Source organism: Bradyrhizobium sp. CCBAU 11361 (genome assembly GCF_028128935.1).
GTDB classification, from domain to species: domain Bacteria; phylum Pseudomonadota; class Alphaproteobacteria; order Rhizobiales; family Xanthobacteraceae; genus Bradyrhizobium; species Bradyrhizobium niftali.
In genome coordinates this window covers 114,821-171,455 of record NZ_LBJZ01000008.1, presented here as the reverse complement: position 1 = coordinate 171,455, position 56,635 = coordinate 114,821, and the positions used below count along the sequence as shown (strand labels likewise).

At 65.0% G+C, this 56,635-nt stretch carries 51 protein-coding genes and 1 pseudogene (1 of these 52 only partly in view); 23 read left to right on the top strand and 29 right to left on the bottom strand.

From position 1 onward, the window contains the following. The 3 genes and pseudogenes from XI08_RS04465 to XI08_RS04455 all read left to right on the top strand — a co-directional run. A pseudogene (locus XI08_RS04465) lies at nucleotides 1-370 on the top strand (IS481 family transposase); the annotation flags it as partial. A 190-nt stretch (nucleotides 371-560) separates the two neighbouring features. After that, complete coding sequence (locus XI08_RS04460) at nucleotides 561-1,838, top strand: acyl-CoA dehydrogenase family protein (protein WP_028172378.1); 1,278 nt, start codon at nucleotides 561-563, stop codon at nucleotides 1,836-1,838. Nucleotides 1,839-2,022: 184 nt separating this feature from the next. Next, nucleotides 2,023-2,640: a flavin reductase family protein gene (locus XI08_RS04455; RefSeq protein WP_271573506.1), complete on the top strand. Its 618-nt coding sequence runs from the start codon at nucleotides 2,023-2,025 to the stop codon at nucleotides 2,638-2,640. Between the two features lie 81 nt (nucleotides 2,641-2,721). Here XI08_RS04455 and yghU read toward each other — a convergent pair whose 3' ends face one another. Together yghU and XI08_RS04445 are read right to left on the bottom strand one after the other, a co-directional pair. Next, the gene (gene yghU / locus XI08_RS04450; protein WP_271573505.1) at nucleotides 2,722-3,597 is read right to left on the bottom strand and encodes a glutathione-dependent disulfide-bond oxidoreductase; all 876 of its coding nucleotides are present in this window, start codon (nucleotides 3,595-3,597) and stop codon (nucleotides 2,722-2,724) included. 248 nt (nucleotides 3,598-3,845) lie between these two features. Beyond that, the gene (locus XI08_RS04445; protein ID WP_271573504.1) at nucleotides 3,846-5,504 is read right to left on the bottom strand and encodes a flavin-containing monooxygenase; all 1,659 of its coding nucleotides are present in this window, start codon (nucleotides 5,502-5,504) and stop codon (nucleotides 3,846-3,848) included. Between the two features lie 271 nt (nucleotides 5,505-5,775). Between XI08_RS04445 and XI08_RS04440 the strand changes: the two genes are divergently transcribed. Beyond that, a complete protein-coding gene (locus tag XI08_RS04440; RefSeq protein WP_027544034.1) occupies nucleotides 5,776-6,909 on the top strand; it encodes a nitronate monooxygenase in 1,134 nt (377 codons plus the stop codon). Between the two features lie 116 nt (nucleotides 6,910-7,025). Further along, nucleotides 7,026-8,543: an acetyl-CoA acetyltransferase gene (locus XI08_RS04435; RefSeq protein WP_271573503.1), complete on the top strand. Its 1,518-nt coding sequence runs from the start codon at nucleotides 7,026-7,028 to the stop codon at nucleotides 8,541-8,543. Nucleotides 8,544-8,668: 125 nt separating this feature from the next. Here the strand turns inward: XI08_RS04435 and XI08_RS04430 are convergent, their stop codons facing one another. From XI08_RS04430 to ltnD, 6 genes are all read right to left on the bottom strand, one after another. Continuing rightward, nucleotides 8,669-9,865 (bottom strand): efflux RND transporter periplasmic adaptor subunit, encoded by a 1,197-nt coding sequence (locus tag XI08_RS04430; protein ID WP_271573502.1) that lies wholly within the window; start codon nucleotides 9,863-9,865, stop codon nucleotides 8,669-8,671. Then, a complete protein-coding gene (locus XI08_RS04425; protein ID WP_271573501.1) occupies nucleotides 9,852-13,031 on the bottom strand; it encodes an efflux RND transporter permease subunit in 3,180 nt (1,059 codons plus the stop codon). The genes XI08_RS04430 and XI08_RS04425 overlap by 14 nt, the downstream gene beginning before the upstream one ends. Nucleotides 13,032-13,367: 336 nt before the next feature. Continuing rightward, nucleotides 13,368-15,059: a methyl-accepting chemotaxis protein gene (locus XI08_RS04420; protein WP_271573500.1), complete on the bottom strand. Its 1,692-nt coding sequence runs from the start codon at nucleotides 15,057-15,059 to the stop codon at nucleotides 13,368-13,370. A gap of 170 nt (nucleotides 15,060-15,229) precedes the next feature. Next, nucleotides 15,230-16,504, bottom strand: a complete 1,275-nt coding sequence (otnK, locus tag XI08_RS04415) for a 3-oxo-tetronate kinase (RefSeq protein ID WP_271573499.1) — start codon at nucleotides 16,502-16,504, stop codon at nucleotides 15,230-15,232. Next, entirely contained in the window at nucleotides 16,501-17,283 is a 783-nt protein-coding gene (gene otnI / locus XI08_RS04410; protein ID WP_092186096.1) for a 2-oxo-tetronate isomerase, read from the bottom strand. The genes otnK and otnI overlap by 4 nt, the downstream gene beginning before the upstream one ends. Before the next feature lie 16 nt (nucleotides 17,284-17,299). Further along, nucleotides 17,300-18,217 (bottom strand): L-threonate dehydrogenase, encoded by a 918-nt coding sequence (gene ltnD / locus XI08_RS04405; RefSeq protein WP_271573498.1) that lies wholly within the window; start codon nucleotides 18,215-18,217, stop codon nucleotides 17,300-17,302. Nucleotides 18,218-18,322: 105 nt separating this feature from the next. Here ltnD and otnC point away from each other — a divergent pair, with 105 nt between their 5' ends. Then, entirely contained in the window at nucleotides 18,323-18,997 is a 675-nt protein-coding gene (otnC, locus tag XI08_RS04400) for a 3-oxo-tetronate 4-phosphate decarboxylase (RefSeq protein WP_271573497.1), read from the top strand. Nucleotides 18,998-19,179: 182 nt separating this feature from the next. Here the strand turns inward: otnC and XI08_RS04395 are convergent, their stop codons facing one another. The 6 genes from XI08_RS04395 to XI08_RS04370 all read right to left on the bottom strand — a co-directional run bounded on the left by XI08_RS04395 (nucleotide 19,180) and on the right by XI08_RS04370 (nucleotide 24,638). After that, a complete protein-coding gene (locus tag XI08_RS04395) occupies nucleotides 19,180-19,884 on the bottom strand; it encodes an ABC transporter ATP-binding protein (protein WP_271573496.1) in 705 nt (234 codons plus the stop codon). After that, nucleotides 19,868-20,599 (bottom strand): ABC transporter ATP-binding protein, encoded by a 732-nt coding sequence (locus XI08_RS04390; RefSeq protein ID WP_271573495.1) that lies wholly within the window; start codon nucleotides 20,597-20,599, stop codon nucleotides 19,868-19,870. Before XI08_RS04390 ends, XI08_RS04395 begins: the two co-directional genes overlap by 17 nt. Beyond that, entirely contained in the window at nucleotides 20,596-21,573 is a 978-nt protein-coding gene (locus tag XI08_RS04385) for a branched-chain amino acid ABC transporter permease (protein WP_027544023.1), read from the bottom strand. The genes XI08_RS04390 and XI08_RS04385 overlap by 4 nt, the downstream gene beginning before the upstream one ends. Before the next feature lies 1 nt (nucleotide 21,574). Then, complete coding sequence (locus tag XI08_RS04380; RefSeq protein ID WP_027544022.1) at nucleotides 21,575-22,453, bottom strand: branched-chain amino acid ABC transporter permease; 879 nt, start codon at nucleotides 22,451-22,453, stop codon at nucleotides 21,575-21,577. Nucleotides 22,454-22,485: 32 nt separating this feature from the next. After that, nucleotides 22,486-23,730 (bottom strand): ABC transporter substrate-binding protein, encoded by a 1,245-nt coding sequence (locus XI08_RS04375; RefSeq protein ID WP_271573494.1) that lies wholly within the window; start codon nucleotides 23,728-23,730, stop codon nucleotides 22,486-22,488. Nucleotides 23,731-23,822: 92 nt separating this feature from the next. Continuing rightward, the gene (locus XI08_RS04370; protein WP_271573493.1) at nucleotides 23,823-24,638 is read right to left on the bottom strand and encodes a putative hydro-lyase; all 816 of its coding nucleotides are present in this window, start codon (nucleotides 24,636-24,638) and stop codon (nucleotides 23,823-23,825) included. A 120-nt stretch (nucleotides 24,639-24,758) separates the two neighbouring features. On the opposite strand from XI08_RS04370, the gene XI08_RS04365 reads away from it, so the two are divergent. The 5 genes from XI08_RS04365 to XI08_RS04345 all read left to right on the top strand — a co-directional run bounded on the left by XI08_RS04365 (nucleotide 24,759) and on the right by XI08_RS04345 (nucleotide 29,882). Continuing rightward, complete coding sequence (locus tag XI08_RS04365; protein ID WP_135172411.1) at nucleotides 24,759-25,676, top strand: LysR family transcriptional regulator; 918 nt, start codon at nucleotides 24,759-24,761, stop codon at nucleotides 25,674-25,676. A 148-nt stretch (nucleotides 25,677-25,824) separates the two neighbouring features. Then, nucleotides 25,825-27,075, top strand: a complete 1,251-nt coding sequence (locus XI08_RS04360; protein WP_271573492.1) for a Zn-dependent hydrolase — start codon at nucleotides 25,825-25,827, stop codon at nucleotides 27,073-27,075. 12 nt (nucleotides 27,076-27,087) lie between these two features. After that, nucleotides 27,088-27,999 (top strand): NAD(P)-dependent oxidoreductase, encoded by a 912-nt coding sequence (locus tag XI08_RS04355; RefSeq protein ID WP_271573491.1) that lies wholly within the window; start codon nucleotides 27,088-27,090, stop codon nucleotides 27,997-27,999. 11 nt (nucleotides 28,000-28,010) lie between these two features. Continuing rightward, a complete protein-coding gene (locus XI08_RS04350) occupies nucleotides 28,011-29,084 on the top strand; it encodes a malate/lactate/ureidoglycolate dehydrogenase (protein WP_271573490.1) in 1,074 nt (357 codons plus the stop codon). 156 nt (nucleotides 29,085-29,240) lie between these two features. Beyond that, nucleotides 29,241-29,882, top strand: a complete 642-nt coding sequence (locus XI08_RS04345) for a suppressor of fused domain protein (RefSeq protein ID WP_271573489.1) — start codon at nucleotides 29,241-29,243, stop codon at nucleotides 29,880-29,882. A gap of 126 nt (nucleotides 29,883-30,008) precedes the next feature. On the opposite strand, the gene XI08_RS04340 is transcribed toward XI08_RS04345, so the two are convergent. Next, entirely contained in the window at nucleotides 30,009-31,082 is a 1,074-nt protein-coding gene (locus XI08_RS04340) for a tartrate dehydrogenase (RefSeq protein WP_271573488.1), read from the bottom strand. A gap of 155 nt (nucleotides 31,083-31,237) precedes the next feature. Between XI08_RS04340 and XI08_RS04335 the strand changes: the two genes are divergently transcribed. Together XI08_RS04335 and XI08_RS04330 are read left to right on the top strand one after the other, a co-directional pair. Then, the gene (locus XI08_RS04335) at nucleotides 31,238-32,014 is read left to right on the top strand and encodes an SDR family oxidoreductase (RefSeq protein WP_271573487.1); all 777 of its coding nucleotides are present in this window, start codon (nucleotides 31,238-31,240) and stop codon (nucleotides 32,012-32,014) included. Between the two features lie 116 nt (nucleotides 32,015-32,130). Then, nucleotides 32,131-33,549, top strand: a complete 1,419-nt coding sequence (locus tag XI08_RS04330; protein ID WP_271573486.1) for an amidase — start codon at nucleotides 32,131-32,133, stop codon at nucleotides 33,547-33,549. Nucleotides 33,550-33,720: 171 nt separating this feature from the next. Here the strand turns inward: XI08_RS04330 and XI08_RS04325 are convergent, their stop codons facing one another. Continuing rightward, nucleotides 33,721-34,827, bottom strand: coding sequence for an amino acid ABC transporter permease (locus XI08_RS04325; RefSeq protein WP_271573485.1), 1,107 nt, complete (start codon nucleotides 34,825-34,827; stop codon nucleotides 33,721-33,723). Nucleotides 34,828-34,829: 2 nt separating this feature from the next. Beyond that, a complete protein-coding gene (locus XI08_RS04320) occupies nucleotides 34,830-36,017 on the bottom strand; it encodes an amino acid ABC transporter permease (RefSeq protein WP_271573484.1) in 1,188 nt (395 codons plus the stop codon). Between the two features lie 87 nt (nucleotides 36,018-36,104). Here XI08_RS04320 and XI08_RS04315 point away from each other — a divergent pair, with 87 nt between their 5' ends. From XI08_RS04315 to XI08_RS04300, 4 genes are all read left to right on the top strand, one after another. After that, entirely contained in the window at nucleotides 36,105-36,977 is an 873-nt protein-coding gene (locus tag XI08_RS04315; protein ID WP_271573483.1) for a MurR/RpiR family transcriptional regulator, read from the top strand. Nucleotides 36,978-36,980: 3 nt separating this feature from the next. Then, nucleotides 36,981-38,330 carry an aspartate aminotransferase family protein gene (locus tag XI08_RS04310; protein WP_271573482.1) on the top strand — a complete coding sequence of 450 codons (1,350 nt, stop codon included), beginning with the start codon at nucleotides 36,981-36,983 and terminating at the stop codon, nucleotides 38,328-38,330. A gap of 12 nt (nucleotides 38,331-38,342) precedes the next feature. Then, nucleotides 38,343-39,356, top strand: coding sequence for an amino acid ABC transporter substrate-binding protein (locus XI08_RS04305; RefSeq protein ID WP_271573481.1), 1,014 nt, complete (start codon nucleotides 38,343-38,345; stop codon nucleotides 39,354-39,356). 206 nt (nucleotides 39,357-39,562) lie between these two features. Beyond that, nucleotides 39,563-40,201, top strand: a complete 639-nt coding sequence (locus XI08_RS04300; protein WP_271573480.1) for an aspartate/glutamate racemase family protein — start codon at nucleotides 39,563-39,565, stop codon at nucleotides 40,199-40,201. On the opposite strand, the gene XI08_RS04295 is transcribed toward XI08_RS04300, so the two are convergent. Then, complete coding sequence (locus XI08_RS04295) at nucleotides 40,198-40,845, bottom strand: TetR/AcrR family transcriptional regulator (RefSeq protein ID WP_271573479.1); 648 nt, start codon at nucleotides 40,843-40,845, stop codon at nucleotides 40,198-40,200. The genes XI08_RS04300 and XI08_RS04295 overlap by 4 nt on opposite strands. A gap of 148 nt (nucleotides 40,846-40,993) precedes the next feature. Between XI08_RS04295 and XI08_RS04290 the strand changes: the two genes are divergently transcribed. The 5 genes from XI08_RS04290 to XI08_RS04270 all read left to right on the top strand — a co-directional run bounded on the left by XI08_RS04290 (nucleotide 40,994) and on the right by XI08_RS04270 (nucleotide 45,765). Continuing rightward, nucleotides 40,994-41,203 (top strand): ferredoxin, encoded by a 210-nt coding sequence (locus XI08_RS04290; protein WP_135172397.1) that lies wholly within the window; start codon nucleotides 40,994-40,996, stop codon nucleotides 41,201-41,203. Between the two features lie 66 nt (nucleotides 41,204-41,269). Next, nucleotides 41,270-42,490 carry a cytochrome P450 gene (locus XI08_RS04285; protein WP_271573478.1) on the top strand — a complete coding sequence of 407 codons (1,221 nt, stop codon included), beginning with the start codon at nucleotides 41,270-41,272 and terminating at the stop codon, nucleotides 42,488-42,490. A 34-nt stretch (nucleotides 42,491-42,524) separates the two neighbouring features. Then, complete coding sequence (locus XI08_RS04280) at nucleotides 42,525-43,847, top strand: MFS transporter (RefSeq protein WP_027544002.1); 1,323 nt, start codon at nucleotides 42,525-42,527, stop codon at nucleotides 43,845-43,847. Nucleotides 43,848-43,851: 4 nt separating this feature from the next. Beyond that, nucleotides 43,852-44,514: a sulfite oxidase-like oxidoreductase gene (locus tag XI08_RS04275; RefSeq protein WP_271573477.1), complete on the top strand. Its 663-nt coding sequence runs from the start codon at nucleotides 43,852-43,854 to the stop codon at nucleotides 44,512-44,514. A 27-nt stretch (nucleotides 44,515-44,541) separates the two neighbouring features. After that, nucleotides 44,542-45,765: a bifunctional alpha/beta hydrolase/OsmC family protein gene (locus tag XI08_RS04270; RefSeq protein WP_271573476.1), complete on the top strand. Its 1,224-nt coding sequence runs from the start codon at nucleotides 44,542-44,544 to the stop codon at nucleotides 45,763-45,765. 61 nt (nucleotides 45,766-45,826) lie between these two features. Here XI08_RS04270 and pdxR read toward each other — a convergent pair whose 3' ends face one another. After that, nucleotides 45,827-47,257, bottom strand: a complete 1,431-nt coding sequence (gene pdxR, locus XI08_RS04265) for a MocR-like pyridoxine biosynthesis transcription factor PdxR (protein ID WP_271573611.1) — start codon at nucleotides 47,255-47,257, stop codon at nucleotides 45,827-45,829. A 101-nt stretch (nucleotides 47,258-47,358) separates the two neighbouring features. On the opposite strand from pdxR, the gene XI08_RS04260 reads away from it, so the two are divergent. Continuing rightward, nucleotides 47,359-48,273: a DMT family transporter gene (locus tag XI08_RS04260; RefSeq protein ID WP_271573475.1), complete on the top strand. Its 915-nt coding sequence runs from the start codon at nucleotides 47,359-47,361 to the stop codon at nucleotides 48,271-48,273. Here the strand turns inward: XI08_RS04260 and XI08_RS04255 are convergent. The 10 genes from XI08_RS04255 to paaX all read right to left on the bottom strand — a co-directional run. Next, entirely contained in the window at nucleotides 48,252-49,307 is a 1,056-nt protein-coding gene (locus XI08_RS04255; protein WP_271573474.1) for a YeeE/YedE family protein, read from the bottom strand. The genes XI08_RS04260 and XI08_RS04255 overlap by 22 nt on opposite strands. A 114-nt stretch (nucleotides 49,308-49,421) precedes the next feature. Next, nucleotides 49,422-50,426, bottom strand: a complete 1,005-nt coding sequence (locus XI08_RS04250; protein WP_271573610.1) for a quinone oxidoreductase family protein — start codon at nucleotides 50,424-50,426, stop codon at nucleotides 49,422-49,424. Between the two features lie 65 nt (nucleotides 50,427-50,491). Beyond that, nucleotides 50,492-51,823 carry a phenylacetate--CoA ligase PaaK gene (paaK, locus tag XI08_RS04245; RefSeq protein WP_271573473.1) on the bottom strand — a complete coding sequence of 444 codons (1,332 nt, stop codon included), beginning with the start codon at nucleotides 51,821-51,823 and terminating at the stop codon, nucleotides 50,492-50,494. A gap of 32 nt (nucleotides 51,824-51,855) precedes the next feature. Next, on the bottom strand, nucleotides 51,856-52,305 hold the full coding sequence (gene paaI / locus XI08_RS04240; RefSeq protein WP_271573472.1) for a hydroxyphenylacetyl-CoA thioesterase PaaI: 450 nt from the start codon (nucleotides 52,303-52,305) through the stop codon (nucleotides 51,856-51,858). Nucleotides 52,306-52,406: 101 nt separating this feature from the next. Next, complete coding sequence (paaE, locus tag XI08_RS04235) at nucleotides 52,407-53,489, bottom strand: 1,2-phenylacetyl-CoA epoxidase subunit PaaE (RefSeq protein ID WP_271573471.1); 1,083 nt, start codon at nucleotides 53,487-53,489, stop codon at nucleotides 52,407-52,409. Between the two features lie 2 nt (nucleotides 53,490-53,491). After that, nucleotides 53,492-53,995 carry a 1,2-phenylacetyl-CoA epoxidase subunit PaaD gene (gene paaD, locus XI08_RS04230; RefSeq protein ID WP_271573470.1) on the bottom strand — a complete coding sequence of 168 codons (504 nt, stop codon included), beginning with the start codon at nucleotides 53,993-53,995 and terminating at the stop codon, nucleotides 53,492-53,494. Beyond that, nucleotides 53,989-54,765 (bottom strand): 1,2-phenylacetyl-CoA epoxidase subunit PaaC, encoded by a 777-nt coding sequence (gene paaC / locus XI08_RS04225; protein WP_271573469.1) that lies wholly within the window; start codon nucleotides 54,763-54,765, stop codon nucleotides 53,989-53,991. The genes paaD and paaC overlap by 7 nt, the downstream gene beginning before the upstream one ends. After that, complete coding sequence (gene paaB / locus XI08_RS04220; RefSeq protein ID WP_008136594.1) at nucleotides 54,765-55,052, bottom strand: 1,2-phenylacetyl-CoA epoxidase subunit PaaB; 288 nt, start codon at nucleotides 55,050-55,052, stop codon at nucleotides 54,765-54,767. The genes paaC and paaB overlap by 1 nt, the downstream gene beginning before the upstream one ends. Nucleotides 55,053-55,062: 10 nt before the next feature. Next, nucleotides 55,063-56,055 (bottom strand): 1,2-phenylacetyl-CoA epoxidase subunit PaaA, encoded by a 993-nt coding sequence (paaA, locus tag XI08_RS04215; protein WP_271573468.1) that lies wholly within the window; start codon nucleotides 56,053-56,055, stop codon nucleotides 55,063-55,065. Nucleotides 56,056-56,131: 76 nt separating this feature from the next. Beyond that, nucleotides 56,132-56,635: the 3' portion of a phenylacetic acid degradation operon negative regulatory protein PaaX gene (paaX, locus tag XI08_RS04210; protein WP_271573467.1), read on the bottom strand. The gene runs 363 nt beyond the window's last position; the window shows 504 of its 867 coding nt (coding positions 364-867); the start codon falls outside the window, past its right edge; it ends in the stop codon at nucleotides 56,132-56,134.

Here is a 56,635-nt window from a genome sequence, read left to right as displayed (position 1 = left end):
GCGTGCCTTCGACGCCTGGCGGGAGGTCTACAACTTCGAGCGTCCGCACGAAGCGCTCGGGCAACAGGTCCCAGCTAGTCGATATCGGCCGAGCCAGCGGGCCATGCCCGATCGATTGCCGGAGGTCGAATACGACAGCCATGAGATCGTGCGTCGCGTCTCCACGACCAAGGCCTATGTCAGCTTCAAGGGATGTCTTTGGAAAGTGCCACAGGCCTTCCGTGGTGAGCGCCTCGCCATCCGCCCCTCGGCAAACGATGCGCAATACGGGGTCTTCTTTGCCGCCCACCAAGTCGCTATCATCGACTTGGCGAGTGGAAAAAGTGTCGGCTATGTCCCCGAACACCCGTCGGTCATGTCCCCGGGCTGAACATCAAGCCGGGCGATGACAACGGAGAGTGTGGCGCGGGCGTGCCCAGCGCGCCCCTTCAAACAACATTTCAAACGCCCTCGCGATATTCCATTGCGTGGCATGGCTCGCGTGAAAAATGCGTGCTCGCGCTTTGGCCGCGCTGCGACTATTCTTGCCGCCAGTACGCTTCAGTGAACCGGGAGGAACAATGACAAAACACACCTACATACCCCGCACCACCAACTACACCCTTAACCCCGGCGACGAGCTCAACGACCTCAGGATGTCGGACCAGGTCCGACCGCTGTACGATCACGTCAGGAAGTTCATTCGCGACACCGTCGAGCCGATGTCGATCGAGTTCGCCAAGGCCGGAGAGAGCAAGGAAGACCGCTGGAGCTTCACGCCGAAGCAGCTCGAGGTGCTCGAGGTCGCCAAGAACAAGGCCAAGAAGGAAGGCCTCTGGAACTTCTTCCTGCCCGATGACGAGACCGGCCAGGGCCTGAAGAATCTCGACTATGCCTATATCGCTTCCGAGCTCGGCAAGAGCCCGCTGGCCTCCGAGACCATGAACTGTTCTGCGCCCGACACCGGCAACATGGAGGTGCTGGAGCGCGTCGGCACCAAGGAGCAGAAGGAGAAGTGGCTGAAGCCGCTGCTCAACGGCGAGATCCGCTCCGCCTATGTCATGACCGAGCCGAACGTCGCCTCCTCCGACGCCAAGAACATCTCGACGACGGCAAAGCTCGTCGGCGACGAATGGGTCATCAACGGCGAGAAATATTACATCTCCGGCTTAGGGGATCCCCGCTGCAAGATTCTCATCGTGATGGTGAAGACCAATCCGGACGCGGCGCCGAGCAAGCAGCAGTCGCAGATCCTGGTGCCGCGCGACACGCCAGGCGTCGAGGTGCTCGGGCCCATGTACGTGTTCGGTCAGGACCACGCCCCGCGCGGCCACATGCACATGCGCTTCAACAACGTGCGCGTGCCGAAGGAGAACATGCTGCTCGGCGAGGGCCGCGGCTTCGAGATCTCGCAACTCCGCCTCGGACCCGGGCGCATCCATCACTGCATGCGCACCATCGGCAAGGCCGAGAAGGCGCTCGACCTGATGGTACAGCGTGGCCTCACCCGCGAAGCCTTCGGCAAGAAGATCGCCCATCTCGGCGGCAACATGCAGATCATCGCGCAGGCGCGCTGCGAGATCGAGGCGATGCGGCTGATGGTGCTGAAGGCGGCGAAGGCCATGGACGTGCTCGGCAACAAGGAAGCCCGCGTCTGGGTCTCCATGGTCAAGGCCATGGTGCCCGAGCGCGCCTGCAAGATCATCGACCAGGCCATCCAGATGCACGGCGCCACCGGCATCTCGCACTGGACCCCGCTCGCCGAGATGTACCAGGACGTGCGCCACCTGCGCTTTGCCGACGGTCCGGACGAGGTGCACTGGATGGTCGTCGGCCGGCACGAGCTGAGCATGGCGTAATGTTCTCTTCTCCTTCTCCCCGCTTGCGGGGAGAAGGTCGGGATGAGGGGGAGCCTCCGCACGGACGGTGACAGCTGGACTCGCGGAGACTCCCCCTCACCCGAATTCGATCTACGATCGAATTCGACCTCTCCCCGCAAGCGGGGCGAGGTGAAGAAAGCGAGCCTTCCGTCCAGGAGCCCTCATGGACTATGCCGCCAGCGACCTCACGCCACGCGAGCGCTACAAGGTGCTGACGTCCTTCATCCTGCCTCGGCCGATCGCGTGGGTGACCTCGATCGGATCGACCGGCGTGGTCAACGCCGCACCGTTCAGCTTCTTCAACGCCTTCTGCGAGGATCCGCCGCTCTGCATGTTCGCGGCGAACCGCAAGCCGAACGGACAGGACAAGGACACGTTCCTCAACATTCAGCGAACCGGTGAATTCGTGGTCAACATCGCCGACGAGCCGCTGGCGCGGGCGATGCATGAGTCCAGCGGCGACTTTCCGCCCGACACCGGCGAGCCCGATTATCTCGGCCTGAAGCTCGCCCCCTCGACGAGGATCGCGGTGCCGCGGCTCGCCGACACGCCCTGGGCGATGGAGTGCAAGCTCTGGAAACTGATCGACGTCAACGACGATCGCCGGCTGATCATGGGCGAAGGCATCCACTTCCACATCCGCGACGAACTCTGGGACGACAAGGCGATGCGGGTGCACATGGACCGCTACCACCCGATCGGCCGCATGTTCGCCGACCGCTACTGCCGCACCGACGACCGCGTGGTGTTTCCGGCGGCGGAGGGAGCGAAGAAATCGTAGGGCGGATTAGCACAAGCGTAATCCGCCGAATTGTTGCAACGAGATGGTGGATTACGCCTTCGGCTAATCCACCCTACGCACCTACGTCGCCGGCGCGAGCTTGTCCTGCGTCTTGGTTTCGAAATCGCCGGCGTCGTGGCGCTCGTGGAGCTGGCTGGCGGGATCGCCGGAGACACGGTTGACCATGCGGCCGCGCTTCACGGCCGGACGCTTGGCGATCTCGTCGGTCCAGCGCTGCACGTTCTTGTAGTCCTGCACGGAGAGGAATTCGCCGGCGCCGTAGACCAGCCCCTTGGCGAGTGCGCCATACCAGGGCCACACCGCGATGTCGGCAATGGTGTACTCCTTGCCAGCGAGATACTCGTTGTCGGCGAGGCGCCGGTCGAGCACGTCGAGCTGGCGCTTGGTCTCCATCGCGAAACGGTCGATGGCGTATTCGATCTTGGTCGGCGCGTAGGCGTAGAAATGGCCGAAGCCGCCGCCGAGATACGGCGCGCTGCCCATCTGCCAGAACAGCCAGGACATCGCTTCGGTGCGAGTCTTGATGTCCTTCGGCAGGAAGGCGCCGAACTTCTCGGCGAGATAGAACAGGATCGAGCCGGACTCGAACACCCTGACAGGCTCAGGGCCGGAGCGGTCCATCAGCGCCGGGATCTTCGAGTTCGGGTTGATGTCGACGAACCCGCTGCCGAACTGGTCGCCATTGCCGATCCTGATCAGCCAGGCGTCGTATTCGGCCCCCTTGTGGCCGAGCGCCAGAAGCTCCTCCAGCATCACCGTGACCTTCACCCCGTTCGGCGTCGCCAGCGAATAGAGCTGGAGCGGATGGCGGCCGACCGGCAGCTCCTTGTCGTGGGTGGGGCCGGCGATAGGGCGGTTGATGCTGGCGAACTGCCCGCCATTCTCCTTGTTCCAGGTCCAGACTTTGGGCGGCACGTAGGCGGGGGCGTCGGTCATGCGGGGGCTCCGGCGGAAAGATGCGTCTGCATTAATTAGCCCGCGAACGGCCGATGGCAAGGGCGCAGAAATGCATTGCCGGACGGGGCAACTCTACGTTTCGTCATGGCAAGCCGCTTCCCTGCCGTCATTCCGGGGCGCCCGGAGGGCGAGCCCGGAATCCATCAGGGCCCAGGAATGCCCGGAGAATTGGATTCCGGGCTCGTCGCTCCGCGACGCCCCGGAATGACGATCGGAAAGAGCCAGGTTCAGGACGCGGCCGCAGTCAGCCCCTGCTCTGCACGCCCCAGCAAAAACCCCTCATACCCCTTCGCCGCGACCTCGTCGCAGATCCGCCGGTAGACCCCGACGCCGCCGATAAAGGGCATGAAGATGCGCGGCTTGCCGGGGATGTTGGCGCCCATGTACCAGGAATTGGCCTGCGGATAGAGCGTGCCATGGGCAACTTCGTTGACGTGCGCGACCCACTTGTCCTCCGCTTCTCCCCCCGCCTCCATCGAGGCAAGGCCTTGCTGGCGCATGTGGACGAGGCAGTCGGCGATCCAGTCGACATGCTGCTCGATCGAGACGATCATGTTCGACAGCACCGACGGGCTGCCGGGCCCGGTGATGATGAAGAGATTGGGAAAGCCTGCGCTCATCAGGCCGAGATAGGTCTTGGGGCCCTCGGCCCATTTCTGGTTCAGCGTCCGCCCGCCGCGGCCGCGAATGTCGATCCTGGCGACCGATCCGGTCATGGCGTCGAAGCCGGTCGCCATCACCAGCGCATCGACCTCATGATCCGTCCCAGCGACACGGACGGCGTTCGTGGTGATCTCCTCGATCGGATTGGCCTTGATGTCGATCAGCGAGACGTTCGGCCGGTTGAAGGTCGCGAAGTAGTCCGTATCGATGCAGATGCGCTTGGTGCCGATCGGATGGCTGTTCGGCTGGAGCAATCTTGCGGTCGTGGCGTCCTTGACGATCTCGGTGATCTTGCCCCGCACGTAGTTGGCGGCGGTGTCATTCGCGGCCAGATCCAGGCCGAGATTGTTGTAGGCGGACATGAAGGTGAGCCCGCCACGATCCCAACGCGCCTTGTATGTCGCGCGCCTGGCAGCCTCACTGTCGTCGAGGGCGCCGCGATCGGGCTGCTCGGCATAAATGCCGTTACGCGCGATCTCGCGGGCGAAGCGGCGGATCTCCGGATAGTTCTTCCGGAACGCATTGCGCTCCTCGTCGGTCAACGCGGCATTGCGGGCGGGAATCGAGAAATTCGCGGTGCGCTGGAAGACGGTGAGGTGCTTTGCCTGCTCGGCAATGATGGGGGCCGACTGGATGCCGGATGAACCGGTGCCGATGAGGCCGACGCGCAAGCCGGCGAAATCCACGGGTTCGTGCGGCCAGTTGCCGGTGTGATAGACGGGACCCTTGAAGTTTTCGAGACCCTGGATGTCGGGCTTGCGCGCGTTGGACAGGCAGCCGGTGGCGAGCACGACAAACTTCGCTTCGACCGTCTTTCCGTCGGAAATCGTCACCGACCAACTATTGGCCTGTTCATCGAAGACGGCGCGCTCGACGCGTGTGTCGAACTGGATGTCGCGGCGCAGGTCAAAACGATCCGCGACATGGTTGGCGTATTTCAGGATCTCTGCCTGCGGCGCGTAGCGTTCGGTCCAGTCCCATTCCTGCTGGAGCTCCTCCGAGAACGAATAGGAATACTGCATGCTCTCGACATCGCAGCGCGCGCCCGGATAGCGATTCCAGTACCAGGTGCCGCCGACCCCGCCGCCCTGCTCGTAACCGCGCGCCGAGAAGCCCAGCCCGCGCAGCCGATGCAGCATGTACATGCCGGCAAAGCCGGCGCCGACGACGACCACGTCGTAGGCTTCACCGGCCTTAGCCGGACCCGATTGCGCTGGCGACATCGGTTGGCGCTCCCTCGTTGTTTTCTGCTGTTGTGCGCCAGCATTCTCTCAGGTCGGCCAAAGCGCAAGAGGCTCGTTCGCGGCCGCTGCTCTGCTTATTTTGCGCGACGGAATGGCTCCTCCCACGGCGTGGCGCCTATACACAAGATGCGCGGCGAAATCCGGCTTGGCATCGCCGACGACGATGGGTTAGCGTCGGACGGCCTTCGCGAATGACAACAAGAACGCAAAGCAACAACAGCAACGCGACGGCCGCCGCCGGGAGAGAGCCATGAAATCGCCGATCTGCGACATGCTGGGCATCGAGTTCCCGCTGCTCGCCTTCAGCCATTGCCGCGACGTCGTCGCCGCCGTCAGCCGCGCCGGCGGCTTCGGCGTGTTAGGTGCCACCGTGCACACGCCTGATACGCTCGAACGCGAGCTGAAATGGATCGACGACCACGTCGACGGCAAGCCTTACGGCATCGACGTGCTGATCCCCGAAAACATCTCGACCGCGGGCGAGAAGGACGTCACCTGGAAGAGCCTGGAAGCGCGCGTGCCGCAAGAGCATCGCAACTACACGCGCGACCTCCTGAAGAAGTACGACATCGAGCTGACGACCACTGACGTGGCCGACAACCAGCCGCAGCCGTTCGACGGGAAGACGGCGCTTCAGCTGCTCGAGGTCTCGTTCAATCACCCGATCCGGCTGATCGCCAACGCGCTCGGCGTGCCGCCGAAAGCGATGATCGAGATGGGCAAGAAGCACGGCGTGCCGGTTGCGGCTCTCGTCGGCGCCAAGGAGCATGCGCTGCGCCAGGTCGCGGCCGGCGTCGACATCCTCGTGGTCCAGGGCACCGAGGCCGGCGGCCATTGCGGCGAGGTATCGACCATGGTGCTGGTGCCGGAGGTGATCAAGGCGATCAAGCCGATCCGCGACGTGCCGGTGCTGGCGGCCGGCGGCATCATGACGGGACGGCAGATGGCGGCCTGCATGGCGATGGGCGCAGCCGGCGCCTGGACCGGCTCGGTATGGCTCGCAACCGTCGAGGCCGAGACCACGGAAATCTTCCGCGAAAAGATGATCGCCGCGTCCTCGCGTGACGCGGTGCGGTCGAAGGGACGCACCGGCAAGCCGGCGCGGCAGCTTCGCTCGGTCTGGACCGATGCCTGGGACCGCGCGCCGGAAAGCCCCGGTGCGCTGCCGATGCCGCTGCAAAGCATCGTCAGCCGCGACGCCTTCAACGCGATCGACCGCGCGGCGGCGGCTGGCAACGCCAAGGCGCGCGATCTCGTCAGCTACTTCGTCGGTCAGGGCGTCGGCCTGATCGACAGCGTGAAATCGGCGGGCGCCGTGGTGCAGGAGTTCAAGGAAGAGTTTGCCGAGGCCGTCGAGCACTTGAATGCGCTGGTGGCGGAGTAGCATCCACATCGTCATTGCGAGCGCAGCGAAGCAATCCAGACTGCGGCCGCGGAAAGATTCTGGATTGCTTCGCTTCGGTCGCAATGACGAAGCAACTGATATCGTGAATTGAGGCCATGACCGACAATACCAATATTCCCGAAGACCGAATCCCCGTCATCGTCGGCATCGGCGAGATCGTCGACCGTCCCAAGGAGATCACCGCTGGCCTCGAGCCGCTCGATCTGCTGGAACAGGCGCTACGGCGTGCCGAGCAGGATGCCGGGGCAAAGCTGCTCGACGAAGTGCAATCGCTCGACATCGTCAACTTCCTGAGCTGGCGCTACCGCGATCCGGAGAAGCTGCTGGCGCAGCGGCTCGGCGTCACACCTTCGCATTGCTATTACGGCCCGGTCGGCGGCGAGAGTCCGATCCGCTACATCCACGAGGCGGCAAAGCGCATCGCGCGCGGGGAATGCAGCGTCGCCGCGGTCTGCGGCGCCGAAGCGCAGTCGACGGCGACCAAGGCCGAGCGCGCAGGCGCAAAGCTGCCATGGACGCCGTTCGCGCATGATGTCGAGGAGCCGAAACGCGGCGCGGCGTTCCAGAAGCCTTTGGCCGTGAAGCTCGGCGTGTTCCGTCCCGTCACGGTCTATCCGTTCTACGAGGCGGCCTCCTCCGCGCATTGGGGCCAGACGCCGCGCGAGGCGATGGCGGAGTCGGGGACATTGTGGTCGCGCTATTCCGAAGCCGCCGCGCAAAATCCAAATGCCTGGCTGAAGCGACGCCATACGCCGGACGAGATCACGACGCCCACCGCGGACAACCGTCTCATCGCCTGGCCCTACAACAAGCTCATGGTGGCCAACCCGAGCGTCAACATGGGCGGCGCACTGCTGCTCACCAGCCTTGCCAAGGCGCGCGCGGCCGGCATCGCCGAGGACAGACTGGTCTATCCGCTCGGCGGCGCCTCGGCGGAAGAGCCGCGCGACTATCTCCTGCGCGATCAGTTCTACGAGAGCCATCCGCAGAATGCGGTGTTGAAAGCCGTGATGGACCTCGCAGGCGGCGACGGCAAAAAGTTCGACGCGATCGAGCTCTATAGCTGCTTCCCCTGCGTGCCCAAGATGGCGCGGCGGACACTGGGCCTTTCCGCCGACGTGCAGCCGACCGTGACCGGCGGCCTCACCTTCTTCGGCGCGCCGCTCAACACCTACATGACGCATGCGGCCTGCGCGATGGTGCGGCGCCTGCGCGATGGCGCCAGGCTCGGCCTGCTCTACGGCCAGGGCGGCTTCGTCACCAAGCATCATGCGCTGGTGGTTTCGAAGGCGCCTCCGCGCGAGGCGCTGGCGCAGGAGACGAGCGTGCAAGGAGAGGCCGACCGCAACAAGCGCGCGGTGCCGGACTTCGTCGCGGAAGCCTCAGGCAAGGGCAAGGTCGAGAGCTTCACGGTGCTCTATGGCCGCGGCGGCGATGTCGAGCACGGTGTCGTCATGCTGCGCACGGAAGATGGCCGCCGCACGCTCGCGCGGATACCGGCGCGCGATACGGCAACGCTGGCGCATCTGCTCGATATGGACAGGACGCCGGTCGGCTCGCTTGGCGAGATCGCGATGGCCGACGATGGCGTACCGCAGTGGCGGATGGCTTAGTCGATCTGACGTCGTCATTCCGGGGCGATGCGCAGCATCGAACTATGGTGTGCAATTGCACACCTGGGAATCTCGAGATTCCGGGTTCGGCTCTTCGAGCCGCCCCGGAATGACCATGCCACTAATCAGCCCTTCGGCGCCTGCGTCTCCGAGGCGGTGGCCGGCTTGCCCTTGGCGCCGACGACGCGGACCTGATCGCCGTCGGTCAGGCCGTCCGGCGGGGCGGTGATGACGCGGTCATCGGCTGCGATGCCTGAGGCGAGCTCGATCTCGCGGCCGAGATCGCGGGCGATGGTCACGGTCTTGAACAGCACCTTGTCGTCCGCACCGACGGTCGCGACACGCAGGCCGCTGCCGTTGAAGATCAGCGCGCTGGCGGGAATGCTGAGCGGCGCGGAGTCGCGCTGCAGGCTCAGCTTCACGCTGGCATAGCCGCCGGGCATCAGCTCTCCGCTCGAATTGTCCAGGCCAAGCTGCATGCGCGTGGTGCCGGAGGCGACGTCGACCGCCTGCGAGGACGCCTCCACCGTCGCCTGGAAGGTCCGGTTCGGATACTCCGGCAGCGCGATGGTGGCCTTGGCGCCGATCTTGATCGCCGGCACGTAGTTCTGGGGTACGTTGACATAGACGCGCAGCTTGGTGATGTCCGAGACCACGAACATCGCCGGGCCCGAGCCGCCGCCGGCATTGATCAGCGCACCGACGTCGGTATCGCGCGCCGTGACGACGCCATCGAACGGCACCGTGATCTTCTTGTAGCCGGCGAGCGCTTCCAGCCGCTCGACATTGGCCTGCCCCGAATGCACGGCGGCGTTCTTGTTGGACAGATCGGCGGTGCGCTCGTCGATTTCCTGCGCGGAGACGAAATTGGAGGCGACCAGAGTCTTGCGGCGGTTCAGCGTGGCCTCCGATAGCCTGGCGCTGGCCTGCTGGCTGGCGAGGTCGGCACGGGCCTGCAAGAGCTGCTGGTCGAGGTCGGGCGCCTCGATCTCGGCAATCACCTGCCCGGCCTTGACGCGGGCGCCAATATCGGCGCTCCAGCTCTTCAGGTAACCCGACACGCGCGCGAAGATTGGGGCGCGGTAGTAGGCTTCCAATCGGCCCGGCAGATCGAGGGTGGCGTTGAGCACCTTGGCGTTGGGCTGGGCTACCGCGACGCTGGGAACGGCCTGATCGTCGGTCCACTCCTTCAGCCTGGAGCCCTGCTCCTCGCGCGCACGGATGCCGGTGCCGACGACCAGGCCTGCCGCAATCAGCGCCACCACGCCGAAGATGCCCAGTTTCCGGTGCGACACCGGCGAGCGGGATTCAGTGGGCGACATCCGGAGTCTCCAAAGGGGCGGCGGCTTTGGCGCCTTGTTTCTTGTGTACCATACTGAACACCACGGGAACAAACATCAGCGTGGCGAAGGTTGCAAAGATCAGGCCGCCGATCACGGCGCGGCCGAGCGGCGCATTCTGCTCGCCGCCCTCGCCGAGCCCCAGGGCCATCGGCGCCATGCCGATGATCATGGCGAGCGCGGTCATCAGGACGGGACGGAACCGGACGAAGCCGGCTTCGAGCGCGGCCGCAACGGGATCGCCGAGCTCCTCGTAGCGCTCGCGCGCAAAGGAGATCACGAGCACGCTGTTGGCGGTGGCAACGCCCATGCACATGATCGCGCCGGTGAGCGCCGGGACCGACAGTGTCGTCTCCGTCATGAACAGCATCCAGACGATCCCGGCGAGCGCGGCCGGAAGCGCCGTGATGATCACGAAGGGGTCGGACCAGGACTGGAAGTTCACGACGATCAGGAAGTAGATCAGCACGACGGCGCCGAGCAGGCCGAACAGCAGGCCCGTGAAAGCGCTGTTCATGGTCTGCACCTGTCCGAGCAGCACGACGGAAGATCCCTTCGGCACCTCCTTCGCGGTGTCGGCGATCACCTGGCGGATGTCGGCGGCAACTGCGCCGAGATCGCGGCCCGAGGTCGTCGCGAAGATCTGCACCATCGACTGGATGTCGTATTGCGACACCACCGCGCTCGACGTCGAGCGCTTGATGTCGGCGATGCCGCCGAGGATCGGCGACTGCGAATTGCTGGCGGCGGTGATCGGCAGCGTCTGCAGCGCGCTGAGCGAGTCGATCTGGTATTGCGGCGTCTGCATCACGATCGAATAGGACACGCCGTTGTCCGGATTGAGGTAGTAGGTCGGCGCCACCTGTGAGGAACCGGCGAGGTTCACCACGAGACTGTTGGTGACGTCGCGCTCGGTCAGGCCGACATATTGCGCACGGGTGCGGTCGACATCGATATTGAACGTCGGGTTGTTCGGCGATTGCTGGATGCGCGCATCGGCAACGCCGGGAATCTTGCGGACCTTGGCCAGCAGATTGTTGGCGTAAGCGAAGTTGGCGCTGACATTGGCGCCGCGAATTTGAAGGTCGATCGGCGCTGGCGCGCCGAAGTTCAGGATCTGGCTGACGATATCGGCCGGCAGGAACGCGAAGCTGACGCCGGGGAACAGCCGCGGCAGCTGCTCGCGCAACACCTTGACGTGCTCTTCGGTCGGCTTGTGGCCTTCCCTGAGCTTGATCTGGATGTCGCCGTCCTGCGGGCCGATGACGCCGGTGTTGTTGTAGGTCATGTTGATGCCGGAGATCGGCATGCCGATGTTGTCGGTCAGGGTCTCGATCTCGCCCGGGACCAGCTTGCGGATCGCCTTCTGGATATCGGCAAGCTGGTTCGCGGTCTCCTCGACGCGGGTGCCGACCTGGGTGCGGACGTGCATCAGGATGTTGCCGGCATCGACCGCGGGGAAGAAGTTGCGCCCGAGGAACGGCACCAGCGCAAAGGACGCACCGACGACGCAGAGGAAGCCGATCACGAACACCGCGCGATGCGCCAGCGCCATGCCGAGCAGGCCGCGATAGAAGCTGCGGATGCGCTCGAACCGCGCCTCGAAGCCGCGCTGGAACCAGACCAGCGGATTGCGCGACTTCGGGGGTTCGCCCTCGTGATGGACATGGGCCTGCAAGAGGTAGTTCGCCATGGTCGGCACCAGCGTGCGCGACAGGATGAACGACCAGATCATGGCGAACATCACGGCCTCGGCCATCGGCACGAATAGAAAGCGCGCGACACCGGTGAGGAAGAACATCGGCACGAACACGATACAGATGCAGAGCAGCGAGACGAAGGCCGGCGTGACGATCTGGTTGGCGCCGTCGAGGATCGACTGCTCGACCGGCTTACCCTGCTCCAGATGGTAGTTGATGTTCTCGATGGTCACGGTGGCGTCGTCGACGAGGATGCCGACGGCGAGCGCGAGACCGCCGAGCGTCATGATGTTCAGCGTCTCCCCGATCGCCGACAGCATGATGATGGCGCCCAGCACCGACAGCGGGATCGAGACCGCGATGATGATGGTCGAGCGCCAGCTGCCGAGGAACAGCAGGATCATGACGCTGGTGAGCAGCGCCGCGATCACGCCCTCGAAGGCGACGCCTTGAATCGCGCCGCGAACGAACACCGACTGGTCGCCGATAAAGCCGATCTTCAGCGCGTCCGGGAGCTGGTCCTTGACCTCGATCACCTTCTGCTTGATGCCGGCGATGATATCGAGCGTCGAGGTCGCGCCCGCCTTCAGCACCATCATCAGCACCGAGCGGCTGCCGTCGACATGGACGATGTTGGTCTGCGGCGGATTGCCGTCGCGGACGGTCGCGACATCGCGCACATAGACCATCGCGCCGTTGACGGTCTTGATCGGCAGATTGCCGAGCTCGTCGATCTTCAGCGGCGAGTTGTTGAGCTGGATGTTGTACTCGAAGGTGCCGATCTTCTGGGTGCCGACCGGCGTGATCAGGTTCTGCGCGGCCAGCGCATTGGCGACGTCCTGGCCGGACAGGCCGCGCGCCTGGAGCGCGGTCGGGTCGAGATCGATCTGGACCTGGCGCTGCTTGCCGCCGAACGGATACGGAATCGCCGCGCCCGGCACGGTGACCAGCGGGGTGCGCAGATTATTGATGCCGATATCGGCGAGGTTCTGCTCGGTCAGCCCGTCGCCCGACAGCGCCACCTGGATGATCGGCACGGTCGAGGCCGAGTAATTCAGGATCAAGGGCGGCGTCGCGCCCGGCGGCATCTGCTTGAGCAACGTCTGCGAGATCGCAGTGACCTGCGCGTTGGCGGTGCGGATGTCGACGTTCGGCTGGAAGAAGATCTTGATGATGCCAAAGCCGTTATAGGAATTGGCCGTGATGTGCTCGATGTCGTTGACCGTCGTCGTCAGCGCGCGCTGGAACGGCGTCGTGATGCGGCCGGACATCTGGTCGGGCGGCAGGCCGGTGTACTGCCAGACCACGCCGATCACGGGAATGCGGATGTCGGGGAAGATGTCGGTCGGCGTCCGCAGCGCTGCCAGCGGTCCGATCATCAGGAGCAGGAGCGCGAGCACGACAAACGTATAGGGTCGGCTCAGGGCAATACGGACCAGAGCAATCATGCGCCAGGCAATTCCAGGTCAAGCAGGGATACGGAATCCGCCCCGACGGGGATCCTCTTTCCCGTTTACCTGAGCACCGCCGACAGCGCCAATGCCAAGCGACAGCGCGCTCTTCACTTCCGTGCTACCGCGCTGCGGAATAAGCATCGCAGCTATGCGAAGATGAAAAGCAGCACGGCGTCGTCCCGGCGAAGGCCGGGACCCATACCGCGGAATTTATCGATTGCATTCGATAGGCGTACCGAACGACGAGTCTACGCCAAACCACGTCCTGTGGTTATGGGTCCCGGCCCCCGTGCGCAATTGCGCACTAGGCCGGGACGACATTGGGGAGACTTACGCGGCGCGAACGTTGGTCAGGAACTTGCTGACCTCGGTCTTGAGCCGGCTCGAGTCATTCGACAGCATCTGCGCGGCCGACAGCACCTGCGAGGAGGCGGTGCCGGTCTCGGTCGCACCGCGCTGAACGTCGGCGATGTTGGAGGAGACCTGCTGGGTGCCCTGCGCCGCCTGCTGTACGTTGCGGGCGATCTCCTGGGTCGCCGCGCCCTGCTCTTCCACGGCCGCCGCGATTGCTGACGAGATCTCCGACAGACGCTCGATGGTAGAGGAGATCTCCTTGATCGCTCCGACCGAATCGTTGGTCGCCGCCTGAATGCCGGAAATCTGCTGGCCGATTTCGCCGGTCGCCCTCGCAGTCTGCTCGGCGAGCGCCTTCACCTCGGAGGCGACCACGGCGAAGCCGCGACCGGCTTCGCCCGCGCGCGCCGCCTCGATGGTGGCGTTCAGCGCCAGCAGGTTGGTCTGGCCGGCGATGGTGTTGATCAGCTCGACGACGTCGCCGATGCGGGAAGCCGCCTTGGAGAGCTCGCTGACGCGCTCGGTGGTGGCACGGGCCTGGCCGACGGCGTCGCCGGCCATCCGCGCCGATTCCTGCACCTGACGGCTGATCTCGCCGACCGAGGAGGCCATCTCCTCGGTCGCCGAAGCCACCGACTGCACGTTGGTCGAGGCTTCTTCCGAAGCTCCGGCAACGGTGGTCGCGAGCCGCTGGGAGCGGTCGGCGGTCGAGGTCAGCGTTGAGGCGGAAGCTTCGAGCTGGGTCGAGGCCGATGACACGGTCTGGACGATCTCGCCGATCATCGTTTCGAATTCGTGGGTGATGTTGTCGACGCGGCGGCCGCGCTCGATCTTGGCTTCGGCGTCGGCCGCTGCGGCTTCGTCGGCGGCCTTCTTGGCAATCAGCGCTTCCTTGAAGACCTGGAGCACGTCGGCCATGGAACCGATCTCGGTCTTCTCGCCGCGATGCGGGACTTCGGCGGAGAGGTCGCCCTTGCCCAGCGCCTGCATCGGCTCGACGATCGAGGCGATGCCGCTGGAGACGTCGTGGACGAGATAGAAGCCGACGCCGATGCCTGTCAGGACCGCAGCGCCCAGGATGATCGCGACCAGCATGAAGGCGAAGGAATAGCTGCTGTCCGCGTCCCGGGCGGCCTGGTCGCCGCCCTTGGTGTTGAGATCGATGTCCTTGCGCAGGACTTCGTCGGACTGGATGCCGATCTTGTTGGCGGTCTTGACGTTCAGCTCATGCGACTCGTGCGGGACCTTGCCGACTTCCTTGCGCGACAATGCAAAGACCTCGTCGGCGCTCTTCTTGTAGTCGTCCCACAGCTTGGACCATTCGGTGTAGAGCGCCCGCTCCTCCGGGGAGGTGATCATCGGCTCGTAGCTCTGGCGGGCCTTGGCCAGTGTCTCGCTGGTGGTGACCGCGATCTTTTCCATCGCGAGCTTTTCTTCCAGGGTCTCGGCCAGCATGTGCTCGCGGACCACGCTGCGATAGGTGATGACGCTGGCCCGGAGCTCGCCCAGCACCCGCACGCTCGGCATCCAGCTCGTGGTGATGTCGACCGTGTTGGCGTTCATCGACCGCATCTTCATGACGGCGAGCAGGCCCATGCCGGCCATCGCGACCAGCAGGAACGCCACGACACTGATGATCTTGGCGCGGATGGAAATCTTGGCGAACATAGTCGGGTCTCTTTATGCTGGCGCGGGCGCCCGTCCGGGAGGTCTAAAGAATCAACCAAAGGGAGCGACGCCGACATCAGACAACAGAGCGACTGAGCAGATGTTAACTACGACTCCGTACGAGTACGGAGCCTGAAAGAGATGAACAGGCAGCTAAGAACGCTCTGCGCTCAGCGCATGAGCCTAAGCGCATCGGAGAAAAACTCCGGGCCGCCGAAATTGCCGGACTTCAGAGCGAGCAGCATGTCGCCCCCGGCGCCGACCGCGCGCAGCACCGGAACGCCCGCAGCGATCTCCACCCCGACGAGAAATCCGGGAATCTTCAACCGATCGACCACGGCGCCGGACGTCTCGCCGCCGGCAACGACCAATCGCCGCACGCCTGATTTCACGAGGTTTTCGGCGATGTCGGCCATCGCCTGCTCGATGGCATGTCCGGCTGCGTCACGGCCGTGACGTGCCTGAAGCGCTGAGACCTGATCCGGTGTCGAGCTCGATGCGATCAGCACCGGACCCTCGGCCAGTCGCGGCCTAGCCCAGTCCAGCGCACGCTGTGCTTCGTCCGCTCCCGTAAGAATACGGTCCGGATCGAGATGAAACACCGGCATGACCTGTTCAGCGCTGGCGATCTGCTTGAGCGTGGCCTGCGAGCAGCTGCCGGCAAGACACGCCGCCGGTCCACCAACGGCAGCTCCGGATTCGCTGCCTGCCGCATTCGACTTGACCTTGCCGGTCGACACCAGCGCCCGCGCCAGTCCAAGGCCGATGCCGGAGGCGCCGACCGACAGCCGATGTTCGGCGGCCACGAGGCCGATGGTTTCGAGATCGCGATCGAACACGGCGTCGATGATCGCAGCGCCAATGCCCTTGCCCGCGAGTTCGGCCAGCCGTGCCCGTACGGCATCCGCGCCGCGCGTGACGGTGGCGAGATCGACGAGGCCGATTTGTGTCCTGCTCTGGCGCGCCAGCACGCGCACCAGGCTGGAATCGTGCATCGGGTTGAGCGGATGGTCCTTGAGCGGGCTCTCGTTCAGCGGCACCGCGCCGACGAACAGGTTGCCCTGGTAGACGGTGCGACCTGTCTCCGGGAAGGCCGGCGTCACCAGAACGATGCCCTCGCCGCAATCGTCGCGCAACGCGTCCATCACCGGGCCGATATTGCCGGCGTCGGTGGAATCGAAGGTCGAGCAGATCTTGAACAGCACGTGGCTCGCGCCGCGGCCGCGCAGCCATGTCTCCGCCGCGCGCGAGCGCGATACAGCAAGGCCCGCTTCGATCGAGCGGCTCTTCAAGGACACGACGACAGCGTCGACCTCGGGCAGCGCCAGATCATCGGCAGGTATGCCGATGGTCTGCACGGTGCGCAGGCCCGCACGCGTCAGCGTGTTGGCAAGATCGGAGGCGCCGGTGTAGTCGTCAGCGATGCAACCCAGTGCAAGAGTCACGGCTTCACTCCCGCATAGGGCTTGAACCAGGCAAGGCCGTCGGTGGTCTTGCCGCGCGGATTGTACTCGCAGCCGACGAAGCCGGCATAGCCGAGCCGGTCGAGCTCTTCGAACAGGAAGGGATAGTTCAGCTCCTCGCCGTCTGGCTCGTTGCGCGAGGGGATGCTGGCGATCTGGATGTGGCCGATGATCGGCATCATCTCGCGCAGCCGCATGGTGACGTCGCCATGGATGATCTGGCAGTGATAGATGTCGAACTGGAGCTTCAGGTTCGGGAGCCGCAACTCCTGGATCAGGTCGCGCGCGAAGCCGAAATCGTTGAGGAAGTAGCCGGGCACGTTGCGGGCATTGATCGGCTCGAGCACGATGTCGATGCCGTGCGGCGCGAAGAACTCCGCCGCCCACGCCACCGACTTGTAGAACGCCTCGATCGCGACGCGCTCGCCACGGTTGGCAAGGCCGGCCATCAGGTGCAGGCGCTTGACGCCGGTGGCCTTGGCGTAAGGCAGCGCGGTCTCGAGGCTCGCCTTGAGATCGGCGAAGCGGGCCGGGAGCGCGGCGAAACCCTTCTCGCCCGCATTCCAGTCGCCGGGCGGCAGGTTGAACAGCGCCTGGGTCAGGCCGTTGCGCTTGAGCCGCTCGCCGACCGCCTCGGCCGGATGCTCGTAGGGAAAGAGAAACTCGACGGCGGTGAAGCCGGCTTGCGCGGCGGCATCGAAGCGATCGAGGAACGGCACCTCGGTGAACATCATCGAGAGATTGGCGGCGAAACGGGGCATTGGAATCCTCTCGTCCTTACTTGTCGCCGGGAAGCTTCACGCCGGTGACCTGCGCATACATGCGCGCGACCGAGGCGTCGTCGTCGCGGCCCATGCCGGCGGCAGCCGTCATCAAGAACATCTGGAGCGCGGCCGCGGAAACCGGCACCGGGAATCTGGCGCTGCGCGCCATGTCCTGGATGATGCCGAGATCCTTGACGAAGATCTCGACCGCGCTGCGCGGCGTATAGTCGCCGTCGAGCACATGCGGCATGCGGTTCTCGAACATCCACGAATTGCCGGCAGAGGCCGTGATCACCTCATAGACCTTGCGGATGTCGAGGCCCTGCTTGGCCGCGAACGCCATCGCTTCGCTGGCGGCGGCGATGTGCACGCCGGCCAGCAGCTGGTTGATCATCTTGAAGGCGGCGCCCTGCCCGGCGGCATCGCCAAGCTCGTAGAGCTTTGCGGCCATGGCGTCGAGCGCCGGCCGCGCCTTTGCGAAGGCAGCCGGGCTGCCCGAGGCGAGGATCGTCAGTTCGCCTTGCGCGGCGCGCTGCGCTCCGCCGGAGATCGGCGCATCCAGATAATGCCGGCCGGTCGCCTCGAGTTGCTTGGCCAGGCGCCGCGCGACGTCGGGATCCATCGTGGCCGACGACAGGAAGACGCTGTCCTTGGGCATGGTTTCGGCGACGCCATCCTTGCCGAACAGGATCGTCTCGGTCTGCGCTGCATTGACGACGACGCTGACGACGATGTCGGCGTCTTTGGCCGCCTCGGCCGGCGTCCTGGCGCCCGCGCCGCCCTCCTTCACGAAGCGCGCCACCGCATCGGCCGAGACGTCGCAGCCGGTGACGGCGTAACCGGCGCGCTTCAGCGAGGTCGCCATGCCAAATCCCATCGAGCCGAGCCCGATGACGGCGATACGCTGATTTTGTGACGTGGAGGCGGACATGCAACTGACCCTTGCGAAACGTTTCCCGGATAGCCGGCCCTTGCGGCGGCTCGACGAACCGATAACACGGCTTGGCCGCGCTGCCAAAGCGTGAGACAAGCGGTCATGACCGCCATGAGCAACGAGACAAGGCTGCGTGAGGATATCTGTCGCTTCGGACGGTCCCTGTTCGAGCGCGGACTGACGCCGGGCTCGTCCGGCAATATCAGCATCAAGCTCGACGATGGCGGCTGGCTGGTGACGCCGACCAATGCCTCGCTCGGCTTCCTCGACCCGGCGCGGCTGTCGCGGCTGGATAGCCAGGGCCGGCCGATCTCGGGCGATGCACCGACCAAGGAAGTTCCGCTGCACACCGCGCTCTACGACACCCGCGGCAGTGCACGCGCGATCGTGCACCTGCACTCGACGCATTCTGTCGCACTGTCGATGCTGCCCGAGATCGACCCGCGCGCCGCGCTGCCGCCGATGACGGCCTATTATCTGATGAAATGCGGTGCGACCGCGCTCGTGCCCTATTACCGCCCCGGCGATCCCGCGGTGGCGGATGCGATCAAGGGGCTGGCGGGGAAATATTCATCCGTGCTGCTCGCCAATCACGGCCCGGTGGTCGCCGGCGACACGCTGGAGGCCGCAGTGTTCGCGACCGAGGAGCTGGAGGAGACGGCGAAGCTATACCTGCTGCTGCGCGGGATGAACCCGCGCTATTTGTCGCCGGAGCAGGTGAAGGATCTGGTGAAGGTGTTCGGGGTGACGTTGCCGGAGCATGGGCACGGGCATTAGCGTCGCCTCATGAGGAGCACGACAGTGCTGCCTTACCCACCACTGTCATTCCCCGCGAAGGCGGGGAATCCAGTACGCCGCGGCCCGTCCGTATCCCACTAACGTCTCGGAATACTGGATCGCCCGCCTTCGCGGGCGATGACGTCGAGAGTGTGGGACGTCTGTGCCCAACACTTATGTGCCTACAGCCCCAGATACGCCTTCCTCACATCCGGATTGCCCCTGATCTCGCTCGCCGCGCCCTGCATCAGCACGCGGCCGGTTTGCAGAATGTAGGCGCGGTCGGCGATCTCCAGGCACTCGGCCATGCGCTGCTCGACGATCAGCACGGTCATGCCGGCGTCGCGGATGCGCTTCACCGCCTGGAAGATTTCATCCACCAGCTTCGGCATGATGCCTTGCGACGGCTCGTCCAGCATCAGCAGCCGCGGGCGCGTCATCAGCGCGCGGCCGATGGCCAGCATCTGCTGCTCTCCGCCGGAGAGTGTCTCGGCCCGCTGCTCCAGGCGTTCGGACAAACGCGGAAACAGCGTGAAGACGAGATCGAGCGGCTCTTCGCGGTTCGCTTCGCCGCGGTAGAGATAGCTGCCGAGGCGAAGATTGTCGCGCACCGACAGCCGCGGGAACAGGCGGCGGTTCTCCGGCACATAGGCGATGCCGGTTGCGGTGATGTGGTGCTGCGCCATGCCGTCGAGGCGCTTGCCGTCGAAGGTCACGGTGCCCGAGCGCGGACGCTCGGCGCCGGCGATGGATTTGAGCAGTGTCGACTTGCCTGCGCCGTTGGCGCCGGCCACGCAGACGATCTCGCCCTTGGCGACTTCAATACTGACCGCGGAGATCGCGACCAGGCCCTGATAGGCGGTCGTGACTTCATGCACCGACAGCATGACGATCTCCCAGATATGCGCTGATCACCTTGGGATCGCGAACGACGTCGGCAGGCTTGCCCTCGACCAGCACCTTGCCGAGGTCGAGCACGATGGCACGGTCAACCAGCGGCATCACGATCTCCATGACGTGCTCGACCATCAGTACGGTGATGCCGGCATCTCGCACCTTGCGCACCAGCGCGACACCGGTCTGCGCCTCGGTCGGCGTGAGGCCGGTGAGGACTTCGTCGAGCAGCAGCAGCTTCGGTTCGGTCGCAAGCGCACGCGCGACTTCGAGGCGGCGCTTCTCGGCCGGCACGAGATCGCTTGCGAGCACGTCCGCGCGTGCGCCAAGGCCGGTGAACTCCAGCACCTCATGCGCCTTGCGCCGCGCCTCGCGCATCACGGTGTTGCGCACGAGCGCACCGACGATGACGTTGTCGATGACAGTCATGGTCTCGAAGCTCTTGACGACCTGGAAGGTGCGCGCGACGCCGCGCTGACAGCGCTCGGCCGCGGGCAGGTTGGTCACATCCTCCCCGTCGAAGATAATCGAGCCCTGCGTCGGCGGCAGCACGCCCGCAATGAGATTGAACAGCGTCGACTTGCCGGCGCCGTTGGGACCAATCAGGCCGACGATCTCGCCGCGCCCGACCGAGATCGAGACATCGCTGTTGGCAACAAGGCCGCCAAAACGCTGCCAGACGCCGCGGGTTTCAAGGAGCGCGGTCATCGCGAAGCTCCCTTGCGGCGCGAGAACAGCCCGATCAGACCTTCCGGCCGCGCCAGCGCAATCACGACGATCAGCGTGCCATAGACGATGAGATCGACGCCGCGGCCGGAGCCGCCGATATAGGAGCGCGTCAGCTCGGTGAGCGGAATCAGGATTACCGCGCCGAGCAGCGGCCCCCACAGCGTGCCGATGCCACCCAGCACCGCCGGCAACGCCATCAGCAGCGAGAACTGGAAGCCCATGACGCTTCCGGGATCGATATAGGAAACATACATGGCATAGAAGCTACCGCCGACCGCGACCAGGAAGGCAGAGACGGCCGCAGCCCCCATCTTGGAATCGAACACGACCACGCCGAGGCTCTGGGCTGCGTCGGGATTGTCCTTCACCGCGCGCCACCAATAGCCCCATTTCGAGTCTTCCAGCCACCAGGTGACGAACCAGGCGATGCAGGCGAGCGCCAGCGCGAAATAGAAGTACGGCAGCTTGCTGCGGGCGAACTGGAATTTCAACCAGCTGTCGCCGCGCACGGGCATCTCGATGCCGAGGGCCGCACCCGCCCATTCCCAGTTCTGGATCAGCAGCAAGCCGATCTCGGCGATCACGATGGTGGCGATCGCAAAGTAGTGGCCGCCAAGGCGGAAGCAGGGATAGCCGAGCGCCAGCGCGATCAACGCGGAGATGGCGCCGCCGGCGAGCATACCGAACCAGGGCAGCACGCCGAACTTCGTGAACAAGAGCGTGGTGGTATAGGCGCCCAAGCCGAAATAGAGGGCATGCCCGAGCGATATCTGCCCGCAATAGCCGGACAGGATGTTCCAGCTCTGCGACAGCGCCCCGAACATCAGCGTCAAAATCATGATGTTCTGGACGTTTGGATTCTTGACGAACAACGGCACGAGCGCAGCGGCGACCGTAAGGCAAGCTGCAACGAGGAGTTCGCGGCGACGCCGCTCTGTAAAGCTCTTGTCCATCTCACATCGATCCGAACAGGCCGCGTGGCCGGATAAAGACCACGAGGAGATAGACGGCATAGATGCCGACCGACTTCAATGATGGCGGCAGCACGAGCGCGGTGGTGGCCTCGACGAGACCGACGACGATGCCGCCGGCGAATGCGCCGAACACGCTGCCGAAGCCGCCCAGCGCCACCGTGACATAGGCGATCAGTGCAAAGGATGCACCGACGTCGGGATAGATGTAGAAGAAGCTCGCCATGATGGCGCCGGCGAGCCCCACAAGGGCAGCGCCGAGGCCCCAGCCGAGCGCGAACACGCGGTTCTTGTCGATGCCGACGAGGGCAACCGCACCGGGATCCTCGCGGGTCGCCTCCAGCGCACGGCCGAAATCGGTGCGGTTGATGAACAAATAGAGCCCGCCGAACGCGGCGATCGCGACCAGCGCGCCGAACAACTGCGGCTGCGGCAGGAAGATCCCGGCGACCGATACCGTCTTGCCGCCGAGCCATGAGTTGGGGACGCTGCGGTAGTCGGCCGTGAAGAACAGCTGCGCCAGGCCGCGCATCACGATCGCAAGGCCGAAGGTCGCGAAGATCTGCACCATGCCGACATTGGCCTTGGCGCGCATCGCAAACCGCACGATCACGAGATAGACCACCGCCCCCAATACGAACAAGGCGGCGGCGGCCAGCGGCGCCGACAGCAGCGGATCGATCGCGAAGAACGTGAACAGGAAGAACGTCACGTACATCGCCAGCATCAGGAATTCGCCATGGGCGAAGTTGACGACGTCCATCAGGCCAAAGATCAACGCCAGGCCAACAGCGATCAGTCCGTAGAGCAGCCCCATCAGGAGGCCGCTCGCAAGACTCTGGATAATGGTTTCGGCTGTCACGTCGCTTCGTCCCCCGCCCGCAACCTGATCGCTTACTTCATCGGCCAGATCGCATCGGCAACCGCCGCCTGCGACGGGAAGATGGTGACGAACTTGCCGCCGACATATTGCAGCAGCACCGGATCGGCATCGTTGTTCTGGCCCATCTCGTCGAACTTGACGCGCTTCCAGGGCATGATGGTCTGCTCGCCCGACATCTCGGTCGCGGCCAGCGTGTCACGGATCTTCTCGCCGTCGGTGGATTTGGCGCGGTTGATGGCGTCCGCCATGATGATCATGGCCATGAACTGCCGCGACGTGTTGTCGTTGAGGTCCTTGCCCGACTTCGCCTTGAACAGATCGTTGATCTTGCCGACCATCGGCCGCTTGGCGGCGAGATCGAGCGAGAAACTGCCGCGGGTGATCGCACCCTCGAGCTTGTCGCCGACGGCGTCGTAAAGTGCCTTTTCGGAGAAGCCGGCGGCTTGCGCCACGATGGCGTTCGGCTTGTAGCCGAGCTCGGCCATGGTCTTGACCAGCAGGATGCCGTCGGTGGTGTAGCTGGAGGGCAGCAGCACGTCGGCATTGGCGGCCTTGAGCTGCTGGACTTCAGCCGAGAGCGACGGCGAGTTGGCGCGGTACTTGATGTCGGCGACGATCTTGTAGCCGCGTTCGGTGGCGAGCTTGGTCTGCGCATTGGCAGAGTCGGTGCCGAAGATCGTATCTTCGTGGAACAGCGCCAGCGTCTCGGCCTTGGCGCCCTTCTTCTTCATCGCATCGAGGAAATCGAACATCCCGGCCGAGAACATCTCATCGTGCGGTGAGGCGCGGAAATAATACTTCAGGCCGCGGCGATGCAGACTCGGCGAGGAGTTGTCTGCCGACAGGAACGGAGTCTGGTAACGTTCGCAGATCTGGCTGATCGTGACTGCGACCGCGCTTTGATAGGAACCGAGAATGGCGCAGACCTTTTCCTGCGTGATGAGGCGCTCGGCTTCGGCGCGCCCCTTTTGCGGGTCGCCCTGGGTGTCGGCATAGACGATACGGATCTTGGCACCGCCGAGACCGGGCAGACCCACGCCCTTGGCAAGCGGCAGATCGAAGTTCTGATCGTTGTTGATGATGTCGATCGCGGTCTCGAACGCGCGCTGCGCATCGACACCCACCTGGGCGCCTGAGCCCGACAAGGGATAGGTCGCACCGATCACCACTTCAGAAGTTTGCGCGCGGGCGGCTAGCGGGATCAGTGCGGCAGTGGCGGCGGCTCCTAGCAGAACGTCGCGGCGAGTGATCGTCATAGGCAAAGTCCCCTGTTATTCGAATTTTGCGCGTATCGAATGAAGCGATTGACAGATAGCGTAAAGCCTGAAGAAGCAGCAAACGCTGCCCATTAAATCACGGCCATGGTCCTGTTCTTGAGATCCGTCACCAGCATCAGGCCGGGCGAATGCGTGATTGCGAACGGTACCTTCGCGGCGTTGATCACCGATTGCGGCGTGACGCCGCAGGCCCAGAACACCGGGATCTCGTCATCGGCGACCGGCACGGGATCGCCATAGTCGGGCTTGGCGATGTCCTTGATGCCGATCAGATGCGGATGGCCGAGATGCACGGGCGCGCCGTGCACCGCGGGATAGCGCGAGGTGATCTGCACCGCGCGGATCGCATCGGCCGGCTTGAACGGACGCATCGACACCACCATGGGGCCGGCGAACGGACCGGCCTCGCCGCAGGCGATGCTGGTGCGGTACATCGGCACGCGCACGTTCTGCTCGATGTGGCGGATCGGCATGCCCTCGTCGAGCAGCGCCTCCTCGAACGAGAACGAGCAGCCGAGCACGAAGGTCACGAGATCGTCGCGCCAGTACTTGGTGACGTCGGTCGGCTCGTCCACGACTTCGCCGTCACGCCAGACGCGGTAACGGGGAACGTCGGTGCGGATGTCGAGGTCGGCGCCGAGCGCGGGGATATGCGGGCTGCCAACGTCGGACATGCCGATGATCGGGCAGGGTTTCGGATTGAGCTGGCAGAAGCGGTGAAAGGCGCCGGCATATTCCGCCGGCAGGATCGCCAGATTGCCCTGGACGAAGCCGGGGGCGACCCCGGCGGTGGAGCCCACCTCGCCGCCGCGATAGGCGAGCCGGGCCTTGCGGCTCGACAGGGTGTCGGGTGTTTCAGTTTGCTGCACTGCCACCAAAACAGTCATGTAATCGACCTGCCTATAAACTCGACAAAGACAAGCCAACACCAAGCGTGCTATAAAGTCTAATCTTCCTTTCTAATCAATATCGATAAATTTCTTTTATCGATCGGGAAAATCCTTCCAATGCTGGACTTCAGGTCAATCGAGACGTTCCTCTGGGTTGTGAAGCTCGGCAGCTTTCGCGGCGCCGCACAAAGGCTCAACACGACCCAGCCGGCGATCTCCCAGCGCATCGCCCAGCTCGAGCGCGAGATGGGCGTGAAGCTCCTCAACCGCGATCATCGCGTGGCCTCGCCGACGCCGAGCGGGCGGCAGATGATGGTCTATGCAGAGAAGCTGATCGGCCTGCGCGCTCAGATGATGGCCGAGGTCGGCGACCGCTCGGCGATGCGCGGCGTGATGCGGCTCGGCGTGGCCGAGACCATCGTGCACACCTGGCTGCCGCGCCTGGTGAAGAGCGTGAACGAGCTCTATCCGAACCTGTCGCTGGAGATCGAGGTCGACATCACGCCGAACCTCACGGCACGCCTGCTCGCGCAGGAGATCGAGCTTGCCTTCGTGGTGGGGCCGCTGTCCGCCTCCGGCGTGCACAACCGCGTGCTCGCCGATTACCCGATCGGTTTTCTCGCAAGCCCCTCGCTCGGCCTCGGCAAGGGCCCGGTGACGCGCGCCGATCTCGCGCGTTTTCCGATCATCACCTTCCCGCGCAAGACCAGGCCCTACGAGGTCGTGCGCGAGGTGTTCGACCGGCCCGAATTGCCGCCGATCCGCTTGCATGCCTCCGCGTCGCTCGCGACCGTCATCCACATGGCGGTCGAGGGCCTCGGGATCGCCGTGATCCCCGACGCCATCGTCGAGAACGAACTCGCCGACGGGCGGCTGCAACTGCTCGACACCGATCTCGAAATCACGCCGCTGACGTTCACGGCAAGCTGGCTCGCTTCGCCCGACGTCGTGGCGGTGGAGCGCGTCGCCGAGCTTGCATGTCAGATTGCGCAGAGCAGCCTCGCGGTTGACGCGCCCGCGCTGGCGCGTCATTGAAACAGGCGCCGGACAACCTTCAACGTCATTCCGGGATGGTGCGCAAGCACCAGACCCGGAATCTCGAGATTCTCAGGTGCGCAATTGCGCACCATAGTTCGATGCTTCGCATCGCCCCGGAATGACAGATTACGAATGGACTGACCGCATGAGCCGAGCCGCGACCAACCTGCAAATCGATTCCGCCCGCCTCTGGGGCTCCATCCACGAGACCGCGCAGTTCGGCGGGACGGCCAAGGGCGGCGTGCGGCGGCTGACATTGAGCGCCGAGGACAAGCAGGTGCGCGACTGGTTCCGCAAGGCTTGCGAGGATGCCGGCCTCGAGGTTCATGTCGATGCGCTCGGCTCACAGTTCGGCCTGCGCAAAGGACGTGACACGTCGAAGCTGCCCGTCGGCATCGGCTCGCATCTCGACACCCAGCCAACCGGCGGCAAATATGACGGCATCCTGGGGACGCTCGGCGCGCTGGAGGTGATCCGCACCCTGAATGACGCCGGCATCGAGACCGAAGCGCCGATCTGCGTGGTCAACTGGACCAACGAGGAAGGCTCGCGCTTCGCGCCCGCGATGATGGCGTCCGCAGCTTACGTCGGCGATTTCACCACCGACGACATCCTGTCGCGCAAGGACGCCGAGGGCACCACCGTCGGCCAGGCGCTTGACGGCATCGGCTATCGCGGCGACAAGCCGGTCGGCTTCCAGAAGCTCGGCTGCTTCGTCGAGCTGCATATCGAGCAGGGCCCGATTTTGGAGGCCGAGGGCAAGACCATCGGCGTCGTCGATTCCGGCCAGGGCGTGCTGTGGTATGACGGCAAGATTTCCGGCTTCGAGAGCCATGCAGGATCGACCCCGATGCCGCTGCGGCGCGATGCGCTTGCCACGCTCTCCGAGATCGTGCTGGCGATGGAGGCGATCGCCAAGAAGCACGGGCCGAACGCGGTCGGCACGATCGGCGAGGCCGTGATCGCCAACCCCTCGCGCAACGTCATACCCGGCGAGATCGCCTTCACCATGGATTGCCGCAGCGCCGATGGGGCGATCATGGACGCGCTCGATCGCGACCTGCGTGCCGCGATTGCCGAGATCGCCGCGCGCCGCAAGGTCGAGGTCAAGATCGACCTGGTCTGGCGCAAGCCGCCGACGCATTTCGATCCCAAGCTGATCGCGGCGGTCGAGAACGCGGCCAAGACGCTCGGCTATTCCTCTCGCCGCATCACCTCAGGCGCCGGCCACGACGCCTGCAATCTCAACACCGTGATGCCGGCGGCGATGGTGTTCGTGCCTTGCAAGGACGGCATCAGCCACAACGAGCTGGAAGACGCCACGCAGCCCGACTGCGCCGCGGGCACCAACGTGCTGATGCACACCGTGCTGGCGATCGCCGGCGTCGCGTCCTGACCGGAGAGGGCCATGCGCGGAGTTTTCGTCGACGCCAACGAAGCCCTCGCCGTGATCATGGAGCGGCTGGAGCAGCCGGGCGATCCCAAGGTGCGGATCAACAGGGACCCTGACATCAAGCCCGAGCAATACCCGGAAATCCTCGACGGCGCCGAGATCGCGATCGTCGACCACACCGCGCTGCCGACCGAGGTCGCGAGGAAATGCGCGGGCCTGAAGCACGTCGTGTTCCTCGGCACCGGCGCGCGCAGCTACATGAACCCGGAAGAGCTCGCCGAGCTCGGCATCTCCGTGCACCTGATCAAGGGCTACGGCGACACCGCCGTGGCTGAATCCGCGATCGCGCTGATGTGGGCCTCGGCCCGCGTCATCGCGATGATGGATCGCGAGATGCGCGTCGGCAACTGGCTGCGCGAAGACGGCATGCAGCTCACCGGCAAGACGCTCGGCCTCATCGGCTTCGGCGGCATCGCAGCGGAGGTTGCGCGCATCGCCACAGGCAGCGGCATGAAGGTGATCGCCTGGAACCGCTCGCCGAAGAGCCATCCGGGCGTCACGTTCACCGATCTCGACACCGTGCTGGCGACCAGCGACGTGGTGTCGCTGCACCTTCTGCTCAACGACGAGACGCGCGGCATGATCACGCGCGAGAAGATCTTTGCGATGAAACCCGGCGTCATCCTCATCAACACCGCGCGCGCCGCGGTCGTCGACGAGGCCGCCATGATCGACGGGCTGAAGTCGGGCCACATCCGTCACGCCGGCCTCGACGTCTTCAACATCGAGCCCCTGCCCGGCGATCATCCGCTGACAAAACTGCCGAACGTGACGCTGTCGGCGCATTCGGCGTTCCGCACTCCGGAGGCGAGCGAAAACCTGATTGAAGCGGCATGGGTCCACTGCCGCCGGATCGTGAAAGGATAAGAGCAACGACAATGGCCGACTATCGCACCATCAAGGCAGAGCCGCTCACCAACGCCATCCGCGCCATCGTCAAGGCCGGCGGCTCCACGGACCGAGAAGCCGAGCTCGTCTCCACCAACCTCGTCGAGGCCAATCTTAGGGGACATGACTCGCACGGCGTCGGCATGATCCCGCGCTATGTCCAGAGCGTCACCAACGGCGGCCTCGCCGTGAACCAGCACGTCAAGATCGTGCTCGACACCGGTCCGCTTCTCACCCTCGACGGCCTCACCGGCTATGGCCAGGTGATCGGCCATGAAGCGATGGAGCTGGCTGCCGAGCGTGCCAAGAGCAACGGCGTGTGTCTCGTCGGTCTTTCCAATGCGCACCACATCGGCCGCATCGGCCACTGGGCCGAGCAGTGCATCGACCACGGGCTTGTATCGATTCACTTCGTCAACGTGATCTCGCGCCCGATCGTGGCACCCTGGGGCGGCAGCGATGCGCGCCACGGCACCAACCCGTTCTGCGTCGGCATCCCGCGCAGGGGCAAAGAGCCGATCGTCCTCGACTTCGCCACCAGCAGGATCGCGCAGGGCAAGACCCGCGTCGCCCACAACAAGGGCGTCGAACTGGAGCCCGGCACCATCATCGACAATGAAGGCAAGCCCACCACCAATCCGCGCTACACCGTGATCCCACCGCACGGCGCCATCCTGCCGTTCGGCGAGCACAAGGGTTCGGGTCTCGCGCTGGTGTGCGAAATCCTCGGCGGCGCGCTCTCCGGCGGGCAGGCGGTCAAGGGCCCCTCCGACGGCAAGTACAACGTCCTCAACGGCATGCTCTCGATCGTCATCGACCCGAACAAGCTCGGCACCGGCGAGAATCTTGCGAGCGAGGTCGAGAGTTTTGTTGCCTGGCACACCGGCTCGCCGCCCGCTCCCGGCGTCGACAAGGTCAAGATCGCCGGCGAACCCGAGCGCGAGACCAAGAAGAAGCGGCTCGCCGAAGGCATCCCGGTCGATCCGACCACCTGGCAGGAGATTCTCGCGGCCGGGCAGAAGTTCGGGCTGGATCAGGCCGCGATCGAGAAGATCGTCGGCTAGTCGGAACGAGGCAGATCGCTCGGCATCATCCAGGCCTCCTGCACAATTGCGCAGGGCGATATGGACTAATGCGAAGCTCGTGCCGCGGATTTGAACCGGCCCGCCTTGTCTGGCGACAATGCGGATATCCCGGCTCACACCGCCTCAGAGGTTCACATGCTCTCCCGTCTCGCAAAGCTCGTATCCGGCTCCAGCGCGCCGCCGCCCTCGGCCGACCTCTACCGGCATCGACTCGCCATCTATGAAAGCGAGCTTGGCGAGCCCGAGCACAGCTTCACCGACAGCGCGGAGCGCCGCATCGACATCCACGCCTTTGGCCGCGATTTCGTGCCGGTGTGCCGAGAGGGATCTGACGAAGGCTACGTGCTTCTGACCAACGGCATGAGCGAGCAGCGGATGCCGGGATCACATGGCGACGCCAAGCCGCGTGCCGAGCTGATGTGGTACGTCCGCGAGCCGACAGAGGAGGTTTGCGCCAATCTGCGCTGGCTGGCCAATCTGCCGTTCATCGACACGACCTGGTTCGGCTTCGGCCATCGCGTCGCGCTGCCGTGGCCGCCGGTTGCAGGAACGGACTTCCAGACGTTTCTGTTTCTCACGCCAGTCATCGGCCCCGATAAGGAGATCGCCGAGGCGCTGGAGATCGCGGGCGATCCGGTGGAGATATTGACCGTGAACCTGATCTCGCATCAGGAGCTCGCACTGATCAAGTCCAGGGGGCTCGATCCGTTTCTCGATCTGCTCGATGAGAACGACTATCCGCCGATCTTCGATCCGGCGCGGAAATCGTATGTGTAGGGTGGGTTAGCTGAGCGGATGCGCGAAGCGCATCTGCTCGGCGTAACCCACCTCTTCTGTCTCTGCGGATAGGAACAGCGGTGGGTTACGCCTTTGGCTAACCCACCCTACGCAGTTCGCCTCGCCTTAATCCACCATCTCCGCGACCGCCTTGCCGCAGGCCGTGGTGTCGGCGTTGCCGCCGAGATCCCTGGTGCGCAGCGTGCGTTCGGCGAGCGTGCGCTCGATCGCATCGACGATCGAGCGGCCGGCTTCCTTCTCGCCGAGATGCTCGAACATCATCGCACCCGACCAGATTGCGCCGATCGGGTTGGCGATGCCCTGCCCCGCAATGTCGGGCGCCGATCCGTGCACCGGCTCGAACACCGAGGGGAAATCGCCCTCGGGATTGATGTTGCCTGATGGCGCGATACCAATGGTGCCGGTGCAGGCCGGGCCGAGGTCGGAGAGGATGTCACCGAACAGATTGGAGCCGACGACAACGTCGAACCAGTCCGGATGCAGCACGAAGTTCGCCGTGAGGATGTCGATGTGGTACTTGTCCCACTTCACGCCCGGGAATTTCTTGGCCATCGCCTCCACGCGCTCGTCCCAATAGGGCATGGTGATGGAGATGCCGTTCGACTTGGTCGCCGAGGTCAGGTGCTTCTTCGGCCGCGACTGCGCGAGCTCGAAGGCGAATTTGAGAATGCGGTCGACGCCGGTGCGGGTCATCACCGTCTGCTGGGTGACGAATTCACGGTCGGTGTCCGGGAACATGCGGCCGCCGACGGCGGAATATTCGCCTTCGGTGTTCTCGCGCACCACCCAGAAATCGATGTCGCCGGGCTTGCGGTTCGCCAGCGGCGAGGGCACGCCGGGCATCAGCCGCACCGGGCGCAGGTTCACGTACTGGTCGAACTCGCGGCGGAATTTGATCAGCGAGCCCCACAGCGAGACGTGATCCGGGATCTTGGCCGGCCAGCCGACGGCACCGAAATAGATCGCGTCGTGCTTGCCGATTTTTTCCTTCCAGTCATCCGGCATCATCTGGCCGTGCTTCTCGTAATAGTCCCAGGACGAGAAGTCGAAATGGTCGAAATGCAGGGACACGCCGTGCTTCTTCGCCGCTGCCTCCAAAACGCGCAGGCCCTCGGGCATCACTTCCTTGCCGATGCCGTCGCCTGGAATGACCGCGATCCGGTATTGTTTCTTGCTCATCGAGAACGTCCTTGGTTGGTCCGGCAGCCGCCGTCTTTTGATCGCCCTGCAATGAACCAAAGTCGCGGGCAGTGCAACGCTGCACTGCAATGTTGACCGTGGCACGACCGACCGCCTACTGATTTCATTGTGTTCCCATCTTGCGAGTAACCCCCATGGATCTGCATCTGCGTGGCAAGCGCGTCCTGATCACGGGCGCGTCCAAGGGCATCGGCGCCGCCGCCGCCGAGGCGTTCGCCGAGGAAGGCGCGCATCTCCTGCTCGCCGCGCGCAGCGGCGATCAGCTCAAGGCGCTGGCGGATCGCTTGCGGTCTGCTCACCAGATCGACGCCGCGACGAGCATCGTCGACCTGCGCAAGACCGAAGACATCGCACGGCTGGCCAAGGAGGCCGCCGACATCGACATCCTTGTCAACAATGCCGGCGACATCCCCGGCGGCTCGATCGACAAGATCGACGAGGCGACCTGGCGCCACGCCTGGGAATTGAAAGTGTTCGGCTACATCAACCTCACGCGGCAGATCTACGCCCAGATGAAGGCGAAGGGCGGCGGGGTCATCGTCAACGACATCGGCGCGGCCGGCGAGAAATTCGACGCCAATTACATCTGCGGTAGCGCCGGCAACGCCGCATTGATGGCCTTCACCCGCGCGCTCGGCGGCAAGAGCCTCGCCGACAACATCCGTGTGGTCGGCATCAATCCCGGCCCTGTCGGCACCGATCGCCACGTCACCCTGCTCAAGACGCGGGCAAAGCACCAGTTCGGCGACGAGAGCCGCTACAGGGAATTCCAGAAGAGCCTGCCGCTCGGCCGCCCCGCGCATGCACGCGAGATCAGCGACCTCATGGCGTTCCTTGCGTCGGATCGCGCCGGCTATACGTCCGGGGTAATCTACACGGTGGATGGCGGCATCAGCGCAGGTTGGGGTTAATTCTATCCCTGTCATTGCGAGCGCAGCGAAGCAATCCAGTCTGGCACCGCAGATACATTTCTGGATTGCTTCGCTACGCTCGCAATGACGATTGAATAAGCATAGGAGTATTATAGTTGTCTCAAGACCTGATCCGCGAAACCGCCTGCACCGTCGTCGACAAGCTGCGGTCCGGCGACGTCTCGCCGCTTGAACTGCTGGATGTGCTGGAGAAGCGCATCGCCGAGGTCGACGGCAAGGTCAATGCGCTGCCGACGCTGTGCTTCGATCGCGCGCGGACCAATGCGAAGGCGTTGATGCAGAAGCCGGCCGGGGCGCGCGGACTGCTCGCAGGCCTGCCGGTGCCGATCAAGGACCTGACCGACGTCGCCGGCGTGCTGAACACGCAGGGTTCGCCGATCTTCAAGGACAACATCCCTGCGAAGTCCGACCTGATGGTCGAGAACCTCGAGGCCAATGGCGCAGTCGTCTACGCCAAATCGAACACGCCGGAATTCGGCGCCGGCGCCAACACCTTCAACGAAGTGTTCGGCGCCACGCTCAATCCCTGGGATACGTCCAAATCGGCAGCGGGCTCTTCGGGCGGCGCAGCGGTGGCGCTTGCGACCGGCATGGCCTGGCTGGCGCAGGGCTCCGACATGGGCGGCAGCCTGCGCAGCCCGGCGAGCTTCTGCGGCATCGTCGGCATGCGGCCGAGCATCGGCCGCGTCGCACATACCCCTAAATCGGGTATCGATCGCAATCTCGGCGTCGTCGGCCCGATGGCGCGCAACGTCGAGGATCTCGCGCTGCTTCTGGATGCCATGAGCGGCGACTATGCGGACGATCCGCTGTCGCTGCCGGCCCCCGCAAACTCGTTCCTGTCGGCGGCCCAAGCGGGCAAGAAACCGAAGCGCATCGCCTACTCGCCCGATCTCGGCATCACCCCGGTCGATCCCAAAGTGAAGGCGATCACGCGCAAGGCCGCCGAACGTTTCGCGGAAGCCGGCGCCATCGTCGAGGAGGCGCATCCGGACTGGCGCGAGGCGCATGAATGCTTCCACGTGCTGCGCGCCTTCGATTTCGCGATCACCAAGGCCAATCTGCTGCGCACCAAGCGCGACCTGCTCAAGCCCGAGGTGATCTGGAATATCGAGGAAGGCCTCAAGCTCACGGTCGAGCAGCTCGCGCGCGCCGAGGCGCAGCGCGTCGGCATGACCGCCCGCGCGGTCGAGTTCTTCCAAAACTATGATCTGCTGCTGGTGCCGACGACGATCGTGCCGCCCTTCCCGATCGAAAACCGCTACGTCGCCGAATGCGACGGCAAGAGGTTCGAGAACTACATCGAATGGCTCGGCATCGTCTACGCCATCACGCTCGCCTGCTGCCCGGCGCTGTCGCTGCCCTGCGGCTTCACGGCATCGGGCCTGCCGGTCGGTTTGCAGGTGGTCGGCGCGCCACGTGCCGACGCCCAGGTGATTGCCGGGGCGAAGGTGCTGGAGGATATCCTGGGCGTGCGCGGGACCACGCCGATCGATCCGCGGGTGAAGAAGTAAGGCGAACTGCGCGCCCGGTGCACTCCCTCGCCCCGTTCTGACGGGGAGAGGGTTGGGGTGAGGGGCTGCTTCCGCAAACGCGGTAACAGCTGGACTCGCGGAGACTCCCCCTCACCCGGAATTTGCTGCGCAAATTCCGGCCTCTCCCCGCAAGCGGGGAGAGGCGAAGGATCACCGCCCGCTCGTCGCCTCCAGGCCGCGGCTGTAGCGCGACATCGCGAAGCAGAACACAAAATAGATCGCGGCGACGAAGATGTAGACCTCGACCGAGAACTGCTGCCAGGCCGGATCGATGATCGCCGTCTTGGCTGTCGTCAGCAGGTCGAAGATGCCGATGATCAGGACAAGGCTGGTATCCTTGAAGAAGGCGATGAAGGTGTTGACCAGCGGCGGGATGACGTGGCGAATCGCCTGCGGCAGGACGATCAGCCGGTGCTTGCGCCAATAGGACAGCCCCAGCGCATCGGCGGCCTCGTATTGTCCGCGCGGCACGGCCTGAAGGCCGCCGCGAATGACTTCGGCAAGGTAAGCGCCCGCGAACAGGATGATCGCGATCTGGGCGCGCAGCAGCTTGTCGATGTTGAAGCCGCTGGGCATGAACAGCGGAAACATCACGCTCGCCATGAACAGCAGGCTGACCAGCGGCACGCCGCGGATCAGCTCGACATAGAGCACGCTGAGCGAGCGGATCGCCGGCAGCTTTGAGCGACGGCCGAGCGCGACGAGGATGCCAAGCGGGAAGCCGAAGGCGAGACCGAACGTCGCCAGGATCAGCGTCACCGGCAGTCCGCCCCAGCGGTCCTGCGATACGAAGGACAGGCCGAACACGCCGCCCCACATCAGCACGCTGATCAGCGCCAGCACACCGATCCAGAGATAGACCAGCTCGCGCCGCCAGAAGGCACGACGGCTGGAGAGATAGAACAGCGCGATGAACAGCACCACCGACAGCGCCGGCCGCCACTGCTCGTCGAACGGATAGGTGCCGAATAGGATGAAGCGATATTTCTCGGGGATGATCGCCCAGCAGGCGCCGAAGCCGCGGACGGCACGGCACGCGCTCGAATCGTTCGCGGGCGTCAGCCACACGGCATTCGCGATGCCCCACTGCACGAAGCTGAAGATGCTCTTGGCGAGGATCGCCAGCAGCACGACTGACAGAATGCCGTTGGGAATCGACGAGAACAGATTGGTGCGCAGCCAGCGCAGCACCGGATTTCCCGTCTGAGGGCGGCGCGCGGCGCGCGGGGCATCCGGACTATCGGTGATCGCCGTCATGCTCAGCGCTCCACCAGCGCGATACGCGCGTTGTACCAGTTCATGAAGAAGCTGATGCCAAGGCTGATGGTCAGGAACACCGCCATGATCAGCGCGATCGCCTCGATCGCCTGCCCGGTCTGGTTTAGCGTGGTGTTGGCGACCGAGACCACGTCCTGGTAGCCAATCGCGACCGCGAGCGAGGAGTTCTTGGTCAGGTTGAGGTATTGGCTCGTCATCGGCGGCACGATCACGCGCAGCGCCTGCGGCAGGATGATCTGCCGCAGCATGAAGCTGCGGCGCAGGCCGAGCGCGTTGGCGGCATCCCACTGCCCGCGCGGAACCGACTGGATGCCGCTGCGCACGATCTCGGCGATGAAGGCCGAGGTGTAGGTGACGAGCGCAATCAGCAGCGCAAAATATTCCGGCGCCAGCGTCAGCCCGCCGACGAAGTTGAAGCCGCGCAGTTCGGGCCATTCGATCGCCCAGGGCACGCCGAGCAGAACCGACACTGCGGCCGGCAGCACGACGATGAGGCCGAGCGCGACCGGCCATGCCGACCGCGGCTTGCCGTCCCGCATCTGCTGCGCAATCTGCCGTCGTCTGAAGACATAGAACACGGCGCAGCCCAGCGCGGCGGTGCCGAGCACCCAGAGCTGCGGCACCCCGATCGGGATCGCCGGCAGGATCAGGCCGCGATTGGAGAGGAACACCCCCTCGAGCGGCCGGAACGCAGCGCGCGCGGCCGGCAATGCCTGCATCAGCACGTACCAGAACAGGAGCTGAAGCAGCAGCGGGATGTCGCGGAGCGTCTCGACATAGACGGCGGCGAGTCGCGACAACAGCCAGTTGGCCGATAACCGCGAGATCCCGATCAGCGTGCCCAGGATGGTCGCAAGCACGATGCCGATCACCGCGACACGCAGAGTGTTGGCGATCCCGACGACGAAGGCCCAGAGGTAGGTGTCGCGCGGATTATAGGCGAGCAGGCTGTCGGCAATCGGCATGCCAGCTTCGCGGCCGAGAAAGGCAAAGCCGGTGGTGATGCGGCGGGCCGACAGGTTGGTGACGGTGTTGGACCAGAGGAAGGCGATCACCCCAACCGCGATCCCGACCACCAGGACCTGCCAGAACAGGCCTTTCAGTTCCCGTCGTCCGAAGGCGCCGAAAAAGCGGCGGCGCGGCGGCGGTCTCGGACCATCTGATGTCACAGCGCAAAAATCCTTCTCAAAACCAGCGATTTCCGGCGGCGCACGTCAACTGTTGCACCAAACTCTAATTCATGCAACAAATGTTTCATGGCCGAGCCCGCGAAATCCTCGCCGCTGAGCGAACTGCGCATTGCATTGCCATCGCTCCCGATGCGCTTGCAGGAGGTCGGGCGCTTCGTCGCCGCGAATGATTACGACGCCACCACCCGCTCGATGCGCGATCTCGCAGCCGTTGCCGGCGCCGATCCCGCCGCCTTCACGCGGCTTGCAAAAGCCATCGGCTATTCCGGCTGGGACGAGTTGCGCGCGGCGCTGACCGAGGCGCGGCGGCCCTTGCAGACCTCGCCCTTCTCCGGCCGCGCAAAGAGCCGGCGTCATGGTCCGCACGCCGATGTCGCGCTCGTTACCGACAAGCTCGAGGCCGAGGCCGCCGGCCTTCCGCGCATTCCGGCGCAGCCGATTGCAGAGGCGGCCCGCTCGCTGCACGACGCAAAGCGGATCTGGATCGCAGGCTATCGCAGCTGCCGCAGCGTCGCGGAACTCCTGAACTACGAACTGCGACTGTTCCGCCCCGAACAGGTGCAACTCGTCGGCGCGTCCGGTCCCGACGACCTCGATCTTGGGGCCTTCCGCCCCGGCGAAGCCGTCATCGTCATCGGCTTCCTGCCCTACACCCACGCGAGCGTCCGGGTCGCGCAGGCCGCCTATCGCGCCGGTGCGACGCTGATTGCGATCGCCGACAGCGTGTCGGCCCCGATGGCCGAGGGCGCCGACCATGTGCTGCTGTTCGAAGCAGCCTCCTCTCCCGGCTTTTTCCCGAGCCTCACCGGCGCCATCGCGATTGCGCAGTCGCTTGCCGCGGTGACGTTCTCGCTCGGCGGCCTGGCCGCGAAGAAGCGCCTGGAGAATACCGAGGCCCGGCTCGCCGCGGCCGCCACCTACGTCTCAGAGAAAGGTTGACCCATGGCCGCTCGCACCAGCCGCGTGCTGCACCGCTCGTTGCGCGAAACGCCGCCCAAGGCGATCGGCGGCGAAGGCGTCTATCTTTTCGCCGAGGACGGGCGGCGCATCATCGACGCCTCCGGCGGCGCGGCGGTCTCCTGCCTCGGCCACCAGCATCCGCGCGTGATCGCGGCGATGGCGAAGCAGGCTTCGACGCTGGCCTATGCGCACACCGCCTTCTTCTCCTCCGAGCCGGCGGAAGCGCTCGCGGAGACGCTGGTCGGGCACGAGCCCGGCGGTCTCGCCTATGCCTATTTCGTCAGTGGCGGATCGGAGGCGATCGAGGCCAGCATCAAGCTCGCGCGGCAATATTTCATCGAGCGCGGCGAGCCGCAGCGACAGCATTTCATCGCGCGGCGGCAGAGTTATCACGGCAACACGCTCGGCGCGCTCGCCGCCGGCGGCAATGCCTGGCGCCGGGCGCCCTACGCGCCGCTGCTGTCGGCCGCCTTCAGCCATGTGACTCCCGCCTTCGCCTATCATGAGAAGCACGACGGCGAGTCGGATGCGCAATTCGTGGCGCGGCTCGCAACCGAGCTCGAAGCTGAGTTTCAACGGCTCGGTCCCAACACCGTTGCGGCATTCCTCGCCGAGCCCGTCGTCGGCGCCACCGCCGGCGCGGTGACGGCGCCGGACGGTTACTTCAAGGCAGTGCGCGAAATCTGCGACCGGCATGGTGCGCTGCTCATCCTGGACGAAGTCATGTGCGGCATGGGCCGCACCGGCACCACGCATGCCTGGCAGCAGGAAGGTATTGCGCCCGATATCCAGGCCATCGCGAAGGGACTCGGCGGCGGCTACCAGCCGATTGGCGCGATGCTCGCGAGCGGCAAGATCATCGACACCATCCGCGCCGGCTCGGGCGCCTTCCAGCATGGCCATACCTACCTGGCGCACCCCCTCGCCTGCGCAGCCGCGCTCGCGGTGCAGGACGTAATCCGCGAGGACGGCCTGCTCGATCGCGTGAAAGAGCGCGGCCGGCAACTCGAGCAGCGACTGACCGAGCGCTTCGGCAATCACCGCCATGTCGGCGATATCAGGGGACGCGGCCTGTTCTGGGCGATCGAGCTCGTCGCCGATCGCGCCAGCCGCACCTCGTTCGATCCGGCGCTCAAGCTCAACCAGAAGATCAAGGCGGAGGCATTCGCCAACGGGCTCGGCTGCTATCCCGGCGGCGGCACCGTGGACGGCGTCCGCGGCGACCACGTGCTGCTAGCGCCGCCCTACATCGCTTCGGCCGACGAGATCGACCTGATCGTCGACAAGCTCGGCACCGCCGTCGACAACGTGTTGCGTAGTGTCAATCACTGAGGGGAGAGTAGCATGATGAGGAAAATGGTTATCGCAGCGGGCGCGCTCGCGGCGTCGGCGGTGGTCGCGCAGGCGGCGACGCTCGACACGGTGAAGAGCCGCAGCACGCTGGTGTGCGGCGTCAGCGCCGGCTTTGCCGGCTTCTCCGCGCCGGACTCGCAAGGCAACTACAAGGGTCTCGACGTCGACTATTGCCGCGCGCTCGCCGCCGGCGTGCTGGGTGATGCCAGCAAGGTTCGCTACGTCTCGCTGACCGCGCAGAACCGCTTCACGGCGCTGCAATCGGGCGAGATCGACGTGCTCTACCGCAACTCGACGCAAACCTATTTGCGCGGCGTGACGCTCGGCCTGCGCCAGGGCCCGATCAACTTCTACGACGGCCAAGGCTTTGTCGTGAAGAAGGACCTCGGCGTGAAGGAGATCAAGGACCTGAAGGGCGCCACCGTCTGCGTTGCGCAGGGCACCACGCACGAGGTCACGCTCGGCGACTACGGCCGCGCCAACGGCATCGACTGGAAGCCGCTGGTGTTCGACCGCGTCGACACTATGTACCAGACCTTCTTCGGCGGCCGCTGCGATGCCATGACCCAGGACGCTTCCGCGCTTGCCGGCGCGGTGACGACCGCAGCGCCTAACCCGGCCGACTACGTCGTGCTGCCGCAGACCATCAGCAAGGAGCCGCTCGGGCCCTTCACCCGCAACGGCGACGAGGTCTGGAGCGACATCATCACCTGGCTGCATTACGGGCTGATCGAGGCCGAGGAGCTCGGCGTCACCCAGGCCAATGTCGATGAGATGGCGAAGTCGCAAACGCCGGCGATCCAGCGGCTGTTGGGGGCCTCCGGCGATCTCGGCTCGCGGCTTGGGCTCGACAACAAATGGCTGGTCACGGCGATCAAGGCCACCGGCAATTACGGCGAGATCTACGAGCGCAATGTCGGCAAGGCGAGCCCGCTCAAGCTCGACCGCGGCCTCAACGGACTCTGGAACAAGGGCGGCTTGATGTACGCCGTGCCGTTCAAGTAGACGGTGCTTCACCTCTCCCCGCATGCGGGGAGAGGTCGGATTGCGCTCGGCGATGCAGAGCATCGTCCGCAGCAATCCGGGTGAGGGGGAGTCTTCGCGAGTCCAACTCTCACCGTCCTCGCGAAGAATCCCCCTCACCCCACCCTCTCAGCGCGAGCGAAGCTCGTCGCGGCCCCGCAAGCGGGGCGAGGGAGAAGAGACATCCCATGCGCATCGCCCTCATCCACGCTCTCAAGCATTCCATCGCCCCGATCGAGGCCGCGTTCGCGACGGCGTGGCCAGAGGCGCGGCTGATGAACCTGCTCGACGACAGCCTGTCGGCGGATCTGGCGCGCGACGGTGCACTCAACGACACCATGACCGAGCGCTTCCTGGCGCTCGGGGACTACGCCGCTGCCACTGGCGCGGATGCGATCCTGTTCACCTGCTCGGCCTTCGGCCCCTGCATCGAGGCGGTGGCGCACGCGCATGCGCCGATGCCGGTGCTCAAGCCGAACGAGGCCATGATCGAACGGGCGGTGACGATGGGCAAGCGCATCGGCCTGCTCTCGACCTTCGCGCCGACGCTGGCCTCGATGCCGCCGGAGTTTCCGGCCTCCGTTCAGGTCGTGCCAAAGCTTGCCGAGGGCGCGCTGGCGGCGCTCGATCGCGGCGACCGCGCCACGCACGACAGGCTGATTGTCGAGGCGTCAAAGGGCTTGCGCGATTGCGACGTCATTGCGCTCGCGCAATTCAGCATCGCGGCAACCGCGCCGCTGGTCGCCGAGGCCACTGGCCGACCGGTCGTGACGACCCCGGACAGCGCGGTCGACAAGCTGATGAGGCTGCTGAAAGCGAAGGTCTAGGCGCCGGACCTTTTCCGACGTCGCGCATCCTTGATCGCAGCAGCGAGCGCGGCCTTCGTTTCGTTCACAAAATCCTCGACCAGTTCCTCGCGCGTGGCATGCGCCGACTCGCCGGTGAACAGGCCCTGCTCCGCCAGCATCACCACGCCATGCACGGCCGCCCAGATCTTGAGCGCTTGCCGTTCGCGCAAATAGCCGACGGCAGGCACTTCCAGGGCCTCGATCACAAGCGCAAACGTCTCGCGCGTGGCCGCGTGCAGCTCACTGCCCTTGGCCGCGCACGACACGGTGCGCGAGGCGAACATCAGGCGGTAGATGCCGTTGCGGCGCAGGCCGAAGTCGAGTGTTGCCTGCGCGAGCCGCGATAGTTTCGATTGCTTGGACGGCTTTGCCATCGCCTCGCTTAGAATCGCGCTGAGCTGCCGGAACGCCTCCGCCGTCACCGCTGCCAGCAACGCCTCGCGGTCGGCGAAATGCCGGTAGGGCGCCGGCTGCGAGACGCCGAGCTGCTTTGCCAGCGCCTTGATGCTGATTGCCTCGGCGCCGCCCTGCTCCGCCTCGCGCAACGCGGCCTTGATCAAGGCATCGCGGAGATCGCCGTGGTGGTAGGTGTTCTCGGGCTTGCGGGCGAGTTGTGAACGCATGTTGCGGCCAAGCCTATAAGTTTGCGCTTGACAGGGGAAGCCTGTCGCGAATGTAATAGTATATAACTTAGAACGAGCGGCAAATGCCGCCCATCAGAGGAACGCGCCGTCCTTCGGACGCCGCGCGCATACGACCAAGGAAGCCGCCATGACAGAGCGACTGAAGGTTCACGTCGACCCCGACAAATGCCAGGGCCATGCCCGTTGCAAGGCGTTGGCGCCGGAGCTGTTCGAGCTCGACGAATACGGCAACGCCCGCGAAGCCGGCGACGGCACGGTTCCGCCGGGACTCGAAGACAAGGCCTGGCTTGCCAAATCCAATTGCCCGGAAATCGCAATCGATGTGATCGAGGAGTAGCGCGGGCTTCCTGCGTGCCCGCATGCGCGTGATTTCAGCGAACAACAGCCTGAGGATCTTCCCGCGATGTCCGACGTCAGCCAACCTCTCGCCCATCCGCCCGTGACCGACTGGATCAACGATTTCGACCATACCGATCCGCAATGGACGGAAGACCCCTTCCCGATCTGGGACGAGCTGCGCTCCGCAAGCCCGGTGGTGCACACCGAGCGCTTCCTCGGCTGCTACATGCCGACGACCTACGAGGCGGTGCGCGAGATAGCCAACGACTCCGAGCATTTCTCCTCGCGCCGCATCATCGTCCGCGACGTCCGGCCGGAGATTTCCCGGAACGCGGCCCCGCCGATCACCTCCGATCCGCCCGTGCACAAGCCGGCCAAGCAGTTGCTGCTGCCCCCCTTCACGCCCGACGCGATGAAGAAGCTCGAGCCGAGGGTCCGCGCCATCTGCAACGAGCTGATCGACGGCTTCGTCTCCGACGGCAAGGTCGATGCCGCAGCGCGCTACAGCAAATACATCCCAGTTCGGGCCATCGCCCATATGCTCGGCATTCCCGAGAGCGACAGCGACCTCTTCGTCAACTGGATCCACATGATCCTGGAGCTCGGCATCAAGGACGAGACCATGCTGCTCCAGGCGGTGCACGAGATGAGCGACTATTTCAGGACGCATATCGAGGAGCGTAGATCGAAGCCGACCGACGATCTCATCTCCTATCTGATGAACGCCAAGGACAAGGAAGGCCAGCCGTTGGAAGAGTCCCACGTGCTGGGATCGCTGCGGCTGCTCCTGATCGCCGGCATCGACACCACCTGGAGCGCGATCGGCTCCTCGCTCTGGCATCTCGCCAGAACGCCCGCCGACCGCGAGCGCCTGCTGGCCGAACCCAAACTGATCCCGATCGCCGTGGAGGAACTGCTGCGGGCCTATTCGCCGGTGACCATGGCCCGCGAGGTCGTCAAGGAGACCACGATCTCAGGCTGCCCGGTCAAGGCGGGCAACATGGTGCTGCTGTCGTTCCCGGCCGCCAACCGCGACCCCAAGATGTTTCCGGACGCTGACAAAGTCGTGATCGACCGACGCGAGAACCGCCACGCCGCCTTCGGCCTCGGCATCCACCGCTGCGTCGGTTCCAACCTTGCGCGCATGGAGATGCAGGTTGCGCTGGAGGAATGGCTGAAGCGCATTCCGGACTTCCGGCTCGATCCGGCAGGCACCGTGACCTGGTCGCAGGGCACGGTGAGAGGCCCCCGCCAGTTGCCATTTCTGCTCGGAAAGGCGATGTAGGCCTCTCCAACTGAGATACGGAGAGAGGCCGGACGTGACTGAGCAAGCAACCCAACCGGCCTCCGACCACATTGACATCGCCGACGCCGAGCGGCGGATCAAGGCGATCTTCATCGGCTCGATCGGCAATCTCGTCGAGTGGTACGACTTCTACGCCTATACGGCGTTCGCGCTCTATTTCGCTCCCGCCTTCTTCCCCGGCAACGACCCGGTCGTGCAGCAATTGAACGTCGCCGTCGTATTCGCAGCGACCTTCCTGATGCGGCCCTTGGGCGGTTGGTTCTTCGGCTACCTTGCCGACCATTACGGCCGGCGTATCTCGCTGACGCTGTCCGTCGTCTTCATGTGCTTCGGCTCGCTGATCATTGCGCTGACACCCACCTATGCCACGATCGGCCTTGCCGCGCCGGTGATCCTGGCGCTGGCCCGCGTGATCGAAGGCCTGAGCCTCGGCGGCGAATACGGCGCCAGCGCCACCTATCTCAGCGAGGTCGCCGATCCCAGGCACCGCGGCTTCTATTCGAGTTTCCAATATGTGACCTTGATCGGCGGCCAGCTCACCGCGATCATCGTGCTGCTGCTCCTGCAAAAGGTCTTCCTCACGCCGGAGGAGCTGAAGGCCTGGGGCTGGCGCATCCCGTTTGCGATCGGCGCGGGGCTGGCGATCTTTGCCGCAGTGATGCGGCGCAATCTGCACGAGACCGAGGCGTTCGAGGAAGCCAAGAAGGTGGTGAAGCCGACCGGCTCGATCACCAATCTGCTGCGCTATCCGCGCGAACTGCTGCTGGTGGTGGGCCTCACCGCCGGCGGCACCGCTGCGTTCTACACCTTCACCACCTACATGCAGACCTTCGTCAAACTCTCGGTCGGGCTGACCGAAGACCAGACCACCTTCGTGATCTTCGGCACACTGATCTTCGCGACCATCCTGCAGCCGATCTACGGCGCCATCTCCGACAAGATCGGCCGCAAGCCGTTGCTGATCTTCTTCGGCGTCGCCGGTACGCTCGCGACCGTGCCGCTGCTGATGACGCTGAAGGAGACGAAGTCGCCCTTCATGGCCTTCATCCTGATCTGCTGTGCCTGGCTGTTCGTCGCCGGCTACACCTCGATCAACGCCGTGGTGAAGGCCGAGCTGTTCCCGACCAATGTCCGCGCGCTCGGCGTCGGCCTGCCCTATGCCATCACGGTCTCGATCTTCGGCGGCACGGCACCGGCGATCGCGCTCTACTTCAAGAGCATCGGGCACGAGGAATGGTTCTACTTCTACCTCAGCGGCGTCATCTGCCTGTCGCTGATCATCTATTCCACCATGCGCGACACCAAGCACGCCTCCGCAATGCATCGCCACGAGTAAGCTGATGGCCGACGACAACGAGCCGCCCGACAGCAAGCTGACGCGCACCAAGGAGAAATGGGCGCGCGAGGGCCGCTTCCTCACCGGCAAGATCACGCGTCCGGAAGATCAAAGGCTACCGCCGGGCCAGCACCTCACCAAGGACTGGCCGGTGCTCGACCTCGGAGTCGTGCCACCGGTCTCGCGTGAGCGCTGGCGGCTCGACGTCTACGGCGCGATCGAACATCCCGTGTTCTGGACCTTCGCCGAGTTCACTGCACAGAAGCAGGCCCAGTTCACCTCCGACATTCACTGCGTGACGACCTGGTCGCGCTACGACAACCTTTGGGAAGGCCTCGCCACGCGCGAACTGCTCGCCGCCTGCCGGCCGCGCGAGGATGCGCGCTTCGTCGTACTGCATTCCTATGACGGCTACACCACCAACCTCGCACTGGACGATTTTGCCGCCGAGGACGCTCTGCTCGCCCATAGCTGGTCCGGCCAGCCGCTGACGGAGGAGCATGGCGGCCCGGTGCGGCTGGTCGTGCCGCACCTGTATTTCTGGAAGAGCGCCAAATGGCTCCAGGCGATCGAATTCCTGACCGACGACGCGCCCGGTTTCTGGGAAGTCCGCGGCTATCATAACCGCGGCGATCCCTGGGCCGAGCAGCGCTATTCAAGCGACTAAGTTTCAACCAGGAGACGGGGGAAGCCCATGCCGACGGAACGCTTTCAATTCACCGGCGAAGGCGGCCATCAGCTCGCGGCCGCGCTGGAGCTGCCGGACAGTGAACCTTCAACTTTCGCGCTGTTTGCGCACTGCTTCACCTGCGGCAAGGACACGCTGGCGGCCAAGCGCATCTCGGTCGCGCTCGCAGCCAAGGGCATCGCGGTGCTGCGCTTCGACTTCACCGGCCTCGGCTCCAGCGAGGGTGATTTCGCCAATTCGACGTTCTCCTCGAACGTCGCCGATCTCGTGCGCGCGGCCGATCATCTGCGTTCGACGCGCAAGGCGCCGTCGATCCTGATCGGCCATAGCCTCGGCGGCGCTGCGATCCTCGCCGCGGCCAGCAAGGTTCCCGAGGCGAAAGCGGTGGTGACCATTGCAGCGCCATCCGACCCGGCCCACGTCACCGGCCTGTTCAGGGAACATGTCGACGCGATCCGCGCACAGGGCGAGGTCGAAGTGTCGCTTGCCGGGCGTCCATTCCGCATCAAGCGCGAATTCCTCGAAGACATCGCCGAGCATGAGCTGATCAAGGACGTCACCGGCCTGCACAAGGCGCTGCTGGTGATGCACTCGCCGGTCGACGACACCGTAGGCATCGACAATGCAACCAAGATCTTCGTCGCGGCCAAGCATTCCAAGAGCTTCGTCTCGCTCGACCACGCCGATCATCTCCTCGCCAGGCCGGCCGACGCTCTCTATGCGGCCGACATGATCGCGGCCTGGGCAAGCCGCTACATCGACGCCGCAAAGCCTGCCAAGCCGATGGATCTCGTCGAGGAGCCGCGCAAGGTGGTGGTGCAGGAGACCCGCAAGAGCAAGTTCAATCAGATCATCACCGTCGGGCCGCATCATCTGGTGGCTGACGAGCCGGTCGCTGCCGGCGGCGAGGATGCCGGCCCCGGCCCCTATGACTTCCTGCTCGCAGGCTTAGGGGCCTGCACCTCCATGACCATGCGCCTCTATGCCGACCGCAAGTCGCTGCCGCTCGAGCGCGTCACGGTCACGCTGAAACATTCCAAGATCTACGCCGAGGATTGCGCGGAGTGCGAGACGCGCGAGGGCATGCTCGACCAGATCGAGCGCGACATCGCGATGGACGGCGCGCTCGATGCCGAACAGCGCAAGAAGCTGATGGAGATCGCCGACAAGTGTCCGGTGCATCGCACGCTGACCTCGGAGATCCGCATCGTGACCAAGGCCGTAGACTAACGCCTTATTGTTTGAGCATGATCTTTTCGGAAAACCGCTTCACACTTTTCCGGATCATGCTCTAGAAGCACGATGCCATCGTCCGTACGGCGGCGCTGATCTCGTTCTCGCGCCATGCCGCAAAGCCGAGCAGCAGGCCGTGATCGCGTGGCCGGCCGAGCGCAAGGCTGGACAAGGCGCGCGTCTCGACCCCCGCTTCGACCAGCCGCTTGACCGCGGCCTGATCAGCGCGACCGCGCTTGAGGCGCGCGACGAGCTGGATGCCGCCCGAGGGCACTTCGACCGTGAGCACCTCGCCAAGATGGCGCTCCAGTCCCTCGACGAGATGATCGCGGCGTGCGTGATAGAGCCGGCGCATCCGGCGCAGATGCGCGAGGAAATGCCCGTCGGCAATGAACTCGGCCAGCGCTTCCTGAACATGGCTGGCGGCGATCAGTCCGATATGCCGCTGCGCGATCTCCAGGGTGCTGACCAGCGCCGGCGGCACGACGAGATAGCCGAGACGGATATCCGAGGTCATAGCCTTCGAGAACGTACCGACATAGAACACGCGGCCATGGGTATCGAGCCCCTGCAACGCCGGCACCGGCCGGCTGTCATAGTGGAATTCGCCGTCGTAATCGTCCTCCACGATCCAGGTCTTACCGGGCTTGCTCATGCCCAAGAATTCGGTGCGGCGGGCCAGCGACATCAGCCGGCCGGTCGGATGCTGGTGCGATGGCGTCATGAAGATCAGCGTTGGAGCCGCAAGGCCCGGCATCCGCTGCATGCCCTGTTCGTCCAGCCTGATGCCGGTCACGCGCGCGCCGGAGGCACGGAAGGCAGCCGCGGCGCCCGGATAGCCGGGATCCTCGACCCAGACCTCGTCACCCTGCGTGATGACGGCCGCCGCGATCAAAGTGAGCGCGGCCTGCGCGCTCGGCAGGATCATGATCTGGTCCGCCGTGGCGCGAACGCCTCTGCTGGTTGCCAGATAATGCGCCAGCGCCTCGCGCAGGCGCGGACGGTTGACGGGGCCGAGCTCGCGCCTGGCCGCACGCACGGCGCTGCGGCGCAGACAGCGCGCCCAGACCTCGTTCGGAAACTCCCTGAAATCGCCATGCCCCGGCCGCAGGGGTTTCAGCTGCGCCAGATAGGACATCGGCCAGTCCGCCTGCTTGAGCTTCGAGGCCCAGGGAGAGAGGCGCGGCGTGCCGGCGCGGACACGTGATGTCGCGGCGCCAGCTGCTACGATACGCTCACCGCCGTCGACCGTCACGACCGGGCGCCGCCCGCGCGACGCAGCCAGATATCCTTCGGCGGCAAGCTGCTCGAACGCATAGGTCACGGTGTTGCGGGAGACGCCGAGATCGCTCGCAAGCTGTCGGCTCGACGGCAGCCCGCGGCCCCTGCCGATGCGGCCGCTTCCGATCAGCTCCCTGAGCTGGCTCGTCAGTTGAGCCATCAGCCCTTCATCGCCGGTCCGCTTCAGCTCGATCAGGCCGGCGATCATCTCTTCTGCAACTGGCACCTTATTCCTTCACGATCTGGCACTTTTGCTGGTGCCAGCCCGGATGCTATCCGCCAGGCCGGACTGCTTCAAGGACCTCCGAAATGAACTCCCTGTCACCTCGCGCCGCCGTCGGCCTGTTCCTCATCGTCGTGCTGGCCTGGGGCGTGAACTGGTCGGTGACGAAGCAGCTCGTCCAGTTCCTCTCCCCGCTGTGGGCTTCAGCGATCCGGAGCTGGATCGCGCTGGCCGGACTGTTCGTGATCCTCGGACTGAGCAACAATCTGGTGATCCCGGACCGGCGCGACATTCCTGTGGTCCTGAGCGTGGCGCTGCTGCACATGACGGTGTTCTCGGTCCTGGTTGCGGCCGGTGTGCGCTTCCTGCCCGCGAGCAAGGCCATCGTGCTCGGCTACACCACACCGCTCTGGGTCGCGATCGCCGCGCCCCTGCTGGCGAAAGATACACTGACCGCGCCCAAACTCGCCGGCGCGCTGCTTGGGTTGATCGGCCTTGCCGTGATTCTGAACCCAGCATCGATCGACTGGACCAATACCAACGTCGTGCTCGGCGCCGGCATGGTCATCCTGGCCGCGATCTCCTGGGCCGCGAACATCATCTATATTCGCGCGCATCGCTGGATCGCCTCTCCGCTCCAGCTGCTGATCTGGCAGGTACTCGTCGCAACGATCGTCCTGACTGTTAGCGCAACAATCGCGGACGGCCTGCCACACGCAGAATGGTCGTGGAGGCTCGTGCTCCTGTTCCTCTATTCCGGCCTGATTGGGACGGCGCTTGCCTATTGGGCGATGTCGATGGTCAACAAGAGTATCTCGGCGCTGACGACATCGCTCGGCACCACGGCGACACCACTCGTCGGCATCGCCAGTGCGGCGATCCTGCTGGGCGAACCGATCGACATGAGCCTTGCTGTCGCGGCCGGACTGATCGTCGCCGGCATCGGCCTGGCAACGCTCGGGGATCGCCTGCTGCGCAGTCAGGCCATCGCGAGAGGTTGAACGCGCAGCACGCCGCGCAGGCCTGCCGTCGTGCCGAGCAGGATGCCGGCGAGCGCAACGAACGAGCCCAGCGCCAGCGTCGACACGCCAGTCAGCCCCTGTCCGATCGAGCAGCCGAACGCCATCACGCCGCCGATGCCCATCAGCGCGGCGCCGCTGCCTGAGCGCAGCATGTGGCGCGGCGATGAATAGCCTTCGAGCTTGAAGCGACCCGTAGCGAGTGCCGTCGCCAGACTGCCGGCGAAGACGCCGGCAACCGTCGCGATGCCGAAATTCAGCGTCAGGCCGGTCGAGAGCATGGCATATTGCAGGCTATCGGCGATCGGCGCGACGAAGGTGAGCGAGGTTACGGGGACGGGATTGAAGTCGTCGGCGCCAAGATGGCCGGTGACGAACCAGCCGCTCGCAACGAGGACACCGACGATGACGCCCGCCGCGATCTGGCCCGGCGAACGGCGAAACACCGGGTGGGCGAACGCGAACAGGATCAGGGCGACGACGATCCCGGCTGCGGCAATCGCCCGCGAGAGAGCTTCAGAGGGACCGAGCGCCGCCAGCAGCGACGGCAGCGAATTCGTGTTGACCGTGGTTTGCGAGGCCTGAACCAGCGCAATGCGCGCCGGCGCGATCAGGCCCTTGAGCGTCATCTGCGCGGCGATAGCGAGCACGATCACGACGACGAAGGAACGGAGATTGCCGCAGCCGAGTAGCACCAGCGCGCGCGAGCCGCAGCCGTTCGACAGCACCATGCCGTAGCCGAACAGCAGGCCGCCGAGGAACAGCACCGGCGCCGAGAAGGATTGTTGCAGGTAGATCGACTTGCCGAGATCGACGGCGCCGCTGCTGGCCAGGACCTGGCTCGCGGCGATCGCGACAGCGATCGCCAGCGCATAGGACCGCACCAGCCGGCCGTCTCCTTCGGCGAGGAATCCGCGCATGCTGCTCATCAGGCAGAAGCCGCTGAGCAGACCCACGGCGCCGTAAATGAGCCCGATGACGAGGCCGGCGAGGATGACGAGTTGGGCGGATTCCATCGGTTGTTCTCAGATCTCTCGTCATTCTCCGTCATTGCGAGCGCAGCGAAGCAATCCAGCCCATCTCCGCGGATACATTTCTGGATTGCTTCGCTGCGCTCGCAATGACGAGTTTCATGGCCGCAGGATTACCCTGTCGCGCGAAGAGCCAGCGACCGCGACATACGCCTCCCTGGCGCGCTCCAGCGGATAGACGGCATTCGCCTTGATCGGAAACGCCTTCAGGTGACCGCTGGCAAAGCCGGGACCAAGGTCACGCAGCACCGCGCCTGTCGCCGTCGAAGACAGGCCGAGCGTGTCGATGCCGACATAAGTGTGCTGGCCCCGGTAGAATTCGAGGATGTTGAACTGCACGATGCGGTCGATCGCGGCAATCAGGATCTGGCGGCCGCGCAAGGCGAGCGACTTGTGCGCAGCCTGGAAATAGGGATCGCCGACCGTGTTGAAGACGATGTCGGCGCCCTTGCCGCCGGTCAATTCGCGCACGCGCGCGGCGACATCGGTCGCGGAGGCGTCGATCACCTCGATGGGCGCGTTGGCGTGGCCTTCATAAGCTTCCGCCTTGCGCACCACGCCGATGACGCGCGCGCCCTGCCAGGTCGCGATCTGCACCGCGGCCTGGCCGACCTTGCCGTTGACGCCGAACACCAGCACCGTCTCGCCGCTCTTCGGCACGCCCGCGCGGCGAAAGCCTTCCATCGCGGTGACGAAGGGAACGCCGATGCCGGCTGCCTCCTCCCAGGGCACCGTCTTGGGTTTCTCCACGATCGCGTCGAGCTCGACGACGAGATGGCTGGCATGGGTGCCGTCGCGGCGGATGCCGAGATCGCCGGAGGAACCGAACACTTCGCGGCCGACCGTGCCGGCCGGGCCATCGATCACCACGCCGGCGTAATCGCGGCCCGGCGTGCGCGGGAATACGGCATAGGGCATCAGCCCGGTCGCGGCCTTGACGTCGGACGGATTGACGGCGGCGGCCTTCACCTCGATCAGGACATCGTTTGGACCGCGCGTGAGCCTCTGACGCTCGACAACCGGCGCAAGCGCGGCCGCGTTCTCGGCCTTGGCATTAAGGCGCACACAGCGCGCTTCGACGGCTTTGGTATCGGCTGGTGACATCGAAAAGACCCGCGATTTCTCGCGGGCCTTGTCGCCCTTACGGGTGGTCAAGTCAATCCGTCAAGTCAGTCCTTGGGCCGCTTGTCGTAGAGGCGCCTGGCCTTGCCGAGCGAACGCTCCAGCGTGGCGGGCGCCACCACCCGCACATTGGAGCTGATGCCGATCGTGTTCTTGATGTGGGTCGCGATCCGGTCGGCATGGTCGACGAGACCGCGGCCGTCCCAGCTTTCGGGCCGCGCCTCGGCGATGATGGTCAGCTCGTCCATGCGGCCTTCGCGGGTCAATTCGAGGATGAAGTGGCCGCCGCACCAGTCGGTGGCGAGCAGCACCTCCTCGATCTGCGTCGGGAACAGGTTGACGCCGCGCAGGATGATCATGTCGTCCGAGCGGCCCGTCACCTTCTCCATGCGCCGCATGCCCGGCCGGGCCGTGCCCGGCAGCAGCCGCGTCAGGTCGCGGGTGCGATAGCGGATCACCGGGAAAGCTTCCTTTGTGAGCGAGGTGAAGACCAGCTCGCCCTTCTCGCCATCCGGCAGCACCGCGCCCGTCTGGGGATCGATCACTTCGGGATAGAAGTGGTCTTCCCAGATGTGCAGGCCGTCCTTGGTCTCGATGCACTCCTGCGCGACGCCGGGGCCGATCACCTCGGACAGGCCGTAGATGTCGGTCGCATCCATGTCGAAGGCGTCCTCGATCTCGCCGCGCATCGCATTGGTCCAGGGCTCGGCGCCGAAAATGCCGACCTTGAGCGAACACTGCCGCGGATCGAGCTTCTGGCGCTTGAACTCGTCGAGGATCGCCAGCATGTAGCTCGGCGTCACCGTGATGATGTCGGGGCGGAAATCGTTGATGAGCTGGACCTGCCGCTCGGTCATGCCGCCGGAGATCGGCACCACCGTGCAGCCGAGCTTTTCGGCGCCGTAGTGCACCCCGAGCCCGCCGGTGAAGAGGCCGTAGCCATAGGCGTTGTGGATGATCATGCCGGTGCGGCCGCCCGCGGCGCGGATCGAACGCGCCATCACCTCCGACCATGTATCGATATCGCGTTGGGTGTAGCCGACGACGATCGGCTTACCCGTCGTGCCGGAGGAGGCATGCACGCGCACCAGCTTTTCGCGCGGCACCGCGAACATGTTGAAAGGATAATTGTCGCGCAAATCCGTTTTCACCGTGAACGGAAACTTCGCGAGATCGGAGAGCTCGCGAAAGTCGGTCGGATGCACACCCGCCTTGTCGAAGGCGTTGCGATAATGCGCGACGTTGTCGTAGGCGTGCTTCAGCGACCAGCCCAGCCGCTGCTTCTGCAAGGCCATGATCTCGTCGCGCGAGGCGCGCTCATGCGCGTCCATCTCGGCACTATAGGTGGTGCCACCTTCCTTGAGCCTGGTCAGAGCCATCCTCGTTTCCCCACATTGGTCTGTTCTTTTCTTTACTTGTCTTGTGCCGGCAGCCACGTGCCGGGAATGACGCGCGAATGCCCGCGGAATTCCGCGATGACGGTGTCGCCTGCGGTGACACGCACGTCGTAGATCCCCGAGCGGCCGCCACGGCTGATCTCCCGCGCCTTCGCAATGAGCCGATCGCCGAGCTTGCCGGGCTTGATGAAGGTGATCTGGCCCTGCGCCGCGACCACACGCTCATTGTGCGAGTTGCAGGCAAACGCAAAGGCAGAATCTGCGAGCGTGAAGATGAAGCCGCCATGGGCGATGCGCTGACCGTTGACCATGTCCGGCCGCACCGTCATGGCCAGCGTCGCAAGGCCTGGACCGATCTCGACGATCTCCATGCCGAGACCTTTGGAGGCATCGTCCTCCGCCCACATCGCATCGGCGCAGGCGCGGGCAATATCCTCAGGCGACAGGGCGGCTTTGACGTTCACGCGCTTCTCCCGGCCAATTGCTTGCACATGATGTTCTGCTGGTTGGTTCAGGGTGTCAAATAATGCAACGCATTTGCATTGTTGGGCACTGACCCGCCTGATCAGACGTGGTCATAGTCGACCACGACCCGCTCGGACGACGGCTTGGCCTGGCAGGTCAGGACGAAGCCGGCCTTCAGCTCCCACGGCTCCAGCGAATAGTTGATGTCCATCGGCGCCTCGCCCTCGACCAGCTTGGCGCGGCAAGTGGAGCACATGCCGCCCTTGCAGGCGAAGGGCAGATCGACGCCGGCGCGCAGCGCCGCATCGAGGATCGCTTCGTCCTCGGCGACCGGCACGTCGCGTCGCTTGCCGTCGATGATCAGCGAGGCGATCGCCTTCGGCGGCGCGCCGGGCGCAACGGCCTTCTTCGGCCGCGGCTTGCCGCCGAACTCCGAGACGAAGCGCTCGACGTGAACGCGGTCCTCCGCGATGCCGAGATCGCGGCAGGTCGCCTCGATGTCCTCGCTCATGCCGGACGGACCACAGATGAAGACATGATCGATGCTTGCCGCCGGCACCAGCGAGCGCAGCAGCACCCTCACCTTGTCGCCGTCGAGCCGGCCATGCAGGATCGGGATGTCCTGCTCCTCGCCGGAGATGACGTGGAAAATCGAGAGGCGGTCGATGAAGCGATCCTTGAGCTCCTCGAGCGGCTCGAGGAACATGATGTTGTCGGTCGAGCGATTGCCGTAGAACAGGAAGAAGCGGCTAGCTGGTTCGCGTGCGAGCACGCCCTTGACGATCGACAGGATCGGCGTGATGCCGGAACCTGCGGCAAAGCCGACATGGATCCGCCCCGTATCGGCCGGCGCGACCACGCCGAAGCGTCCGGTCGGCGTCATCACGTCGAGCTCGTCGCCGCATTTGAGTTCGTCAGCGGCCCAGCTCGAAAACGCACCGCCATCGACCTTCTTCACCGCGATGCGGATCTCGCCATCGTCGGGGCCGGAGCAGATCGAATAGGAACGGCGCACCTCTTCACCGTCCAGCATGGTGCGGAGCGTGAGGTACTGCCCGGGCGTGAAAGCATAATCGCTGGCGAGTTCGCCGGGAATGGCGAAGGTCATCGAGATGGCGTCGGAGGCCTCGCGGCGGAGATCGTTGACGGCCAGGCGATGGAAACGTGGTGCGGCTGCTGACATGGTCAATGACACTTGAAGTAATCGAAGGGTTCGCGGCAGGCCTTGCAGCGCCACAGCGCCTTGCAGGAGGTCGAGCCGAATTCGGACAACAGCTCGGTCCTCACAGAGCCGCATTGCGGGCACGCGACAGACTGCTCACCGAACAGCGCGCGGCGCGAGCTTGAGGCCTGCGGCGGCGCGATGCCGTAGGCGCGCAGCTTGCGGCGGCCCTCCTCGCTCATCCAGTCGGTGGTCCAGGCCGGCGACAGCACCGTGCGTACCTTTGAGCCGCGGAAGCCGGCGCGCTCCAGCGCGATCTCGATTTCGAGCGCGATCATGTTCATGGCCGGGCAGCCCGAATAGGTCGGGGTGATCGCGACCTCGACATGGTCGCCGTCGAGCACGACATCGCGGAGCACGCCGAGATCGGCGATCGTCAGCACCGGGATTTCCGGATCGACCACGCCCGCCGCGGCATCCCAGGCGCGCTGGCGCAGATCCGCACCGCTCTCGAGCACCGTCACCATGTCTGCCCCGGGAAGGTACGCTGCATCGATTGCAGCTCCGACAGGAGATGGCCGAGATGCTCGCTGTGCCGGCCCACGCGGCCGCCCTGCTGCATCCAGTCGTTCTGCGGCAGCGTGAGCGTGGCTTCGCTGACGACATCGGAGAGCATCTGCAGCCAACGCCCGCGCAAGACACCCAGATCGATGGCGACACCCGCATGGATCAGGGCGCGTTCGCCGTCGTCGACGGCAAACATCTCACCGGTGAAGGCCCAGAGATGGTCAATCGCGGCTTGCGCCCGTCGATGGCTCTCGTCCGTGCCGTCGCCGAGCCGGATGATCCATTCGGAGGCATGACGCAGATGATAGGCGCTCTCCTTCTCGGACTTGGCGGCAATGGCGGCGAGCGTCGTGTCGCGCGAGGCCATCATCGCGCGCCAGTAGAGGTCGGCGAAGGCCGAATAGAAGAACTGCCGCACCAGGGTCTGGGCGAAGTCGCCGTTGGGCTGCTCGACCAGCAGCAGATTGCGGTACTGCCTGATGTCGCGCAGGTAAGCGAGCTTGTCCTCGTCGTTGTCATTGCCTTCGGCCTTGGCCGCATAGGTGTAGAGCTCGCGTGCCTGGCCGATGAGGTCGAGCGCGATGTTGGAGAGCGCCATGTCCTCTTCCAGCATCGGCGCATGTCCACACCATTCCGACAGCCGATGACCGAGGATCAGTGCATCGTCGGCGCGGCGCAGGACGTAGAGCACCAGCGGCGTTTCGGAGACCTGGGTGTTGGCGATCGGCATCACATATGCCCCACTTCCTCAGGCACCTCATAAAATGTCGGATGCCGGTAGATCTTCGATTCCGCCGGCTCGAACATCATGCCCTTCTCGGCGGGGTCGCTCGCGGTAATCGCGGTGGACGGCACGACCCAGATCGACAGGCCCTCGCCGCGGCGGGTGTAGATGTCGCGGGCGGCCTGGAGCGCCATGGTGGCATCGCTCGCATGCAGCGATCCCACATGCTTGTGCGCGAGCCCGTTGCGGCTGCGAATGAAGACTTCCCACAGCGGCGTGTTCGGCGTGGCCATCGTGATTCCCCTATTCGGCTGCTTGAGCGGTCTGGCGACGTGCGCGCTTGGCGGCGTAGCTAGCTGCCGCCTCGCGCACCCAGGCGCCCTCGTCGTGCGCCCTGCGGCGCGCGGCAAGCCGATCGCGGTTGCAGGGGCCGTTGCCGGCGAGCACCTGCTTGAACTCGGTCCAGTCGATCTCGCTGTAGCGCCAGTGCCCGTCGGCATCCTGCGTCATGCCGGGATCGGGAATGGTGAGGCCGAGATATTGCGCCTGCGGCACGGTGGCATCGACGAATTTCTGGCGCAGCTCGTCATTGGAGAAGCGCTTGATCTTCCACTTCGTCGAGGTGTCGCTGTGCTGGCTCGTGGCATCGGGCGGGCCGAACATCATCAGCACCGGCCACCACCAGCGGTTCAGGGCATCCTGCGCCATTGCCTTCTGCTCGCCCGAGCCGCGGCACAGCGTCAGCATGATCTCGTAGCCCTGGCGCTGGTGGAACGACTCCTCCTTGCAGACGCGGATCATCGCGCGCGCATAGGGACCGTAGGAGCAGCGGCACAGCGGGATCTGGTTCATGATCGCAGCACCGTCGACCAGCCAGCCGATGGTGCCGATGTCGGCCCAGGTCAGCGTCGGATAGTTGAAGATGGAGGAGTACTTGGCCTTGCCGGCGAGCATGGCGTCGACCAACTCCTCGCGCGAGGCGCCAAGCGTTTCGGCGGCGGCGTAGAGATAGAGCCCGTGGCCGCACTCGTCCTGCACCTTGGCGAGCAGCGCCGCCTTGCGGCGCAAGGTCGGCGCACGCGTGATCCAGTTGCCTTCGGGCAGCATGCCGACGATTTCGGAATGGGCGTGCTGGGAGATCTGGCGGGTGAGCGTCTTGCGATAGGCCGCCGGCATCCAGTCGTTCGGCTCGATGCGTTCCTCCGCATCGATGCGAGCCTGGAATTGCGCAGCCCTGGCCGCGTCCTCAAGACCGCGATCCTCGGTCTCGGCCGTGTTCAGCGCCTGGGTGTACATGCGCATCCTCCCGTTTTATTGGGAGATAATATATAACAGAAATTACTTCATGCAAGATATTTCTGTAACATAAAGATCAGGCGCCGAACCTCCGTTCCAGGAGTTTTCGCGCCGCCGGCAATGGCCCTTTTTCATTGGTTCCATGGCCATCAAGCCATTGTTCGGACGGAGCAAGCAGCGCGCGATAGATCTCGCCGCAGAGCGCGCGGGCGGCCCTGCCCGGCCAATCCGCGGGAAGCAGGCTCTCGGGCAGCAGCGGATCGCGCAGCACGACGCGGCGATAGTGGTGGATCAGCAGGATCCGCGCGGTGAAGGCGTCGGCGTCGGAAAGAGTCGTCCCACGGCCGATCGCGGCGTGCAGCGGCTCGAATGTCTTCATGAACCTCAGATAGGCGTCCGCGGTGCGATCGAGCGGCCAGCTGGCGCTGAGCAGGCGGCGCCCGCTGTCGTCCTCGGCGGAGACCTCAAGACGGATAGCGCCCGCAGCCTCGTCCGGCACCGGCACGCCCGACGGCGCAACCCACACGCCGGGCAGCGGGCTGCCGAAGCCGGCATTGCGCAGCGCCTCGCGCGAGGCATC

Bases quoted from the DNA above. Each gene is read 5' to 3' on its own strand.
- XI08_RS04460 (WP_028172378.1), top strand. From the start codon at position 561: ATGACAAAACACACCTACATACCCCGCACCACCAACTACACCCTTAAC.
- XI08_RS04455 (WP_271573506.1), top strand. From the start codon at position 2,023: ATGGACTATGCCGCCAGCGACCTCACGCCACGCGAGCGCTACAAGGTG.
- yghU (WP_271573505.1), bottom strand. From the start codon at position 3,597: ATGACCGACGCCCCCGCCTACGTGCCGCCCAAAGTCTGGACCTGGAAC.
- XI08_RS04445 (WP_271573504.1), bottom strand. From the start codon at position 5,504: ATGTCGCCAGCGCAATCGGGTCCGGCTAAGGCCGGTGAAGCCTACGAC.
- XI08_RS04440 (WP_027544034.1), top strand. From the start codon at position 5,776: ATGAAATCGCCGATCTGCGACATGCTGGGCATCGAGTTCCCGCTGCTC.
- XI08_RS04435 (WP_271573503.1), top strand. From the start codon at position 7,026: ATGACCGACAATACCAATATTCCCGAAGACCGAATCCCCGTCATCGTC.
- XI08_RS04430 (WP_271573502.1), bottom strand. From the start codon at position 9,865: ATGTCGCCCACTGAATCCCGCTCGCCGGTGTCGCACCGGAAACTGGGC.
- XI08_RS04425 (WP_271573501.1), bottom strand. From the start codon at position 13,031: ATGATTGCTCTGGTCCGTATTGCCCTGAGCCGACCCTATACGTTTGTC.
- XI08_RS04420 (WP_271573500.1), bottom strand. From the start codon at position 15,059: ATGTTCGCCAAGATTTCCATCCGCGCCAAGATCATCAGTGTCGTGGCG.
- otnI (WP_092186096.1), bottom strand. From the start codon at position 17,283: ATGCCCCGTTTCGCCGCCAATCTCTCGATGATGTTCACCGAGGTGCCG.
- ltnD (WP_271573498.1), bottom strand. From the start codon at position 18,217: ATGTCCGCCTCCACGTCACAAAATCAGCGTATCGCCGTCATCGGGCTC.
- otnC (WP_271573497.1), top strand. From the start codon at position 18,323: ATGACCGCCATGAGCAACGAGACAAGGCTGCGTGAGGATATCTGTCGC.
- XI08_RS04395 (WP_271573496.1), bottom strand. From the start codon at position 19,884: ATGCTGTCGGTGCATGAAGTCACGACCGCCTATCAGGGCCTGGTCGCG.
- XI08_RS04390 (WP_271573495.1), bottom strand. From the start codon at position 20,599: ATGACCGCGCTCCTTGAAACCCGCGGCGTCTGGCAGCGTTTTGGCGGC.
- XI08_RS04385 (WP_027544023.1), bottom strand. From the start codon at position 21,573: ATGGACAAGAGCTTTACAGAGCGGCGTCGCCGCGAACTCCTCGTTGCA.
- XI08_RS04375 (WP_271573494.1), bottom strand. From the start codon at position 23,730: ATGACGATCACTCGCCGCGACGTTCTGCTAGGAGCCGCCGCCACTGCC.
- XI08_RS04370 (WP_271573493.1), bottom strand. From the start codon at position 24,638: ATGACTGTTTTGGTGGCAGTGCAGCAAACTGAAACACCCGACACCCTG.
- XI08_RS04365 (WP_135172411.1), top strand. From the start codon at position 24,759: ATGCTGGACTTCAGGTCAATCGAGACGTTCCTCTGGGTTGTGAAGCTC.
- XI08_RS04360 (WP_271573492.1), top strand. From the start codon at position 25,825: ATGAGCCGAGCCGCGACCAACCTGCAAATCGATTCCGCCCGCCTCTGG.
- XI08_RS04355 (WP_271573491.1), top strand. From the start codon at position 27,088: ATGCGCGGAGTTTTCGTCGACGCCAACGAAGCCCTCGCCGTGATCATG.
- XI08_RS04350 (WP_271573490.1), top strand. From the start codon at position 28,011: ATGGCCGACTATCGCACCATCAAGGCAGAGCCGCTCACCAACGCCATC.
- XI08_RS04345 (WP_271573489.1), top strand. From the start codon at position 29,241: ATGCTCTCCCGTCTCGCAAAGCTCGTATCCGGCTCCAGCGCGCCGCCG.
- XI08_RS04340 (WP_271573488.1), bottom strand. From the start codon at position 31,082: ATGAGCAAGAAACAATACCGGATCGCGGTCATTCCAGGCGACGGCATC.
- XI08_RS04335 (WP_271573487.1), top strand. From the start codon at position 31,238: ATGGATCTGCATCTGCGTGGCAAGCGCGTCCTGATCACGGGCGCGTCC.
- XI08_RS04325 (WP_271573485.1), bottom strand. From the start codon at position 34,827: ATGACGGCGATCACCGATAGTCCGGATGCCCCGCGCGCCGCGCGCCGC.
- XI08_RS04315 (WP_271573483.1), top strand. From the start codon at position 36,105: ATGGCCGAGCCCGCGAAATCCTCGCCGCTGAGCGAACTGCGCATTGCA.
- XI08_RS04310 (WP_271573482.1), top strand. From the start codon at position 36,981: ATGGCCGCTCGCACCAGCCGCGTGCTGCACCGCTCGTTGCGCGAAACG.
- XI08_RS04305 (WP_271573481.1), top strand. From the start codon at position 38,343: ATGATGAGGAAAATGGTTATCGCAGCGGGCGCGCTCGCGGCGTCGGCG.
- XI08_RS04300 (WP_271573480.1), top strand. From the start codon at position 39,563: ATGCGCATCGCCCTCATCCACGCTCTCAAGCATTCCATCGCCCCGATC.
- XI08_RS04295 (WP_271573479.1), bottom strand. From the start codon at position 40,845: ATGCGTTCACAACTCGCCCGCAAGCCCGAGAACACCTACCACCACGGC.
- XI08_RS04290 (WP_135172397.1), top strand. From the start codon at position 40,994: ATGACAGAGCGACTGAAGGTTCACGTCGACCCCGACAAATGCCAGGGC.
- XI08_RS04285 (WP_271573478.1), top strand. From the start codon at position 41,270: ATGTCCGACGTCAGCCAACCTCTCGCCCATCCGCCCGTGACCGACTGG.
- XI08_RS04275 (WP_271573477.1), top strand. From the start codon at position 43,852: ATGGCCGACGACAACGAGCCGCCCGACAGCAAGCTGACGCGCACCAAG.
- XI08_RS04270 (WP_271573476.1), top strand. From the start codon at position 44,542: ATGCCGACGGAACGCTTTCAATTCACCGGCGAAGGCGGCCATCAGCTC.
- pdxR (WP_271573611.1), bottom strand. From the start codon at position 47,257: ATGATCGCCGGCCTGATCGAGCTGAAGCGGACCGGCGATGAAGGGCTG.
- XI08_RS04260 (WP_271573475.1), top strand. From the start codon at position 47,359: ATGAACTCCCTGTCACCTCGCGCCGCCGTCGGCCTGTTCCTCATCGTC.
- XI08_RS04255 (WP_271573474.1), bottom strand. From the start codon at position 49,307: ATGGAATCCGCCCAACTCGTCATCCTCGCCGGCCTCGTCATCGGGCTC.
- XI08_RS04250 (WP_271573610.1), bottom strand. From the start codon at position 50,426: ATGTCACCAGCCGATACCAAAGCCGTCGAAGCGCGCTGTGTGCGCCTT.
- paaK (WP_271573473.1), bottom strand. From the start codon at position 51,823: ATGGCTCTGACCAGGCTCAAGGAAGGTGGCACCACCTATAGTGCCGAG.
- paaE (WP_271573471.1), bottom strand. From the start codon at position 53,489: ATGTCAGCAGCCGCACCACGTTTCCATCGCCTGGCCGTCAACGATCTC.
- paaD (WP_271573470.1), bottom strand. From the start codon at position 53,995: ATGGTGACGGTGCTCGAGAGCGGTGCGGATCTGCGCCAGCGCGCCTGG.
- paaC (WP_271573469.1), bottom strand. From the start codon at position 54,765: ATGCCGATCGCCAACACCCAGGTCTCCGAAACGCCGCTGGTGCTCTAC.
- paaB (WP_008136594.1), bottom strand. From the start codon at position 55,052: ATGGCCACGCCGAACACGCCGCTGTGGGAAGTCTTCATTCGCAGCCGC.
- paaA (WP_271573468.1), bottom strand. From the start codon at position 56,055: ATGTACACCCAGGCGCTGAACACGGCCGAGACCGAGGATCGCGGTCTT.